This window comes from Hafnia sp. (assembly GCF_036648275.1).
Taxonomy (GTDB): Bacteria; Pseudomonadota; Gammaproteobacteria; order Enterobacterales; family Enterobacteriaceae; genus Hafnia; species Hafnia alvei.
In genome coordinates this window covers 114,429-172,099 of the sequence record NZ_JAVXIQ010000007.1, presented here as the reverse complement: position 1 = coordinate 172,099, position 57,671 = coordinate 114,429, and the positions used below count along the sequence as shown (strand labels likewise).

54 protein-coding genes (2 of these 54 cut by a window edge) are annotated in these 57,671 nt (G+C 48.5%); 37 read left to right on the top strand and 17 right to left on the bottom strand.

Annotation, left to right across the window (positions count from 1 at the left end; all coding sequences use genetic code 11):
• The 3 genes in view from hyfH to RSC70_RS09280 are tightly spaced (each overlapping or abutting the next) and all read left to right on the top strand, a layout consistent with a single transcriptional unit that may run on beyond the window.
• A protein-coding gene (gene hyfH / locus RSC70_RS09290) for a hydrogenase 4 subunit H (RefSeq protein ID WP_040046574.1) crosses the window boundary here: on the top strand, positions 1–223 show its end. Its footprint begins 329 nt before the window's first position; 223 of the gene's 552 nt are visible here — the last part of the coding sequence; the start codon falls outside the window, past its left edge; the stop codon is at positions 221–223.
• Entirely contained in the window at positions 220–996 is a 777-nt protein-coding gene (locus RSC70_RS09285) for an NADH-quinone oxidoreductase subunit B family protein (protein ID WP_332542277.1), read from the top strand. The genes hyfH and RSC70_RS09285 overlap by 4 nt, the downstream gene beginning before the upstream one ends.
• The gene (locus RSC70_RS09280; RefSeq protein WP_063586944.1) at positions 996–1,427 is read left to right on the top strand and encodes a formate hydrogenlyase maturation HycH family protein; all 432 of its coding nucleotides are present in this window, start codon (positions 996–998) and stop codon (positions 1,425–1,427) included. The genes RSC70_RS09285 and RSC70_RS09280 overlap by 1 nt, the downstream gene beginning before the upstream one ends.
• 70 nt (positions 1,428–1,497) lie before the next feature.
• Here the strand turns inward: RSC70_RS09280 and RSC70_RS09275 are convergent, their stop codons facing one another.
• Positions 1,498–3,510 carry a sigma 54-interacting transcriptional regulator gene (locus RSC70_RS09275; protein WP_332542276.1) on the bottom strand — a complete coding sequence of 671 codons (2,013 nt, stop codon included), beginning with the start codon at positions 3,508–3,510 and terminating at the stop codon, positions 1,498–1,500.
• A gap of 286 nt (positions 3,511–3,796) precedes the next feature.
• Between RSC70_RS09275 and focA the strand changes: the two genes are divergently transcribed.
• From focA to RSC70_RS09215, 12 genes are all read left to right on the top strand, one after another.
• The gene (focA, locus tag RSC70_RS09270) at positions 3,797–4,654 is read left to right on the top strand and encodes a formate transporter FocA (protein WP_332542275.1); all 858 of its coding nucleotides are present in this window, start codon (positions 3,797–3,799) and stop codon (positions 4,652–4,654) included.
• A 234-nt stretch (positions 4,655–4,888) separates the two neighbouring features.
• The gene (locus RSC70_RS09265) at positions 4,889–5,614 is read left to right on the top strand and encodes a hypothetical protein (RefSeq protein ID WP_332542274.1); all 726 of its coding nucleotides are present in this window, start codon (positions 4,889–4,891) and stop codon (positions 5,612–5,614) included.
• Positions 5,615–5,712: 98 nt separating this feature from the next.
• The gene (locus RSC70_RS09260) at positions 5,713–6,297 is read left to right on the top strand and encodes a fasciclin domain-containing protein (protein WP_282807173.1); all 585 of its coding nucleotides are present in this window, start codon (positions 5,713–5,715) and stop codon (positions 6,295–6,297) included.
• A gap of 58 nt (positions 6,298–6,355) precedes the next feature.
• Entirely contained in the window at positions 6,356–6,919 is a 564-nt protein-coding gene (locus tag RSC70_RS09255) for a sigma-70 family RNA polymerase sigma factor (RefSeq protein ID WP_040046566.1), read from the top strand.
• Entirely contained in the window at positions 6,916–7,599 is a 684-nt protein-coding gene (locus RSC70_RS09250; RefSeq protein ID WP_332542273.1) for an anti-sigma factor, read from the top strand. The genes RSC70_RS09255 and RSC70_RS09250 overlap by 4 nt, the downstream gene beginning before the upstream one ends.
• 150 nt (positions 7,600–7,749) lie before the next feature.
• Complete coding sequence (gene mnmA, locus RSC70_RS09245; RefSeq protein ID WP_025797040.1) at positions 7,750–8,853, top strand: tRNA 2-thiouridine(34) synthase MnmA; 1,104 nt, start codon at positions 7,750–7,752, stop codon at positions 8,851–8,853.
• Positions 8,854–9,011: 158 nt separating this feature from the next.
• Positions 9,012–10,070 carry a GGDEF domain-containing protein gene (locus RSC70_RS09240; RefSeq protein ID WP_063586938.1) on the top strand — a complete coding sequence of 353 codons (1,059 nt, stop codon included), beginning with the start codon at positions 9,012–9,014 and terminating at the stop codon, positions 10,068–10,070.
• Positions 10,071–10,239: 169 nt separating this feature from the next.
• On the top strand, positions 10,240–10,866 hold the full coding sequence (hflD, locus tag RSC70_RS09235) for a high frequency lysogenization protein HflD (RefSeq protein ID WP_040046563.1): 627 nt from the start codon (positions 10,240–10,242) through the stop codon (positions 10,864–10,866).
• 156 nt (positions 10,867–11,022) lie between these two features.
• Positions 11,023–12,393, top strand: coding sequence for an adenylosuccinate lyase (gene purB, locus RSC70_RS09230; RefSeq protein ID WP_332542272.1), 1,371 nt, complete (start codon positions 11,023–11,025; stop codon positions 12,391–12,393).
• Positions 12,394–12,578: 185 nt separating this feature from the next.
• A complete protein-coding gene (locus RSC70_RS09225; RefSeq protein WP_040046561.1) occupies positions 12,579–13,340 on the top strand; it encodes a GntR family transcriptional regulator in 762 nt (253 codons plus the stop codon).
• A 294-nt stretch (positions 13,341–13,634) separates the two neighbouring features.
• Positions 13,635–14,036, top strand: coding sequence for a type II toxin-antitoxin system RelE/ParE family toxin (locus RSC70_RS09220; RefSeq protein ID WP_051874147.1), 402 nt, complete (start codon positions 13,635–13,637; stop codon positions 14,034–14,036).
• Positions 14,029–14,394: a helix-turn-helix domain-containing protein gene (locus RSC70_RS09215; RefSeq protein ID WP_332542271.1), complete on the top strand. Its 366-nt coding sequence runs from the start codon at positions 14,029–14,031 to the stop codon at positions 14,392–14,394. Before RSC70_RS09220 ends, RSC70_RS09215 begins: the two co-directional genes overlap by 8 nt.
• Before the next feature lie 9 nt (positions 14,395–14,403).
• On the opposite strand, the gene RSC70_RS09210 is transcribed toward RSC70_RS09215, so the two are convergent.
• The 3 genes from RSC70_RS09210 to RSC70_RS09200 form a co-directional block, all read right to left on the bottom strand.
• The gene (locus tag RSC70_RS09210) at positions 14,404–15,351 is read right to left on the bottom strand and encodes a PfkB family carbohydrate kinase (protein WP_332542270.1); all 948 of its coding nucleotides are present in this window, start codon (positions 15,349–15,351) and stop codon (positions 14,404–14,406) included.
• Complete coding sequence (locus RSC70_RS09205) at positions 15,351–16,391, bottom strand: ADP-ribosylglycohydrolase family protein (RefSeq protein WP_130987636.1); 1,041 nt, start codon at positions 16,389–16,391, stop codon at positions 15,351–15,353. The genes RSC70_RS09210 and RSC70_RS09205 overlap by 1 nt, the downstream gene beginning before the upstream one ends.
• A gap of 77 nt (positions 16,392–16,468) precedes the next feature.
• Positions 16,469–17,725 (bottom strand): nucleoside permease, encoded by a 1,257-nt coding sequence (locus RSC70_RS09200; protein ID WP_040046557.1) that lies wholly within the window; start codon positions 17,723–17,725, stop codon positions 16,469–16,471.
• Positions 17,726–18,129: 404 nt separating this feature from the next.
• On the opposite strand from RSC70_RS09200, the gene RSC70_RS09195 reads away from it, so the two are divergent.
• From RSC70_RS09195 to RSC70_RS09155, 9 genes are all read left to right on the top strand, one after another.
• Positions 18,130–18,861 (top strand): gluconate 2-dehydrogenase subunit 3 family protein, encoded by a 732-nt coding sequence (locus RSC70_RS09195; protein ID WP_332542269.1) that lies wholly within the window; start codon positions 18,130–18,132, stop codon positions 18,859–18,861.
• Positions 18,862–20,640, top strand: coding sequence for a GMC family oxidoreductase (locus RSC70_RS09190; RefSeq protein WP_103009860.1), 1,779 nt, complete (start codon positions 18,862–18,864; stop codon positions 20,638–20,640). It abuts the gene before it with no gap.
• 14 nt (positions 20,641–20,654) lie between these two features.
• Entirely contained in the window at positions 20,655–21,938 is a 1,284-nt protein-coding gene (locus tag RSC70_RS09185) for a c-type cytochrome (RefSeq protein WP_332542268.1), read from the top strand.
• A 177-nt stretch (positions 21,939–22,115) separates the two neighbouring features.
• The gene (locus RSC70_RS09180) at positions 22,116–22,739 is read left to right on the top strand and encodes a porin family protein (protein ID WP_332542267.1); all 624 of its coding nucleotides are present in this window, start codon (positions 22,116–22,118) and stop codon (positions 22,737–22,739) included.
• Positions 22,740–22,810: 71 nt separating this feature from the next.
• Entirely contained in the window at positions 22,811–23,485 is a 675-nt protein-coding gene (phoP, locus tag RSC70_RS09175) for a two-component system response regulator PhoP (protein WP_040046551.1), read from the top strand.
• Complete coding sequence (gene phoQ / locus RSC70_RS09170) at positions 23,482–24,954, top strand: two-component system sensor histidine kinase PhoQ (protein WP_103009865.1); 1,473 nt, start codon at positions 23,482–23,484, stop codon at positions 24,952–24,954. Before phoP ends, phoQ begins: the two co-directional genes overlap by 4 nt.
• A gap of 150 nt (positions 24,955–25,104) precedes the next feature.
• Complete coding sequence (locus RSC70_RS09165; protein WP_103009866.1) at positions 25,105–26,226, top strand: ribosomal protein uL16 3-hydroxylase; 1,122 nt, start codon at positions 25,105–25,107, stop codon at positions 26,224–26,226.
• Positions 26,227–26,448: 222 nt separating this feature from the next.
• On the top strand, positions 26,449–27,663 hold the full coding sequence (locus tag RSC70_RS09160) for a phosphoadenosine phosphosulfate reductase (RefSeq protein ID WP_442904278.1): 1,215 nt from the start codon (positions 26,449–26,451) through the stop codon (positions 27,661–27,663).
• Positions 27,660–28,295: an IbrB-like domain-containing protein gene (locus RSC70_RS09155; protein WP_332542265.1), complete on the top strand. Its 636-nt coding sequence runs from the start codon at positions 27,660–27,662 to the stop codon at positions 28,293–28,295. The genes RSC70_RS09160 and RSC70_RS09155 overlap by 4 nt, the downstream gene beginning before the upstream one ends.
• Before the next feature lie 70 nt (positions 28,296–28,365).
• Here RSC70_RS09155 and cobB read toward each other — a convergent pair whose 3' ends face one another.
• Genes cobB through lolC form a run of 5 tightly spaced genes read right to left on the bottom strand, consistent with a single transcriptional unit; the run spans position 28,366 to position 33,386 of the window.
• Positions 28,366–29,205, bottom strand: coding sequence for a Sir2 family NAD+-dependent deacetylase (gene cobB, locus RSC70_RS09150; protein WP_332542264.1), 840 nt, complete (start codon positions 29,203–29,205; stop codon positions 28,366–28,368).
• A gap of 50 nt (positions 29,206–29,255) precedes the next feature.
• Positions 29,256–30,167 (bottom strand): N-acetylglucosamine kinase, encoded by a 912-nt coding sequence (gene nagK / locus RSC70_RS09145; RefSeq protein WP_234619925.1) that lies wholly within the window; start codon positions 30,165–30,167, stop codon positions 29,256–29,258.
• Between the two features lie 57 nt (positions 30,168–30,224).
• Complete coding sequence (gene lolE / locus RSC70_RS09140) at positions 30,225–31,475, bottom strand: lipoprotein-releasing ABC transporter permease subunit LolE (RefSeq protein WP_332542263.1); 1,251 nt, start codon at positions 31,473–31,475, stop codon at positions 30,225–30,227.
• On the bottom strand, positions 31,475–32,194 hold the full coding sequence (lolD, locus tag RSC70_RS09135; protein WP_025797090.1) for a lipoprotein-releasing ABC transporter ATP-binding protein LolD: 720 nt from the start codon (positions 32,192–32,194) through the stop codon (positions 31,475–31,477). The genes lolE and lolD overlap by 1 nt, the downstream gene beginning before the upstream one ends.
• Positions 32,187–33,386 (bottom strand): lipoprotein-releasing ABC transporter permease subunit LolC, encoded by a 1,200-nt coding sequence (lolC, locus tag RSC70_RS09130; RefSeq protein ID WP_046457486.1) that lies wholly within the window; start codon positions 33,384–33,386, stop codon positions 32,187–32,189. The genes lolD and lolC overlap by 8 nt, the downstream gene beginning before the upstream one ends.
• A gap of 272 nt (positions 33,387–33,658) precedes the next feature.
• On the opposite strand from lolC, the gene mfd reads away from it, so the two are divergent.
• A complete protein-coding gene (mfd, locus tag RSC70_RS09125; protein ID WP_332542262.1) occupies positions 33,659–37,123 on the top strand; it encodes a transcription-repair coupling factor in 3,465 nt (1,154 codons plus the stop codon).
• 87 nt (positions 37,124–37,210) lie between these two features.
• Here mfd and RSC70_RS09120 read toward each other — a convergent pair whose 3' ends face one another.
• Positions 37,211–37,750: a glycine zipper 2TM domain-containing protein gene (locus tag RSC70_RS09120; protein ID WP_025797099.1), complete on the bottom strand. Its 540-nt coding sequence runs from the start codon at positions 37,748–37,750 to the stop codon at positions 37,211–37,213.
• A 316-nt stretch (positions 37,751–38,066) separates the two neighbouring features.
• Positions 38,067–39,371: an NAD(P)/FAD-dependent oxidoreductase gene (locus tag RSC70_RS09115; protein WP_025797100.1), complete on the bottom strand. Its 1,305-nt coding sequence runs from the start codon at positions 39,369–39,371 to the stop codon at positions 38,067–38,069.
• Positions 39,372–39,756: 385 nt separating this feature from the next.
• Between RSC70_RS09115 and RSC70_RS09110 the strand changes: the two genes are divergently transcribed.
• Positions 39,757–41,823, top strand: coding sequence for a carbon starvation CstA family protein (locus RSC70_RS09110; RefSeq protein WP_040046542.1), 2,067 nt, complete (start codon positions 39,757–39,759; stop codon positions 41,821–41,823).
• Positions 41,824–41,848: 25 nt separating this feature from the next.
• Positions 41,849–42,154: a YbdD/YjiX family protein gene (locus RSC70_RS09105; RefSeq protein ID WP_153188520.1), complete on the top strand. Its 306-nt coding sequence runs from the start codon at positions 41,849–41,851 to the stop codon at positions 42,152–42,154.
• 62 nt (positions 42,155–42,216) lie between these two features.
• Here RSC70_RS09105 and kdgT read toward each other — a convergent pair whose 3' ends face one another.
• Positions 42,217–43,200, bottom strand: coding sequence for a 2-keto-3-deoxygluconate transporter (gene kdgT, locus RSC70_RS09100; RefSeq protein ID WP_332542261.1), 984 nt, complete (start codon positions 43,198–43,200; stop codon positions 42,217–42,219).
• Positions 43,201–43,463: 263 nt separating this feature from the next.
• A complete protein-coding gene (gene fsa, locus RSC70_RS09095; RefSeq protein ID WP_025797109.1) occupies positions 43,464–44,129 on the bottom strand; it encodes a fructose-6-phosphate aldolase in 666 nt (221 codons plus the stop codon).
• Between the two features lie 158 nt (positions 44,130–44,287).
• Between fsa and RSC70_RS09090 the strand changes: the two genes are divergently transcribed.
• The 4 genes from RSC70_RS09090 to RSC70_RS09075 all read left to right on the top strand — a co-directional run bounded on the left by RSC70_RS09090 (position 44,288) and on the right by RSC70_RS09075 (position 48,700).
• Positions 44,288–45,187 (top strand): glycyl-radical enzyme activating protein, encoded by a 900-nt coding sequence (locus RSC70_RS09090; RefSeq protein ID WP_332542260.1) that lies wholly within the window; start codon positions 44,288–44,290, stop codon positions 45,185–45,187.
• A 4-nt stretch (positions 45,188–45,191) separates the two neighbouring features.
• On the top strand, positions 45,192–47,624 hold the full coding sequence (locus tag RSC70_RS09085; protein ID WP_332542259.1) for a formate C-acetyltransferase/glycerol dehydratase family glycyl radical enzyme: 2,433 nt from the start codon (positions 45,192–45,194) through the stop codon (positions 47,622–47,624).
• A 72-nt stretch (positions 47,625–47,696) separates the two neighbouring features.
• Positions 47,697–48,458 carry a DeoR family transcriptional regulator gene (locus tag RSC70_RS09080; RefSeq protein WP_279078191.1) on the top strand — a complete coding sequence of 254 codons (762 nt, stop codon included), beginning with the start codon at positions 47,697–47,699 and terminating at the stop codon, positions 48,456–48,458.
• The gene (locus tag RSC70_RS09075; RefSeq protein ID WP_025797116.1) at positions 48,455–48,700 is read left to right on the top strand and encodes a DUF2164 domain-containing protein; all 246 of its coding nucleotides are present in this window, start codon (positions 48,455–48,457) and stop codon (positions 48,698–48,700) included. Before RSC70_RS09080 ends, RSC70_RS09075 begins: the two co-directional genes overlap by 4 nt.
• A 169-nt stretch (positions 48,701–48,869) precedes the next feature.
• On the opposite strand, the gene aphA is transcribed toward RSC70_RS09075, so the two are convergent.
• On the bottom strand, positions 48,870–49,583 hold the full coding sequence (aphA, locus tag RSC70_RS09070; RefSeq protein WP_332542258.1) for an acid phosphatase AphA: 714 nt from the start codon (positions 49,581–49,583) through the stop codon (positions 48,870–48,872).
• A gap of 283 nt (positions 49,584–49,866) precedes the next feature.
• Between aphA and dinI the strand changes: the two genes are divergently transcribed.
• Positions 49,867–50,115 (top strand): DNA damage-inducible protein I, encoded by a 249-nt coding sequence (gene dinI, locus RSC70_RS09065; protein WP_025797120.1) that lies wholly within the window; start codon positions 49,867–49,869, stop codon positions 50,113–50,115.
• Positions 50,116–50,304: 189 nt separating this feature from the next.
• On the opposite strand, the gene tehA is transcribed toward dinI, so the two are convergent.
• Complete coding sequence (gene tehA, locus RSC70_RS09060) at positions 50,305–51,327, bottom strand: dicarboxylate transporter/tellurite-resistance protein TehA (RefSeq protein WP_234618531.1); 1,023 nt, start codon at positions 51,325–51,327, stop codon at positions 50,305–50,307.
• 239 nt (positions 51,328–51,566) lie between these two features.
• Here tehA and RSC70_RS09055 point away from each other — a divergent pair, with 239 nt between their 5' ends.
• From RSC70_RS09055 to RSC70_RS09040, 4 genes are all read left to right on the top strand, one after another.
• Entirely contained in the window at positions 51,567–51,854 is a 288-nt protein-coding gene (locus tag RSC70_RS09055) for a hypothetical protein (protein WP_130999089.1), read from the top strand.
• A 164-nt stretch (positions 51,855–52,018) separates the two neighbouring features.
• The gene (gene bssS, locus RSC70_RS09050) at positions 52,019–52,273 is read left to right on the top strand and encodes a biofilm formation regulator BssS (RefSeq protein ID WP_004092990.1); all 255 of its coding nucleotides are present in this window, start codon (positions 52,019–52,021) and stop codon (positions 52,271–52,273) included.
• Between the two features lie 203 nt (positions 52,274–52,476).
• Positions 52,477–53,589, top strand: a complete 1,113-nt coding sequence (gene solA, locus RSC70_RS09045) for an N-methyl-L-tryptophan oxidase (RefSeq protein ID WP_332542257.1) — start codon at positions 52,477–52,479, stop codon at positions 53,587–53,589.
• A 165-nt stretch (positions 53,590–53,754) separates the two neighbouring features.
• Positions 53,755–54,375, top strand: a complete 621-nt coding sequence (locus RSC70_RS09040; RefSeq protein ID WP_040046534.1) for a response regulator transcription factor — start codon at positions 53,755–53,757, stop codon at positions 54,373–54,375.
• Positions 54,376–54,497: 122 nt separating this feature from the next.
• Here RSC70_RS09040 and proP read toward each other — a convergent pair whose 3' ends face one another.
• Positions 54,498–56,039 carry a glycine betaine/L-proline transporter ProP gene (proP, locus tag RSC70_RS09035; RefSeq protein WP_038502296.1) on the bottom strand — a complete coding sequence of 514 codons (1,542 nt, stop codon included), beginning with the start codon at positions 56,037–56,039 and terminating at the stop codon, positions 54,498–54,500.
• Positions 56,040–56,620: 581 nt separating this feature from the next.
• Between proP and RSC70_RS09030 the strand changes: the two genes are divergently transcribed.
• The gene (locus RSC70_RS09030) at positions 56,621–56,734 is read left to right on the top strand and encodes a DUF2770 family protein (protein ID WP_096387890.1); all 114 of its coding nucleotides are present in this window, start codon (positions 56,621–56,623) and stop codon (positions 56,732–56,734) included.
• A 45-nt stretch (positions 56,735–56,779) separates the two neighbouring features.
• On the opposite strand, the gene RSC70_RS09025 is transcribed toward RSC70_RS09030, so the two are convergent.
• Positions 56,780–57,671: the 3' portion of an AI-2E family transporter gene (locus RSC70_RS09025; protein WP_332542256.1), read on the bottom strand. Its footprint extends 146 nt past the window's final position; only the last 892 of its 1,038 coding nucleotides appear in the window; the start codon falls outside the window, past its right edge — the gene reads right to left on this strand; it ends in the stop codon at positions 56,780–56,782.

Genomic DNA, 57,671 nt, shown 5'->3' with positions numbered 1-57,671 from the left:
AACCTTTCAACTCCAAAACTGCCGCAGCTGTCACCGTCCTTTCACGCCGGTGAAATCGGTGGAATATGCGATGGCGCTGCTGATCCAGTCTGGCGTCGATGCCGCCAGCGTTGAGCAAATGCGTCCCAAGTTTGAAACCTGCCCTAGCTGCCGACGTAGAGATGACCTAAGCCATCATGAGCACCAAAACCTGAGCTATCACGTTGGGGAGAAAAGCCAATGAGCCACACAACGAATCCGATCGGTCATACAGTCAGCCAACCGATTCAATTGGATGAGTCGGCAACCGCGCTCAAACAAACCCTGCTCAGAGATATTAAGCGTTCTGCCTATGTCTATCGCGTCGACTGCGGCGGCTGCAACGGATGTGAAATAGAAATATTCGCCGCGATCACCCCTCTGTTTGACGCCGAACGTTTTGGTATCAAAGTGGTTCCCTCACCGCGCCATGCCGATATTCTTCTGTTTACCGGTGCCGTCACGCGGGCTATGCGGGTTCCGGCATTACGTGCTTATGAAGCAGCGCCCGATCCTAAAATCTGTATTTCTTACGGTGCCTGCGGCTGCGGTGGAGGCATTTTCCACGATCTGTACTGCGTATGGGGCGGCAGCGATACTATTGTTCCAATTGATGTTTGGATACCCGGATGCCCGCCAACACCTGCCGCAACGATTTACGGATTTGCCGTCGCACTCGGCTTGCTCGATCAAAAACTTAAAGGCGTTAACCACCAGCAGCAGGAGAATGAGAAAGCCTCGTTATTACTGCCAGAAACACTGCCTGAACTCAGAATTCTCATTGAACGTGAAGCACGGCGTTTGGCTGGTTATCGGCAAGGACGCGAGATCAGCGATCAATTCCTCGGCCTGCTACAAAACGGTGATGCCAACACCGTGTCAGGCAATATTGAACAATGGCTGCAAAGCGCTAACGATCCACGCCTAAACGAAATCGTGCATCGGCTGCAAAGCCTACTGGTTACGAGAGGTCGATAATGACTGGGGAGGAAAAATCAAATCAGCATAATGTGGTCTTTTGGTCACTGCGGCAAAAATTTCTTGATAGCGGCGATGTCCCCGAGCAGGCGCAGCAGGTGATGTACTACTCCTTGGCGATTGGGCATCACGTGGGCGTTATTGACTGTCTGAACACCGAACTTACCTGCTCTTTAGACGTGTACCAGAACTGGATTTCACTCTTACCTGAGGGCGATGCACAGCGCAAAATGCGTGGACTACTGACTTTTGGCGAAATAACGATTGATATTACGCACACTCAGATGCTCGCCAATGCGTTTGCTCCGCTATGTGAGTCAGCAGCGGCACCCTTTGCCGAATGGAGTTCGACCTTAATCCGTTTGTTAACCGAGATAGTTCGCGAGCCCGCCATCTATCTGATGGTGAAAAAGACACCGGCTACTATCTAATTGCCTCATCACAAATCAAGAAGCACAGCAATGTGCTTCCCAAACGGTGCATTACTTAGTGTTCACAAATTTATACTTCTCGGGCAGAGATGCCTAAACGCTGCATCCGCGACAGCAACGTGGTGCGTTTGATGCCCAGCTTAACCGCCGCGCCGCGAGGCCCCGCCACAATGCCGTTAGTTTCACGTAGCACCTGAACAATACGCTCTCTTTCCTCTTCATCATTTTCTGGGGCTTTGGTTTGCAGGATCTGCGCCATTTTGGAGATTTTATCTGCCACATGTTTTTTAATTGCGGGGATGCGTAAATCATTAAGCTGCAAATTAAGCGGCCCGCGACGGGTCAAAATTACGGCCCTTTCAATTACGTTTTCCAGCTCACGCACGTTGCCTGGCCAAGGATATCGGCTCAAATGTTCCAAGGCTTCGGCGGGAATACTGTCAATATCACGATTCATGCGGCGAGCCAGTTTTTGAGTGAAAAATTTAGCCAATAAGGGAATGTCGTCTGGCCTTTCACGCAACGGAGGCAACAAAATTGGAAACACATTTAGCCGGTAATAAAGATCGCCACGAAACTCACGTTCAGCCGCCATGTGTTGCAAATCACGGTTGGTCGCAGCGATAACGCGTACGTTAACAGGGATAACTCGATTTCCCCCCAAACGCTCAATCTCCCGCTCCTGCAAAACTCGCAGCAGTTTGGGTTGAAGTTCGAGCGGCATATCGCCGATTTCATCTAAAAATAACGTTCCGCCCTCGGCCATTTCGAAGCGCCCAAGATGAGTAGTGGTAGCACCAGTAAACGCCCCTTTATCATGGCCAAACAGATCGCTTTCAAGCAGGCTGGAAGGCACCGCCGCACAGTTCATTTTTATCATGGGGTTATTATGTCTGGCGCTGAGCTTATGAATGGCGCGAGCCACCATCTCTTTGCCGGTTCCCGTTTCCCCCAAAATTAATACGGTGCTATCGCTTTCAGCGACCATTTCCATTTGCTCAACTACATCACTCATCGCTTGGCTTTGGTAAATAATGTCGCTGAATCCGTCGCTATTTTGGATTTGCTCATTGAGCCAGATATTTTCATGCGCCAGACTATCTTTACTGCGGGTGATCTGCCCATAAGCGTCGGCGTTTTCTACCGCAATGCCGATACGAGCCGCGATCTGAGCCAAAAGCTGGCAGCTATCGCGGGTAAAAATAGCGGGATCGGGGTGTGCTAAAATCAGAACGCCAAGAGGCTTGTGGTTAAACGATAACGGCAGAAAAAATGCCGCCTGCATACCTTTTTGAGCCAATGTCTGAAGTAATGGATCTTGTCGCCAATCGGTTAAATGCTTATGGGTTTGCACCAGAATAGACTGATTCTCATGCAGTGAACGCGCCACCATGCTGCCATCAAGCTCAAGAGAAAATTGGCGGCAGGTAACAGATTGATGAGGCAAATAGTCACTGGCATATACCACCAAACTTTGCTGCTTACCGGCGTCGCATAACGCCATGGCAATCGATGCAATGCCAAAAAAGCGATGAATCTCTTTCGACACTTCTGCCACCAGCGCATCTGTTTCAAGATGCGATAGCACAGAATTGGTGGTATCCACCAAAATCTGACACTGATCGCGTTCATGGCTTAAATTCACGCACTCTTCCCGCAGGCGTTCTTGCTCCAGTAGGCCTTCAATAACCGGCGTGACTAACCGCGCAAGCCAGGAGAAAAGCACTTTATCGTCGGCGGTAAACAGACCTCCGTCATTACGCACAAACCTGAGCTCAACTAACGTACTGCCCGCAAGTTTGACCAGATGCAAATTGCTGTCGCTTACACTGCCGGTGAAAGCCGTTGCCGAACGCTCAACGCTGCCATCGTCAAAACAGCGATAATAAACGCCGTCGTTGAGATGAAGTTCGATAAATTGCACAGGGCTAAAGGGGGGCGGTAATGGGATAAATGCTTTGAGCGCAGAAATGCTGTCGGTTTGGCCAAGCAACTGCTGCGTAACCAGAGAGACAACCTCCTGCCACGGTAAATTTTGCGGAGTAACAACGCTAGTAATAATACTCGTTTCGCTCGGCTTCATAATATCGCAACGTTATCATTCTGATTATTGAATCCCCAGTGTAATACGTTTTTAAATTAATATAACAAATGACACATTATTCTTTGATCAGAACAGGATATTTTTTACTGCCTATCACCCGCATATATCCACGTCATCTTTAATAATCAATTTTTGTGATCTCGATAGTTATTCCACATCTATCAGAAAGTTTTTTGGTACGCAACGTGCATATCTTAAAGTGAATATAGAATCATACTTTCTATTCGTTCCTTTTTTATATCAGGTGATATGACAGGAGTTAGCTATGAGCACAGGCAATCCATTTGATTTACGTTTGCCGGATGAAATGGCAAAAGTCGCTGAACAAGCAGGATTATATAAAGCGACTAAAAAGAAAGAGCTCTCATTCTTTCTCGCACTAACCGCTGGCGTATTTATTTCCCTCGCCTTTGTTTTCTACATCACAGTAACTATGGGCCCAGCGCCCGCTACGGGGGTCACCAAATTGGCTGGGGGGTTGTGCTTTGCCTTAGGACTGATTCTGGTTGTCGTTTGCGGCGCCGATCTCTTTACTTCTTCGGTACTTACCGTAATGGCTAAGGCCAGTGGGCTCATCAACTGGCGTCAATTAATAACCAACTGGATCATTGTGTACGTCGGAAATTTTGTCGGGGCTATGCTGCTGGTCGCGCTTATCTGGTTCGCAGGACAAGCGATGAATAGTAACGGTCAGTGGGGGCTCAACGTTTTACAGACCGCCGATCACAAAATGCATCATACGTTTATTGAAGCTGTGTGCCTCGGCATATTGTGCAACCTAATGGTTTGCCTTGCCGTATGGCTCAGTTACTCTGGGCGTACTTTGGTCGACAAAATTGCCGCCCTCTTATTGCCTATCGGCATGTTCGTTGCCAGCGGTTTTGAGCACAGCATTGCCAATATGTTTCTTATTCCGCTGGCGATCGTTATTCGCAATTTTTCACCCGATACATTCTGGCAAACGCTGAATACTACACCGGATCAGTTTTCTGCTCTGACCGTGAATAATTTTATTACTGACAATCTTATCCCCGTCACTATTGGTAATATAATCGGCGGTGGCGTACTCGTGGGAATTACCTATTGGGTGATTTACTTACGTCACCCTAAAAACAAACAGTAATATTTTCGTCATTAATGACGAGATGGATAGCTCATTATCATAATGGCGCATTGCCATTGTGATAGACATGAAAAAACAGTTGTGCGTAATATCGGTAGCAATGAGGTTTATTTCTATTCGTCAGATTTGACGATTTGGAAATATAATTTTCATCCGCAGGTACATTGACTGCCAGCAAGGCTAACTGAATACCAAACAGCTGCCAATATACAAAGGCAAACAGGCTCATTTAATATGTCAAAAAAACAGGTTAGTCATATTCCGCATGACACGATAGAGAGCCTTTCGGTCTGTTTTATCGCGTATTTTGAACGCTATGGCAAACCGAAAAAAACCTGCTTCTTGGCACATTTGCAAACGTTATATCAGATGCATACTGGCGTAAGCCTTCCCACAGGCGGAGACCATTCTCATCACATTGAAGTATTATTTAACCAAGCAACAAAAGCATGGCATACCTACCGCTACCACACCTTTGAACGACCTACGAACAGAAGCCAAAACCACCTACAGGCGGGACGCGTATTTCGCGTAAATAACTGGAGCGTTCGCGATCTGTATCAGTGGTCAAAAAAGAATAGCTTTGATCTCTTCAACCATCTCAAGATGCGCGGAGCAAAAAAGTTGCAGTGTGTTTACCTCTACGATGAAGAACAGCCCTATTATATTCGTTGGCGCTCTACAGCTACAGGCATTCATCCCTATGACATTATTGATTTTTCCTGGCAGGAGATTTCCACCTATCGGCTAATTCTCTCTGAATCGTTAATCGTGCATAACCGTTGCGCTGGCAAAGAAAATGGTATCTGCGTGAAGGGTAACAACTACCGCTCAATTCGTGATGCCTATGAAAGCTTAATGCCAAATAAATCTTACGGTGCCATTTGTCGCCTACTGCGTCATGGGGCGACTCCAGATGAAGCATTTGAGGATGGCGAGCGGTGTCGAAAGAAAATCTAAAATATTTTCATTTTTCTGCATCCAATCTACCTGCCCGTCCGTATATGAGTATGTGAGGCACAGAGCCTGACTTTTCCCCTACTCATAAGGAACGCATCATGAATATGTTTACCCGTACCTTAATTTGCTCTTCTCTGCTGGTGTGTGGCGCTTCTGCATTTGCACAAAACATGTCTGAAGCCTCCATGATGTCTGGTGGTACCACCATGGTCGGTGGTGCAACAATGTATCCACAAAAAAATATCGTTGAAAACGCCGTGAACTCTAAAGATCACACCACCTTGGTAGCCGCAGTCAAAGCAGCAGGTTTAGTCGATACCTTGCAGGGAAAAGGCCCTTTCACCGTCTTTGCGCCAACCAATGAAGCGTTTGCAGCCCTACCTGCTGGCACGGTGGATACACTGCTAAAGCCGGAAAACAAAGCCAAACTGGTGTCTGTACTCACATATCATGTGGTCCCCGGCTCTCTGGACATGAAAGCGCTGGAGAAAAAAATCCATCAAGGTAATGGCAAAGCCATGCTCAAAACCGTGAACGGGCAAGATATCTGGCTATTACAAAACGGCCCGCACAATATTCAGATTAAAGATGCGAACGGCGGCGTCGCTAATATCAGTACCTATGATGTACATCAGAAAAATGGCGTCATCGATGTCATTGACAAGGTGCTCCTTCCTAAATAAAGCCGTCTATACTTGCTGCAGGTGATTTCTGTAGATTATTCCTGCACAAGGTAGAACGATGAATAACGGCGATATTGAGCCTCTAACACGATTAATCCAAGAGGCTGCTCGGGGAAACCGAGCGGCCTTTGAAGATCTTTATCGCCAAACGTCACCGAGGCTTTATTCGGTTGCCGTGCAAATATTGCGTAATCCGGCATGGGCGCAGGATATTCTGCAAGAGAGTTTTATCACCATTTGGCACAAAGCGGCTACCTATCAGCCAGGGCTTAGCAGCCCGCAAACTTGGTTGACCCATATCGTGCGCAATCGCGCCATCGATGGCTTACGTAGCGGCAGCGCACGCTATGAAATACCAACCGATGATGAATTTGACACGGAGATGAGTGACAACGGCATTAATGACGATCCGCTACAGCACATTCAAGATAACGTGCAAAATTTACGACTTAAAGAGTGCTTAGCGGGGCTGCCTTCCGATCAGCAGCAAACCGTCGTATTGGCTTATTATCAAGGGCTGTCACATGGCGAAGTTTCTGCCTTTCTCCACCAGCCACTGGGGACCATAAAAAGCTGGATACGCCGTGGACTAGAACAACTTAAAGGATGCTTAGGCTTATGATCCCTCGCACTGAACACCTCGAACAACTGGCTGGCGAATACGTGCTGGGCACGCTACGCGGTTTGCCTCGAGCACGATTCGAGCGTTGGCTAGAGCAAACGCCTGAGCTGCAAGTGCACGTACTACGTTGGCAAAATGGCCTCGCACCGCTGGACGATCTCTATCAGCCAATTCAGCCTCCGGCTCACGTTTGGCAAAATATTGTACGCCAGCTTGACAGTGAACGTGACAACGTCATAAGCATCAAATCACATTGGATTAAACGCCATGGTTGGATAGGCGTAGCTGCGCTAGCGGCGGCCTGCTTGTTATTAGTTTTACTCCCAAGAACGTTGGTGAAACCTTTTGCCCCGCCGTCTGAAGTCGCGGTACTTGCCACACAAGACAATAATATGCGCTGGCAGGTTAGCTTAAATCCAGACAGCCATGCGTTAACGCTAACGCCTCCACGTGGGTTGAATATTCCTAGCGATCGGAGCTTAGAACTGTGGGCGATACCGAAAGGTGGCAAGCCTATTTCACTCGGTATTATCAGCAATACCGCATTGAGTGCCGTTTCGGCATTAGGTAAACCAATTATTAATGGCAGTCTATTGGCTATAAGCCTAGAACCACGTGGTGGTTCCCCAACCGGACAGCCAACAGGTAAGGTTCTGTTTACAGGCAGTATTCAACTGTAAAATACGTATTGTGTTCTATACGTCTATCTCTTCAGCCTGCGCCGCTAGACCAGTCGTCTAGAAAATACGGCGCAGTGCTTTTTCCACGCCCTGCTTTCGTGCTAAAATCCGCCCCTTAAATTTGTGTTCCACTCAGACTGTGAGAGTCTCATGTCAGATAACAGCCAGAAAAAAGTGATCGTCGGGATGTCCGGCGGCGTTGATTCCTCCGTATCCGCCTACCTATTACAACAACAGGGATATCAGGTTGCTGGCCTGTTCATGAAGAACTGGGAAGAGGACGACAATGAAGAGTACTGCTCAGCGGCGACCGATTTGGCTGACGCTCAGGCAGTCTGCGACAAGTTAGGTATTGAACTGCATACCGTCAACTTTGCGGCGGAATATTGGGATAACGTATTTGAGCTGTTCTTAGCCGAATACAAAGCTGGCCGTACGCCTAACCCCGATATCCTGTGCAACAAAGAGATCAAATTCAAAGCATTCTTAGAGTTTGCCGCAGAAGATTTGGGTGCGGATTACATTGCAACGGGCCACTACGTGCGCCGTCGCGATATCAACGGCACCACGCAGCTACTGCGCGGCGTTGATACCAACAAAGATCAGAGCTACTTCCTGTATACGCTGAGCCATGAGCAAGTGGCACAGAGCCTGTTCCCTGTTGGTGAACTCGAAAAGCCAGAAGTTCGCAAAATCGCCGAACAGTTAGATCTTGCGACCGCGAAGAAAAAAGATTCAACCGGCATCTGCTTTATCGGTGAACGTAAATTCCGTGATTTCCTTGGCCGCTATTTACCTGCACAGCCGGGCAAAATTATGACCGTTGACGGTGAAGAGATCGGTCAGCACCAAGGTTTGATGTACCACACGCTCGGGCAGCGTAAGGGCCTCGGTATCGGCGGAACCAAAGACGGCGGCGAAGATCCTTGGTATGTGGTCGAGAAAGATCTTGAAAACAACGTGTTGCTCGTTGCTCAAGGCCACGACCACCCAAGCCTGTACTCGAATGGTTTAATTGCCCAGCAGCTGCATTGGGTCGATCGTAAAACCGTGCGCGAACCGTTCCGCTGCGTGGTGAAAACCCGCTATCGCCAACCGGATATCGCTTGCACCGTTACGCCAATTGATGATGAACGCATTGAAGTTCGCTTCGATGAACCCGTCGCAGCGGTGACGCCAGGACAGTCTGCGGTATTTTACATCGATGAAGTCTGCTTAGGCGGCGGTGTTATCGAACAACGCATCATTGACTAAGTTTTCAGCACCTTACTTAAGCCGGAGAACATTATTTGTTCTCCGGCTTTCTTATTTACAAAATTCAGACAGTTATAAATAAATCCTTTCTTAAATTACGGTTGAAAGTCGCGTGCTAGACTGAGAATATTCTGACGAATACTAATCAGAGATAAACGATGAATCCGCTACAGTCGCTCGATGTTCTCTACATAAATGCTTGTGTCACCTACGCATCGCTGTCGGTGAGTTATTTTGTGCTCAGCAAACACAACGCATTAAGTTCACATTCATCGTTGAGTCGCCGCATTTTATTTGGCGTGATCGCGGGACTGATCTCACTGTATCTCACACGCAGCAAAATGTACTTCACGCAGGAGGTTTACTACAGCTTCGAAATTGTACCAATGCTGTTAGTCACTTTCTTTGGTGGAGGTATTGCCGGGATCACAGCATGGCTGGTTAACTTCGCGACCACCGGCGGCTTCGTTCTCGATAATCTGCTACTGGCGGTGATGCTGGTTCCGGTGCTCATCGCGAAAGTATGGGAACGCAATACGTTCCGCACCTATCTCAAAACGATCATTTTTATCACGCTGTATCGCGTTGTGATTGTGCTGCCGTTTTTGCATACCAAAGACCACGTTTTAGATATTTTGCTCTACCAAACTGTCTCTTTTATTTGTTTACTCGTCTGCTATCAAACGCTTTCTATCAAGCGCCGCAGCGTCGATGCCTTCTTTAAAGTCCGCGCGGCCTCCCTGCTCGACCCAATGACCAAAGTACACAACCGACAGGCGCTCGAGCAGCAAATGCAGGCGTTGTCGAAGTCACGTTCGCCTTGCTGCTTAGTGATGATCGACATTGATAACTTTAAATCCGTTAATGATACCTATGGGCATTTAGCGGGCGATCAGGTTCTGATTGAAGTGGCCGAGCTGATTCGATTGATCACCCGTTCAAGCGATTTTGTGGCACGCTTTGGCGGTGAGGAATTTGCTCTCATTATCAATTATGACGATCTTAATCGCGCCTATCACATCTGTGAGCGTATTCGGTTAGCCATCAGCAACCGTAAGTTCTTCCTCTCGCATGGGCCAAAAATTCATGTCACGGCTTCATTTGGTATTAGCCTGTTTGACGGGAAAACCGCAACCTTAGAAGAAACGCTCAATCGCGCCGATAACGCGCTTTATACGGCAAAACACAGCGGAAAAAACAAGGTCGTTATCGAGTAAAGTTTGCCCCACCAGCGTGGGAATTAAGCAGGCATCAGCCAAATGTCGTCAGGGAACTCGATTGCCTCTGTGTTTAAGCCCTGCTTTGTGGCATGATCTGCGCTTGAATTTCTACGCGGGTTCCTAAACCTGTGTTAATTTTTCCTTGTCCGCGCATACAGGAGTCTCCGTGGCGAAGAACTACTATGACATCACCTTGGCATTAGCCGGTATCTGTCAATCAGCCCGACTGGTTCAACAGCTGGCACATGAAGGTCAGTGCGATAACGCCGCAATGAGAACGTCGCTGAACAGTATTCTTCAAACGAACCCGCCATCAACGCTGGCCGTATTTGGCGATCATGAGCGCGACCTTAAGTTAGGCCTCGAAACGCTGTTAAACGTGCTGAATGCCAATCGCCAAGGGCCTGGCGCGGAGTTAACCCGTTATTGTCTGAGCCTGATGGTGTTAGAACGCAAGTTATTTGGCAACAATGCTGCCATGCAAACGCTGTCTGACCGTATCAATGTTCTAGACCGCCAACTGGCACATTTCGATCTTGAATCTGAAACGATTGTTAGCTCTTTAGCCTCGATTTACGTTGACGTCGTAAGCCCGTTAGGCCCACGCATTCAGGTCACTGGCTCCCCAACTATCCTGCAAAATCCACTAATTCAAGCCAAAGTACGCGCTGCATTATTAGCGGGTATTCGCTCTGGGATCTTGTGGCAACAGGTTGGCGGTGGGCGCTTGCAGCTGATGTTCTCGCGTAATCGTTTATTCCAGATGGCCCAAAATTTACTTACGCATTGTTAATCCAACGTCTTGTCAGTTCTAAAGACAAGATTTTGTAGGTTCTAAAGAGATTTTGTAGATTCTAAAGAATAGTTAGCCCAGCGATCGCTCGCTGGAAGATTTACCGATTGGTTACGTTTTTCTATATCCACCTCAATCCCTCAGGAGTTGCTACCGATGGAATTATCCTCTCTGACCGCAGTGTCACCGATTGACGGCCGCTATGGCGATAAAGTCACCGCGCTACGTCCGATTTTCAGTGAATATGGTCTGCTGAAGTTCCGTGTGCAGGTAGAAGTACGTTGGTTGCAGAAATTAGCAGCCTGTGCAGAAATCCGCGAAGTTCCGGCTTTTGACGCCGACGCAAACGCTTTCCTTGACAAAATTGTCACCGAATTCAGCGAAGAAGACGCTCAGCGCATCAAAACCATCGAGCGCACCACCAATCATGACGTTAAAGCCGTAGAATACTTCCTGAAAGAAAAGGTCGCCGAAGTTCCTGCGCTGCACGCGGTATCCGAGTTCATCCATTTTGCCTGTACCTCTGAAGACATTAACAACCTGTCTCATGCACTGATGTTGAACACCGCGCGTGAAGAAGTGATCAAGCCACAGTGGCGCAAAATCATCGATGCTATTGCCGGCTTGTCTCAGGAATACCGCGATATTCCCCTTCTCTCTCGCACCCACGGCCAGCCAGCAACACCTTCAACCGTAGGCAAAGAATTTGCCAACGTGGCTTATCGTATGGAGCGCCAGTTCCGCCAGTTGGGTAATGTTGATATCCTCGGCAAAATTAACGGCGCGGTGGGTAACTATAACGCCCACGTGGTGGCATACCCTGAAGTTAACTGGCATCAGTTTAGTGAAGAGTTCGTCACGTCTCTGGGTATCCAATGGAACCCATACACCACGCAAATTGAACCGCATGACTATATTGCAGAACTGTTCGATTGCGTCGCACGCTTCAACACCATTTTGCTCGATTTTGACCGCGACATTTGGGGCTATATCGCTCTTAGCCATTTCAAACAGAAAACCATCGCGGGTGAAATCGGCTCCTCAACGATGCCGCACAAAGTAAACCCAATCGACTTCGAAAACTCTGAAGGTAATCTGGGTCTATCGAATGCAGTTCTGGGACATTTGGCCGCTAAACTGCCAGTTTCACGTTGGCAGCGCGACCTTACGGATTCCACCGTACTGCGCAACTTAGGCGTTGGTCTTGGCTATGCATTAATCGCTTATCAGTCCACTCTGAAAGGGATTAGCAAACTGGAAGTGAATCGCGATCATCTTCTGGATGAGCTGGATCACAACTGGGAAGTATTGGCCGAGCCAATTCAGACCGTGATGCGCCGTTACGGCATCGAAAAACCGTATGAAAAACTGAAAGAATTAACCCGTGGTAAACGTGTTGATGCGGCGGGCATACAGGCATTTATCGATGGACTGGCTCTGCCAGACGACGAGAAAACGCGCCTGAAAGCCATGACGCCGGCCAATTACATTGGTGAGGCCATTACTCTCGTCGACAAGCTGAAATAATTCGCTTTTCCGCTTCAAACTGCCCGCGATTGCGGGCAGTTTTCATTCAACCGGTTGTATTTTGTGCTTCGATATAAACCCCTGCCACGAAATCACGCATTTTTCCTTCTGCAATCTGAAATCACGGTCTACACTGAGGATCTCATCCGTCTTAATCAATACAAATAATCCGGACGTTCAACGCTATGAGCGCAGAAAATAGCCTGCAGTTATTAAATAAATTACAGCAAGATATTGCCCAAACTGGCTCGATGCCAATCTATCTTCGATTTAATGAATCTCTCCGTGAAGCCATTGATCAAGGGATCGTCAAACCAGGCGATTTTCTGCCAAGCGAACGCGCTTTCACCGACGCATTGAAAATATCCAGAATTACGGTGCGTAAGGCGCTGGCATGTCTTGAGCAAGACGATATTATCGGCCGTGGCCGTGGCTTTGGTACCATGGTGAAAAATACCCCTACGCCGCCGCTGGCTTACTCCCTCGCGACCATTAAAGGGTTTTCCGGTGAGGTGAATTTACAAGGCCGAACGCCTGGCTCAGTGTGGATCAAGCGTGAGCGCGTGACTGCCTCAGTCAACGTTGCTGAAAAGCTGAATATTCCACAAAACAGTTCAGTTTTCCGCCTAGAGCGTATTCGTACCGTGGATCACAGCCCCGTTTCCGTCGCTATTTCATACGTGGTTGAAAACGCCATTGATGACGTCGAGCAAATTGGTAATTCACTATACGACTACCTGCGCAGCCGCCAGATTCAGTTTGGCAAGCTTTATAGCCAAATTAGCGCCTGTCTGGCAAATAATGAACTACGTGAAAAACTGTTGATCAAAGAACCTTCGGCGATGTTGGTGATCCGTCAGACCTTACTCGATCACGAACTGCGGCCGCTGGAGTACAGCATCAACTATTGCCGTGGCGATATGTATGAGTACTCCACCGAAGACTGAGTTCTAACGCCTCATCATCAAAGCGCAACTCACCAATCGAGTGGCGCTTTTTTATTTCCTTCTTTGCGAATCTCTCCGCAAGTTTATTTAGCAATTGCCTTTCAAGCTTTACCGCGCTGTGCACACCCTCGCACACTTTTATCACCAATGAATTTTCCCCAAGCAATTAAATTTACTCAGGATTACTCTTTTCCCGGACCACCTCATGCCGAATTATGTTGGTGTGCATCTGAAAATACTGCTTGCAAAGCATACAAACAGGTATAAAATTTTATACGCAAAAGGATCGACACCATGTGTGATCAAAAAAGGACTTTCATTGCCATAACGGTTTCTGGTTTAAAACTAACGCCTAGTGTTAAACCTATAGACTGGAGGGGAACATCTAAGAAGGTGCTGCTCTCCTTCTGCGATGAAGTTAAAAAAACGGCGGGGTTTGAGCTTCATCGTGTTCAATATGGCCTTGAGCCTCGGCACTGGAAGCCGAGAAACGATCTTGGCTCCGGCATCGTTGAAATCCGAATAGATAACGATAATAACCAATACAGAATCATGTATGTCGCAACATTTGTCGAATCAGTCTATGTGCTGCATTGCTTTACGAAGAAAACGCAAAAGACCTCGCGCATAGACAATGAAATCGTCATGTTGCGGTATAAAGAAATCGTCAAAGAAAGGAGTCTTAAACATGAGTAATCACAACGTAAGCAACCACGTAAATAGCCATATTGATACTAAGTCTCGCCATATCACCGAAGTTGATGGCAACATTTTTGCAGACCTTGGCTTTTCTGACAGCCAAGCTCAGCAATTGCATGCGGAATCTCTCACCCAGATAAACGCCGAGTTAGAGATGAAGATCACCCTGATGGTAGAAATTACCCAGTGGATTGCGTCTAACAACCTTAAACAAAGCGCTGCCGCGGAAATATTGAATATTTCGCGCCCGAGAGTTTCTGACGTGGTGAACCAAAAAACCGAGAAGTTTACTATCGACTCACTTGTCGGCATGCTGAGCATGACCGGCAAGCGAGCACGTTTAGTGATCGAATAGCGCGTAGGGTTAGAAAAATTCAGCTAACTCTTCCGTGGTTGGTGCGCAATCACCGCCGCGGAAAGAGACTACATAGGCAGCGATATGGTTGGCTAGCGTCAACGCATCCTTGGCTGACAAGTTGCTGGCTAGCCCCGCCAGCAACCCAGCACAATGGCTATCACCAGCGCCAATTGTATCAACTACGTTGACGCGACAAGCATCAACCCAGCCTTTTTCATCATCCGCTTGGTGATAGTAGCAGCCAGCATCGCCCATTCTGACCACCACCAGCTCTTTGATTTGTTGATGAAGCTGCTGACAAAACGCCTCCACACCATCCTTTTTCATACCAAGGATCTGGGCTTCACGCTCATTTAACGTGAGGATAACGCCGGGGCGCACTAGCTGCTGAACAACCTGTGGCGAGATACGATCCAATCTTGGGCCAAAATCAACCACCACTTTCACATCAGTTGGCAAACCATTAACCCAATTCAGTAAAACATCACCGCGCGGAACGCTAAGCTGGTAGCCGGAAATAGACACAAAGCCCGACGTGGGTGTCAGCGGTTCTAACCACTGTGCCTGCCACTGATTTTCAATGCCGTCAAATGAGATAAAGGTTCGCTCACCATCCGGTTCAACCAGCGCCAAACACCACCCATTATCGCCCCCGCTCACGTTAAGCTGGCTGTAAATGCCTTTGCTCGCCATGGCCGCCCGCAGCCGATCTGCCCACACACCTTCGCCTATCGGCATCATTGGTACACAGCTAACACCTAAACGATGTAACGCCAGCGCAATGTTTAACGCACATCCTCCCAGATGAACGCCGCGTTCAAAGGCCGGTTGATCGCCGCCCCTTTCCGGTAAACGATCGGTATCCGCCACCACGTCCATGACCGAAGCGCCGAGCACCATGACGGGCTTCGCCTGTTTTCGTTGATGCAAAAATTGGTTCAGCCACGGTTTCATTATTTTGCTTCCTGCCATTGAGCACGGAATTTTTCGAACGCGGTGCTATAACGCGTCATATCGATAGGATTGGTTTGTTGCAGCGTGGCAAGCCACTCTGGCTTAATTGCATTAACACCTTTCAATGCGCCGCAGATAGCCGTTGCCATAGCACCAATGGTATCGGTGTCTCCGCCGAGGTTGGCACACAGCACCGCACACTGATTAGGACAACCCTGAGCCAAATCAACCATCGCGATCGCCGCAGGAACAGACTCAATGGTGCTCACCCCCGCACCCACCAATTGGTAAACGCGCTCGCTGGCGTCTTCTATGCCATCAGAACCAGAAACGACAGAAAGCGCCAGTTCAATACGCGCAGCCAAGGAGGCGCTGAACGTTGACGGGCGAAACTCTTGCGCATAGCTCGCTACGGCAGGCAGCGCCATTTTAATCTCTTCCCACGAAGCACCTTCAACAGCTTTAGAGACTGCCCATGCGATCACCACGGCACCGGCTACCGCAATATCCGATTTATGCGTTGGGCTAGAGGCTTCCCATACTTGATCAACAAAAGTACGCAACGGAGCCGACGGAAGCACGCATCCCAAAGGAGAAACACGCATTGCCGCGCCGTTAGTCACCCCGTTATTTTCTAAACTGCTAATTGGCTTGCCTTCTTTCTGCTCACGCAGCGCCACTTTTGAACTTGGGCCTAAAATATTCTTATTAAACGCATCGAAGCTATCAACCCAACGAATGACGTTTCTCGCAATCAGCTCAGGGACTACTTTTCCATTAGCCTCTACCAGCGCGTCAGCCAATGCCAGCGCCATCGAAGTGTCATCGGTAAATTGCCCGGCGGTGAAATAACACGCGGCGTTGTTTTCCTGAGGGCCATCTAAAAAGCGGTCGATCCAACCAAAATGGCTACGCACGCGCGAACGTGGCCAAAGCTCGGAAGGCATCCCGAGTGAATCGCCTAGCATTTGGCCATAAAGCGCACCAAGGATTCGCTGTTGGAGAGTCACTTCTGCCTGTGAAGATACGTGTAAGTCCATAACAAACAACCTCAATATTTCATCGGCGACTGAGTCAATATGCTGCCAAGCCGCCGCAAGTTTAAATAAAAACGATATTAATTTCCGATGGCAACCTGCGTGATTTCACGGTTCTTTTCGCGGAAAAAAAGGATAAAGAGCAGCATCACGGCAAAGACCATTGCCGCACCAACACCCCACACGGTAAACCAGTCGAAGGTCATGCCGTTGTGCGCTTCAGGTAATTGGAAGGCGGTCATTGCTCGGCCCCCCAGCCAGTTGCCGATAAAACTGCCGAAACCTTGGCAAATAAGAGTGATCAAACCCTGCGCTGCTGTTCGCATATGCGCGGGTGCTTTTTTATCCACGTAGATATAACCAGTCACAAAGTAGAAGTCGTAGCTAACGCCGTGCAGCAAAATGCCGATAAACAGCATGCTGTACATCAGCAAATCTGCCGTACCGCCATAGATAAACAGCACGTAGCGAATACCTGCGGTGACAAACCCCAGCAGTAGCACTTTTTTGATGCCGTAGCGTTTTAACAAGAACGGCAGCGCCAGCATGGCGAAGATCTCAGACACTTGTCCAAGCGTCATCCAACCGGTGGCATTTTCCAAGCCCACCTGTGTGAGATAACCGTTGGCGAACTGATAGTAGAAGGCCAGCGGCATACAGAAGAGAAACGAGCACAATGCAAATATCGCAAAGGAGCGGTCACGCAGCAAACCCAGCGCATTCAACCCGAGCAAATCTTTAATATCGGTACGTTGACCCACTTTCGGCGGCGTGTTTGGCAGCATAAAGCTGTACAAGCCTAACAATACGGAAGCCAGCGCCGTGACAATCAGCGGCATGTTGGTATCCGAGACGTTATCCATCCCTAACAATGGCGGCAACATAAAGCCAACGACCAAGCCCGAAGCAATCCAGCCTAAGGTGCCTAATACACGGATACGAGGGAAGTCTTTTTCAGTATCACGAATATTGGCAAAGGCGATACTGTTGGTCAGCGCCACCGTTGGCATATACGTCAGGGCATAAACCACCAGCAGAGGGAAAAATGTTGAGAACTGCGTCTGCCATGCCAAAAGCAGCATAAGAGCGCCACCCACCAAGTGCAGCCACCCAAGCACCTTTTGTGCCGCGAAATAGCGATCGGCGATAACCCCGACGAGTACCGGAGACAATATTGCGGCAATAGCCGTACTGCTGTAAGACCACGCGATCTCTGAAGGAGAAAAACCGAGTTTGTTCAGATACTGCCAAAGCGGCACAAACCATGCCCCCCAAATAAACCACTCCACGAACATCATCACGGATAGTTTAGTATTGTTATTATTAACTGTTTGCATTTGATTTCCTTGCACACGAATGGACTAAGAACCCTTTCATTGCGTAGTACCTTAATAATACCATTGAAATAAAACCGAGAGCTGAATCGAACAATCATATTTACTCTCTCGATCTAGGCAAACGTTTTCTTCTCGCTCCTTCCCCTCTTTTCTAGCTAAGCACCGCCTGTTCGTTATTTTACTGAGTGCATTAGGTAAAAAAATTGTATGTAAATATTTTCCTAATTGTTTTTTATTCCCATATCTTTACAATGGAAATTATGATTAGCAAGCTAAGAATACGAAAAGCAAATGCTTATCATAATGTCTTCATCATCCTTCTCTGCCTCTCACTCAACCTGACGCTGGATCAAAACAAACAGCATTTCTTGGGTGACAGGTATCTCTTAAAGCAAGGTGCAGTTATGTCGAAGCCTCATGAAGCAATTCCAGCCAGAAGGCTGTTCTTAAAAAAATCGTTAACGCTGATTCCGCTCGCCGCAGCAGCGGGAACTGGCATAGTGTCGCTTACCACTACCGCCCAAGCATCACCAGCCAAGTCACCCGGAGTGAGCCAGCACTATGTTCCTGTCTATTTTAATAATGAGGAGTGGGCCTTTTTGTTAGCGGCCTGTGAGCGACTGATCCCCAGCGATGCAAATGGCCCAGGTGCCGTATCGCAGGGCGTCCCCGTATTCATTGATAAACAGATGGAAGCGCCCTTCGGACATGGTGGCCTATGGTATATGCATCCCCCTTTTGTTTCCGCGGTGCCAGAACTGGGGTATCAGTCCAAATTGGTTCCCCGCGAGGTTTATCGTTTAGGGATTGCCGCAGTGAACGATTATTGCCAGCAGAAATTTCAACATCGTTTTGCTGAGCTAAAACCGGATCAGCAGGATCAGGTGCTCTCTGAACTGGAAAAAGACCAACCAGCATTCGATGCCGTTCCCGCCAAAATGCTGTTCGATTTACTGCTACAAAACACCAAAGAGGGATATTTTGCTGATCCCATTCACGGAGGCAACCAAACGCTCGCATCGTGGCAATTGATCGGATTCCCCGGTGCTCGCGCCGACTTCACCGACTGGGTCGATCACCCCAATGAGCCTTATCCACAGGGCCCTGTCAGTATTTCCAGCAAGAGGACTGCATAAATGACAACCATAAAAAAAGACCCCGTTGACGTGGTAATTGTCGGTTTCGGCTGGACCGGAGCCATTATGGGAATGGAAATGACCGATGCGGGTTTGAGCGTCGTTGCGTTAGAGCGCGGGGAAAAACGAGATACCTATCCTGACTTCGCCTATCCACGTATTGCCGATGAGCTGACCTATGGCATTCGCCTTAAACTTTTTCAGGAAACAGCCAAAGAAACGGTGACCGTGCGCCATAATCCCGGTGATTACGCCGTGCCCTACCGTCAGTTTGGGTCATTCTTGCCGGGTAACGGCGTCGGTGGAGCTGGGGTTCACTGGAACGGCATGCATTGGCGTGCATTGCCGAGCGATTTGAAGTTACACACGACGATCAGCGAACGCTATGGAAAGGCATTTATTCCTGAAGGAATGTTGTTACAAGACTATCCTGTTGATTATGCCGACTTAGAGCCTTTCTTTGATAAATTCGAAAAAGTCTGTGGAACCGCGGGTAAATCAGGCAACCTGCGGGGACAAATTATCGAAGGCGGTAATCCTTTTGAAGGCCCAAGAACCTCCGAATATCCAACCCCACCGCTTAAATCGCTCTACTCTGGCACTTTATTTAGCAAAGCCGCTAAAGAGCTGGGTTATCATCCTTTTGCCATTCCTGCGGCGAACTGCTCACAGCCTTACACCAACCCCTATGGCGTGCAATTAGGCCCATGTAACTATTGCGGCTACTGCGAACGCTTTGGGTGTTTCATGTACTCCAAAGGATCGCCACAAAGCACCATCTTGCCTGTACTCACCCAGCGCAAAAACTTTGAACTACGCACCAACTCAATGGTTATCAAAGTAAACCTCGATAGCAGCGGTAAAAAAGCCACCGGCGTGACCTACATCGACATACAAGGTCGCGAAATTGAGCAGCCGGCTAATATGGTTATCTTGAGCGCCTATCAGCTGCATAACGTTCGCTTGTTGTTGCTTTCCGGCATTGGTAAGCCCTACAACCCGCAAACGGGTGAAGGAATGGTGGGTAGAAACTACGCGTATCAAATGAACAGCGGTATTTCGCTCTTCTTTGATAAAGACACCCATTTTAATCCGTTTATCGGTGCTGGCGCTGCGGGCGCCGTTATTGATGATTTCAACAGTGATAACTTCGATCATACCGACCTTGGGTTTATCGGCGGCGCTTATATCTCCGCCGTGCGAACGGGTGGACGCCCTATCCAACAAATGACACTGCCTGCCGATACGCCAACGTGGGGCGCGGGCTGGAAGCAAGGGATCAAAGATAACTATCTGCATTCGATGAGCATCGGTTCCGAAGGCTCTGTCATGCCTTACAAAGAGTGCTATTTAGATCTCGATCCAAACTATAAAGATGCTTTCGGCCAGCCACTGCTTCGCATGACCTTTGATTGGAAACCCAATGAAGTGAAAATGACGCAGCACATCACCAGCAAAATGCAGGGTATCGCCACCGCGATGAATCCTAAACAAATGAAAGTCTCGGTGATGGACATGAATAGTCATTATGACGTGCGCCCTTATCAGTCAACCCATACCACCGGCGGCGCGATTATGGGCGATAGTCCATCCAACAGCGTGGTGAATAAATACCTGCAAAGCTGGGACGTCCCTAACGTCTTTGTACAGGGTGCAAGTGCCTTCCCACAAAACATGGCCTATAACCCAACCGGACTGGTTGGCGCGTTGGCCTATTGGTCAGCACATGCCATTCGCACCCAATACTTAGCCAATCCGGGCCCATTGGTTCAGGCCTGACAGGGAGAGTAATCATGAAAACAATCAGAAAAACGCAGCTGGCTATATTGTTACTGAGCGCATCCGGACTATACGCTCAAGCCGCTCCAGCTCCGCTGGAACAACGGATCGCCCATGGCGAATATCTTTCCCGTGCTGGCGACTGTACCGCATGCCATACCGCCGTGGGTGGTCAGCCCTTTGCCGGCGGATTGAAAATGACGACGCCTGTTGGAGCAATTTATTCCACCAACATCACCCCAGATAAAAAACAAGGGATTGGTGAATACAGCTTTACCGAGTTTTCCGACGCGGTGCGTAAAGGCATTCGCAAGGATGGCACCCATCTTTATCCAGCCATGCCTTATCCCTCCTTCGTTAAAATCAACGAAGACGACATGCAGGATCTCTATCTCTACTTTCAGCATGGCGTAAAACCCGTGGCGCAGGCCAACAAAGACAGTGATATTCCATGGCCGCTCAATATGCGCTGGCCGCTTGCTGGATGGAACCTTATGTTCCGCCATGACGGCGTATTCCAACCTGATACTCAGCAAACGACTGCTTGGAACCGCGGGGCATATTTAGTTCAAGGGCTTGGTCACTGCGGTTCTTGCCATACACCGCGAGGGATCGGTTTCCAAGAAAAAGCGCTAGACCAGTCTGAACCTGAATATCTCAGCGGGGGTACGCTAGAAGGTTGGCACGCTGCCAACTTACGCGGTGATAAATCCACGGGGCTGGGCTATTGGAATGAGCAACAAATTGCCCAATTCTTGAAATCCGGTCATACGGAAAAGTCCGCCGCGTTTGGCTCCATGACCGACGTGGTGCAAGACAGCACGCAATATTTAAATGCAGAAGATTTGCAGGCTATTGCTGTCTACTTAAAATCGCTGCAGCCGATGGGCGATAACGCCAAAGAACCCGTGAAGGATTCAGCAACCTATCAGGCGCTGGCTAACGGTAAGGCAACACAGCCCGGCGCACAGCTATATCTTGATAACTGTGCGGCCTGCCACCGTTCAGACGGTATGGGCTATGAAAACACCTTCCCTGCGCTCGCGCATAATCCTGTGCTGCTGAGCAAAGATCCCTCTTCGCTGATTAGCATCGTATTGAAAGGCTCTCATATGCCGATCACGCAAACGGCACCAACGGGACTCACCATGCCAGATTTTGGCTGGCGTCTCAGTGACGAAGATGTCGCTAAACTGCTGTCATTTGTTCGCACTGGCTGGGGAAACCAAGCAGAACCGGTCAGCGCATCGCAGGTGAAAGATATACGTGCCGAGTTGCCTAAGCCTAAAGAGAAGTAACCGTTTTTCTATTTATTTCACGCCCTCTGCATACTCTCAAAGGCCCCATTCGGGGCCTTTTATTTTCCGTTTAGTTTTCGTTTAAGTTTGATGGCGCATGGTTGAGGAAGGGTTTAGGCGATAGTTTCGATACTGGTTGTCGCAACACTGCAACAATGAATATTGAGGGAGTCACCTATGTTAAAACAATCCTTATGCGCAATGACCATCATCAGTGCGATGACCGGTATGGCACAGGCCGATGATTACACCTATGTCGCTGGCGGCCTTCAGGTTGGTGGTGTCACAAGCAAAAGTGATTTTGATAAATTAGTGCATCAAAACCGTCCAGATCAAAGCAAAACCACCATGGGTGGCTTTTACCTGCGCGGTGGCTACGGATTTGAAAATAATCTGTTCATTGATGCGCGCTTGAACGGAATGGGAAACAGCCAACGTAGCAGCGGCGATAGCCTGCTGGGTCTTGGCTATCATTTCCCTATTAATCCAAACACCGATATGTATGCACTCATCGGTGCCAGTGGTCACGCCATTTCAACCAATTTTGATTGGGATAAGAAGCGTGATAAAAGCTGGGGCAGCGCAACCGGCGAAATTGGTGTGAAAAGCCACATTACCGATAAAATCGGTATGAATGTCGCCTATCGTTATGCTGAATATGACAGCCGCGGTTTTAATGAAGCACGAATTGGGGCAGATTATGCCTTAACATCAAATCTTGCGGCCGAAATTGGTTATACCTACCATAATTGGAAAGTAGACGATCAGATCGGTGAGATCGGGCTTCGTTATACTTTCTAGTAAGATAACGCGAATATTAATCTTGCCAAGAGACACTTTCTCTTGGCCCCCACCTTAGGGAGAAGTCATTCATGCGAATTCTGGTCGTTGAAGATAATGGTTTGCTTCGTCATCACCTGTCTGTGCAAATGCGCGATATGGGCCATCAGGTCGATGCCGCAGAAGATGCCAAAGAGGCTGATTTTTTTGTTAATGAACAAACACCAGACATTGCGATTGTTGATTTAGGTTTACCGGGAGAAGATGGCTTAAGCCTGATCCGCCGTTGGCGTTCAGAGCAAATTAAGCTGCCTATCTTGGTGCTGACCGCACGTGAAAGCTGGCAGGACAAAGTTGCCGTGCTTGAAGCGGGTGCTGATGATTACGTCACTAAGCCCTTCCATCTCGAAGAGGTGATTGCACGTATGCAGGCGCTGATGCGTCGTAACAGCGGATTGGCCTCGCAGGTGATTACCCTACCTCCGTTCCAGATTGATCTTTCGCGTCGTGAGCTCACGGTTAATGACAATCTGATCAAACTGACCGCATTTGAATACACCATCATCGAAACGTTAATCCGTAACCACGCCAAAGTGGTTAGCAAAGACGCTCTGATGTTGCAGCTTTATCCTGATGCTGAGCTACGTGAAAGCCATACTATCGATGTCTTGATGGGGCGTCTGCGTAAAAAGTTGCAGAACGAGTACCCACACGAAGTGATTACAACCGTGCGTGGTCAAGGCTACAGGTTTGATATCAACGAATGAATCTTTCGCGCTGGAACCGCTTTAAAGCACAGCCGTTCTCGTTAAGAACGCGCTTCCTACTCGCCACTGCAGCCGTAGTCTTCATGCTGTCATTAGCCTATGGCGTGGTTGCAGTAGTGGGTTACGTGGTCAGTTTTGATAAAACCACGTTCCGTTTATTGCGCGGCGAAAGTAATCTGTTTTTCAGTCTGGCGCACTGGGAGAACAATAAGCTCACCATCACCTCTCCGCCTAACTTCGATCTCAATGCACCGACGTTGGTGATGATTTACGATGACAAAGGCAAACTGCTTTGGTCACAGCGTAAAGTTCCCGAGCTTGAAAAACGTATTGAAAAATCTTGGCTAGAAAAGCCTGGATTCTATGAGTTGGACTCCAGCACCGTGTTCAGTAGCGCCGTGCTGGGAGACAACCCAAAGGTTCAAGATCAGCTCAAAGATTACGATGACGACGATGACGACGCGATGACCCACTCCGTGGCGGTCAATCAATACGCCGCAACGGCGCGTCTACCGGCGTTAACCATCGTTGTCGTCGATACTATCCCTCAAGAGTTACAAAATTCCGATATGGTCTGGGGCTGGTTTACCTATGTCCTAATCGCCAACATTCTATTAGTGGTACCGCTCCTGTGGCTGGCTGCATATTGGAGCTTACAGCCGATAAAAGCGGTGCTGATACAAGTACGTGAGCTTGAAAGCGGTAAGCGAGAACAACTAAGTGAAAATCCACCGCGCGAACTCCGTGGACTGGTACGTAACCTGAATATTTTGCTCAACAATGAACGCCAGCGTTATACCCGTTATCGCACCACGTTAACCGATTTGACGCATAGCCTGAAAACGCCGTTAGCTGTGCTGCAAAGCACCCTGCGCTCATTGCGTAATGGCAAAGACTTAAAAATTGAACAAGCTGAACCCATTATGTTGGAGCAGATTAGTCGAATCTCACAGCAGATTGGTTACTATTTACACCGTGCCAGCATGCAGTCTGAACACAATATGCTAAACCGTGAGTTGCATTCAGTTCCGCCTTTATTGGACAGCCTGTGTTCGGCGCTCAATAAGGTTTATCAGCGTAAAGGGGTTGATATTACGCTAGATATTTCTCCTGAACTCACGTTTGTCGGTGAAAAGAACGACTTTATGGAAGTGATGGGCAATGTGCTGGATAACGCCTGCAAATATTGTCTAGAGTTCGTAGAAATTACTGCACGGCAAACAGATAAAGAACTGATTATCATGATTGACGACGATGGCCCAGGTATTCCAGAGAGTAAACGTGAGCTAATCTTCCGCCGTGGACAGCGCATTGATACGCTGCGTCCAGGACAAGGTCTTGGCTTAGCGTTAGTCGATGAGTTATTACAACAGTATGACGGTGAAGCCATCATTACTGATAGCCATTTAGGTGGAGCACGAATGAGTATTCATTTTGGCCGCCAACAGGTTTCGCACGCCGTCGATTAAATAATCCCCTCCTTTCTCTCAATACGGCGTGTTACCTGCGCCGTATCAGCAAAACATTACGCTTAAAAGTACAAGTTGTGACAAACAGGCAGAGGAATCCCTGCGCGCTTCCGTTATAATCCCAACAGATACATACACAGGGAATTAACAATGGATTATCAACTTGATCTCGACTGGAATGATTTTTTGCAACGCTACTGGCAAAAACGCCCGGTCATCCTAAAGCGTGGGTTCAAGAATTTTGTTGATCCCATTTCGCCCGACGAATTAGCAGGTCTTGCGATGGAAAACGAGGTTGATAGTCGCCTTGTGAGCCATCAGGACGGTCGCTGGCAGGTTGCTCACGGCCCGTTTGAAAGCTATGACCATCTAAGTGAAAATAACTGGTCTATTCTGGTACAGGCGGTCGATCATTGGCACGTGCCCTCCAGCGCGTTAATGCGCCCATTCCGCAAGCTTCCTGACTGGCGAACTGACGATCTCATGATCTCGTTCTCGGTGCCGGGCGGCGGCGTAGGGCCTCATTTAGATCAGTACGACGTCTTTATCATCCAAGGTACCGGTCGTCGTCGGTGGCGTGTCGGTGAAAAACATCCGCTAAGGCAACATAGCCCGCATCCCGATTTACTTCAGGTTGAGCCTTTCGACGCCATCATTGATGAAGAGATGGAACCGGGCGACATTCTGTATATTCCACCAGGATTCCCACATGAAGGCTATGCGCTAGAGAACTCGCTGAACTACTCAGTGGGCTTCCGCGCCCCAAATAGCCGTGAGCTCATCAGCGGCTTTGCCGATTTTGTGTTGGCTAACGAATTGGGGAGCGAGCGCTACAGCGATCCCGATCTCGGCCTTCGCGACAATCCTTCGGAAGTGCAAAACGCTGAATTGGAAAAGCTGCGTGGCATGATGATGAGCCAATTGCAGAATCAGGATAATTTCAATCTTTGGTTTGGTGAATTTGTCAGCCAGTCTCGTCATGAATTGGATATTGCACCACCGGAACCGCCTTATCAGGCCGGTGAGATTTACGAATTACTCCAATCCGGAGAATCTCTGGAACGACTAGGCGGGCTACGTGTCATCAACGTCGCAGGCAGCTGTTATGTCAACGGTGAGATTATCGTCACCGAACACAGTGCTGCGGCACAGGCCTTAGCGCGCGAATACGTGGTTAACGCCGCAATGCTGGGAGAAGCGCTCGACGATCCAAGCTTCCTCGTGACATTGGCAGCCTTAATTAATAGCGGCTATTGGTTCTTCCGCGATTAAGAATATCTACATTTAGAAAACCCAACATCTGGCAAATTAAATAAATTTTCCAGATGTTTTTTTATTTAAAATATAAAATAGTTATTTATTAAAACATTTTTAATTTAGAGTTAATCAATATATGTGCCCTACCTCTCTATTAAACTAATAACTTACGTATTATTCTCTTCCTTATCCTTTCAATAGCACCAATTTTTTAGAAAACCACTTTCTATGGATGCGCTGTCTAATAAGAAAATATCTCTACGCATTAACGTATTAAAAGCGGCAAGAACACGTATTGAATGGACATTCAATACCTTCAGCAGAATTTGCATTTCTTTTTCAGGTGGAAAAGATTCAACTACATTGCTTCATTTAGCGGCAGATCACGCCAGAAAAAATGGAAAAAAATTCGATATTGTCTTTATCGATTGGGAGGCGCAGTTTAGCCACACCATCAATCATATTGAAAAGATGCGAAGCTTATATCAGGACGTCATCGGTCATTTTTATTGGGTGGCATTACCTATCACCACGGGGAATTCTGTTTCACAATTTCAGCCTGAATGGCAATGTTGGACGCCCAATACAAATTGGATCCGTACACCACCCGCCGATGCCATTACCGATCCTAATTTTTTTCCCTTTTATCATGACGGCATTACCTTCGAATCATTTATGCCTGCCTTTTCTGACTGGTATTCCAACCAGCAGCCCTGCGCCATGATGATTGGAATTCGAACCGATGAGTCCTACACCCGTTTTTGGGCCATTGCGTCTAAGCGTAAACACCGCTTTGCCGATGACAAACCATGGACAACAGGAACAATTTCCGGCCATACCTACAATATCTACCCTATCTATGATTGGAAAACGGACGATATTTGGACCTACTTCTCCTCTACTAAAAAAATCTACAATCCCTTGTATGATCTAATGTTTCAGGCTGGGGTGGGGTTACATGCCATGCGTATCTGTGAACCCTTTGGGCTAGAGCAGCGGCAAGGTTTGTGGCTTTACCATGTTCTTGAGCCTGAATGCTGGGAGCATGTCTGTGAGCGAGTCTCGGGGGCCAATACCGGTAGCATTTATGCCAATAGCCGAGGTGATTTCTATGCTCGCCGTCAGGTACATAAACCCGACAATCACACTTGGCGTAGCTATGCCCTATTCTTACTCGATAGTATGCCGCAACAAACCGCCGAGCATTATCGAAATAAGATCGCAATTTATTTACGCTGGTATCAAACCCATGGTTTCCCTCGCGATATACCCGATGAACAAGAAAAAGATATCGGTTCTAAAGATATTCCGTCGTGGCGGCGCATTTGCAAAGTACTTTTGCGCAATGATTATTGGTGCCGATCATTATCATTTAGCCCAAATAAGCCAACCAGCTATGAGCGTTACAACAAAAGAATCCAAGCGAAAAGAAAATGCTGGAGCATCATATGAAGATTGATTTATTAATTAACGAGCTAAAAATAGAATTAGAGAAGATGTCTGAAACTGTCCAAATTGAGACTCTAAATAAGATCCGATTGGCACTGCATAAGGTCAGCCCCTTTTCCAATGAGCCCATTGATTGCGTGCTTTGGAAACCCATTGAGCGTGTGGTCTCAAATGATTACAACCCCAATTCCGTAGCACCACCAGAGAAACGTTTACTCTATACGTCATTATTACGCGATGGCTATACGCAGCCCATAGTCACCAGCCAACAATCCCCCGATGATGAAACACACGTTATCGTTGATGGTTTCCATCGTCGCGAGCTCGCATCTAAGCGCCCTCTTTTACGCACTCGAGTGCTTGGTTATCTCCCCGTGGTGATGCTTAAAGAAAATGCACAGGAGAAAACGCATCTGATTGCGGCGACTATTCGTCATAATCGTGCCCGAGGCAAACACCAGATCAGCGCCATGTCCGACATAGTTCGTGAGCTTTATCATTTAGGTTGGGATGACGAAAGGATCAGTGAAGAATTAGGCATGGACGCTGATGAGGTTTTACGCTTAAAACAGATTAGCGGCCTAATGGAACTGTTCCAAGACCGTGAATTTTCAGAAGCATGGACGGTAAAATAGCAAAAAAATCGCCATCCTTACTCGGTAAGAATGGCGAACAATACAGTTCAAACAGGTAAGCCACGAACCACTATTTATAAATATCTTCTAACAGCTCGCGGACATACTCAGGCACCACCTGACTCGCTGCGCCGTAATGCTTCTCGTCAAACTGGCTTTCGACTTGGCTAGGTTCTAGATTGAGTTCAACGGTATGAGCGCCATTTAAATGAGCCTCATGCACAAAACCTGCCGCGGGATAAACATGCCCCGATGTACCAATCGCAATAAAGTAATCGGCTTTTGCCAGAGCATCATAAATTTCATCCATACCGATTGGCATTTCACCAAACCAAACAATATGCGGACGCAGCGGTGCAGGAAACTGACAGCAATGACAGCGGTCATCGACGGTTAGATCGCCTTTCCATTCAATAACCTGCCCAGACTGAGTACAACGAACTTTTAGCAATTCCCCATGCATATGGATAATGCGGGAATTTCCTGCTCGCTCGTGTAAGTTATCGATGTTTTGCGTCACTAGCACAAAGTTGTCGCCCAACTGCCGCTCTAATTCTGCCAGCGCCAAATGGGCCGCATTTGGTTGAATTTCTGACTGCTGTAGCTGCTGACGGCGTGCATTATAGAAACTCTGCACCAATTCTGGATCGCGATGGTAACCTTCTGGCGTGGCCACATCCTCAACCCGATGCTCTTCCCACAGCCCATCAGCGGCACGAAACGTTCTGATCCCCGACTCAGCAGAAATCCCCGCGCCGGTGAGTACCACGACATATGGCTTAGTCATACACCCTCCTGCCTGATTATTCGCATGACACAGCGTGTCACGGTGGAAAATTCGTGAACGAAAACGCTGGTGTCGTAGTCGTTTGTTTTTCCTAAACCGGCATATACGATGACGGGTACGCATAACCACAGCTCCTCATTGGTTTCATTACCACAGCAAAAAAATAATCGTCGTTAGTCGGTCAAATTCAAAAACGCAGCACCGCGTACGCCGCCCGCATCGCCGTAGCGAGCAGGTTCAATACGTGGCGCTTTAGCAACCCGCAGTAAAGCACGCGGGATACGTTCATTCAGCAGCGGATACAGCTCAGTGAAGTTCGACAATCCACCGCCGAGCACCACCAGATGCGGGTCGATCACGGTAAATAGATTTCCCAAACACATCGCCAGCACATCGGCAAAGCAATCCACATGCGCCAGCGCTTTATCATCACCTGCGCGGTAGCGCTCAATAATCTCTTTGGCACCGAGATTTTCGCCGGTGCGGTGCTGATATAACCATTCAAAACCACGACCAGAAATATATTTTTCGATACAGCCATGCTGCCCACAACCACAGGCAACACGCGGTGTATCTGCTCCCATTCGATCCAAGGCGTCAACCGGTAAACGAAAATGGCCAAACTCACCGGCAATATAATTACGGCCAGTCAACGTTTTACCATTAATCACTAATCCGCCACCCACGCCGGTACCAAGGATGATCCCCAGCACGATGGGATAAGCACGGAACTCTTCGTCCCAAGCTTCCGAAAGGGCAAAGCAGTTGGCATCGTTATCCACTCGAACTGGACGCCCAATGAGCTGCGAGAGATCGCGTGGGAGCGGTTTCCCCATTGCGGCAGGCACGTTAGAGGTAAAGAGCTCGCCCGTATCGGCATTGGGTAATCCGGGGATTCCGATCCCAACTTTTCCCTGAGTACCGGTGAATTCATCGGCCTCAAAGGTTAACGACGCTAGCGTATTGAGTAATTCACGGTAATCTTCACGAGGCGTAGGCACACGCTTACGCCAAATCTGATTCAGCTCAGCGTCAAATACGCCCAGCTCTATTTTGGTGCCGCCCATGTCAAAACCGTAATACATTAACTCTCCTTGTTGCGCGTCGTTGAATGAAGCCGTTATTTATTATTGCCTACCGCGTTACTGACCGCCGCTTAGCACTCGCGCAGGATCGATGCGGCTTGCGCGACGAGCGGGATACCAGCTAGCTACCAAACTCAACACAATCGCCGTGGCCAGCACTTCCACCACGTCAATCCAATGCAGCTCGGTTGGCAAGAAATCGATAGGATAAATGTCGCCCGACAGCAATCGGTGTCCGATCACCTTTTCGATAACTTTAGAAATATTAGTCAGTTCGAGTGACGCAACCACGCCGATCACCACGCCACAAACGCTGCCGACCATACCCGCGAGCAAACCATACCAGATGAAAATTGCGCGAATCAGCCGGTCTTTCGCACCTAGCGTTCTTAGCACCGCGATATCACTACTTTTATCTTTCACCGCCATAACCAGCGTAGACACGATGTTGAAACACGCCACGCCGATCACCAGAACCATCGCCAGATACATGATGGCACGGATCATCTGGATGTCGCGGAACATATAGCCGTAAGTGCCTTTCCAACTGCGAATATAAACATACGCGTTGGAGACCTCACCCGCATCTCGCACCAGTTTGTCGGCGTTGAAGACATCATCCACTTTGATGGAAATACCGGTAACGCTGTTGCCAAGGTCTTGATACTGCTGAGCATCAGCCAGCGGCACCATCGCCAAACTGTGATCGAGCATACCGCTCAATTGCAGAATGCCGCTTACGTGCAGACGAATGCGTTTTGGCTGCAAGAGTTTCATCTGTGGATCGTTGTTTGGCACCATCACGGTCACCCAATCACCAACCTTCACATGCAGTGCATCAGCCACGCCTTTACCGAGAATAACCTGCTGCTCCCCAGCTTTAAACGTTGACCATGCATCACCTTGCACATATTGCGACAGCGAGCTTACGCGGCTCTCTTGCTCTGGATTGACGCCGCGCAGTTGTACTGCCACCAGCTGTGTGCCGCTTTCAATAAGGCCGGTAAATTCCACATAAGGCGCTGCAGCAACGATACCTTTCACTTTTTCAACACGTTCTAGCACCTGCGGCCAGCCGTTAAACGGCTGCTCTACCGGATAAATTTCTCCGTGAGGCACAACGGAAAGAATGCGATGATCCAGCTCACGCTCAAAACCGTTCATGGCACTCAGGCCGACGATCAAAACGGCTACACCCAGCGCGATACCAACGGTAGAAATCACAGAAATCAGAGACACCATGCCGCCACGGCGTCGTCCACGGCTAAAACGCAGACCGATCAGCAGAGATAATGGTGAAGCCGACATTATTGCGCCCCCATCAGGGTCACATTTTGTTGAAGTTGACCATCGCGCATTTCAAGCTGACGATTCAAACGTTTCGCCAATGCCAAATCATGGGTCACCACTAAGAAAGCCGTACCTTGACGCACGTTCAACTCGCCTAATAGATCAAAAATACTGTCGGCGGTGCGCATATCAAGATTACCGGTCGGTTCGTCAGCCAAGACTAACGATGGGTTGTTTACCAACGCACGCGCAATCGCCACGCGCTGACGTTCACCGCCTGACAGCTCGGAAGGTCGATGATGGCTACGCTTAGCCAATCCAACGGCGGTGAGCATGTCCATCGCTTTACCTTGGGCGTCGTCACCTTTTTTGCCGCCAATTAACAGCGGCATCATCACGTTTTCTAACGCGCTGAAATCCGGCAGTAAATGGTGAAATTGGTAAATAAAACCCAGTTCACGATTTCTTAGTTCAGCCTTAGCGGTTGAAGACATATCGTTGAGCGATTGACCTTTAAAAATCACTTCGCCGGAAGTTGGAGAGTCCAGACCGCCGAGCAGATGCAGCAACGTACTTTTACCTGAACCTGAGCTGCCCACGATGGCCATCATTTCGCCGGGCTGCATGTCAAAGGTCACATTACGCAATACGTCCGTGTGCAATTTACCTTCATGATAGGTTTTGCACAGGTCTTTGCACTGCAACAGTTCTTTATACAAAGACGGAGAATTACTCATAACGTAAAGCCTCAGCAGGATTCACCGCGGCGGCACGCCACGACGGATATAACGTAGAAAGCAGCGCGAGCAGCATTGCCACAACGGCAATCAGCACCACCTGCGGAATATTGATATCAACCGGCAGACTTCCACCGGCCAACATTTCGCCTAACCCTGGAATAACATTGATTTGGCTAGCAAATACCACGCCCAAGACGGCACCGAGCAAGGCACCGATAATACCGGCACTGGCGCCCTGCACCATGAATACCGACATGATCTGTGCACGGGTTAATCCTTGGGTTTGCAGAATCGCGACCTCACCCTGCTTCTCCATGACCAGCAGGCTCAACGAGGTAATAATATTAAACGCGGCGACGGCGATAATCAGGCTGAGCAGCAGCCCCATCATATTTTTTTCCATCTTAACCGCTTGGAATAACTCGCCCTTCCGCTCGCGCCAATCTTTCCAAACCAAGCCTTTCGCTAGCGGTTGGCTGACCAGCGCATCAATCGCCAGCGGCTTATCCATATAAATACGCCAGCCGGTGATATTCCCAAGCGGGTAGCGCATCAGGCGGGAAGCATCCTGCTGATTCATCAACATTTGATACTGATCGACTTCGCTATTGGCAGAGAATGTGCCCACCACGTTAAACACGCGTTGGCTAGGGATACGCCCCATCGGCGTAAACTGGCTGGCGCTAGGCACCATAATGCGCAGCTTTTCACCACGCTTCACGCCCAGTTGCCCCGCCAGTTGGTCACCTAAAATCACATTGTATTGGCCCGGCTGCAAAGCCTGCTGTGTCGCGCCATTAAGATAAGGCGACAGCGGATCTTTTTCGTCGGGATTCACACCAATAATCACGCCCACAGCCACGCTATGCGCGCTTTGCAGAACCGCATTACCGGTCGTCAGCGGGGTAATACTTTTGACACCGGCCAGATGTTCAAACTGAGCGGCAGGAACCTGTTGAGGATTGATCGACCCTTGCGTCGACGTCACTAATGCCTGAGGCATCAGCCCAAGAATGTTATTTTCTAGATCTCGCTCAAAACCGTTCATCACCGAAAGAACGGTGACTAACGCCATAACGCCGAGCGTGATGCCTATAGTAGAAAGCCAAGAAACAAACCGGCCAAAGCGGTCTGAGGCTCGTCCGCGCATGTAACGCAGACCGATGAATAACGCGACAGGTTGATACATGAAATCCGTTCGGTTGCTGTTGGTAAGGCAAAATGAGTGTGGATGATAACATTTAGGAAACCCAAAAAAACTACGTAATGCGTTTTCACTTCATTTTGTCGCTATTTCAGCGCCCCCAACGCCATGGCTTCCCCCCTAGAACCTTGCTTTTCAACCGCAAGGCATTCACTCAGCAGTTGCTAAAGTGAAGTGATAAAGGATAATAAAGCTTAGAACTGCGGTGCCTGATCGGGCTACGCGCCAAAAGAGCGACAGAGACTGACTAACGATTTATGCCTGAACAATACCAATACACGTTACCTGAGCGTTATACGCTCCCGGCCAAAGCTGGCGATGTACGGCTTTTAGGTCAGCTCACTGGATCTGCGTGTGCGCTAGAATGCGCGCAGATTGCCGAAAAACATGCGGGTCCGGTGGTGTTGATCACCTCGGATATTCAATCAGCGCTGCGGCTACGCGACGAAATTCAACAGTTCACGACGCGTATGGTGACCACCCTGTCTGATTGGGAAACTCTGCCTTACGACAGCTTCTCACCGCATCAGGACATCATCTCCGCTCGCCTGTCCAGCCTGTATCAGCTCCCAACGATGAAGCGCGGCGTATTTATTTTGCCGGTTAATACGTTGATGCAGCGCGTATGCCCGCATGAATTCCTGCATGGCCATGCGTTGGTGATGCAAAAAGGCCAACTGTTATCCCGCGACAAACTGCGCAGCCAGCTCGAGCAAGCCGGCTATCGCAGCGTCGATCAGGTGATGGAACACGGTGAGTTTGCCACCCGAGGTGCGTTGCTCGATCTCTATCCGATGGGTAGCGATGAGCCTTATCGTATTGATTTCTTCGATGATGAAATCGACAGTCTGCGCGTATTTGACGTGGACTCGCAGCGCACGCTCAATGAAGTTGAATCCATCAACTTACTACCAGCACACGAGTTCCCAACCGATCAAACCGCGATCGAGCTGTTTCGTAGCCAATGGCGCGAGCATTTCGAGGTGCGCCGCGACCCCGAACATATCTACCAACAGGTCAGTAAAGGCATCTGGCCGGCGGGGATAGAATATTGGCAACCGCTATTCTTTAGCCAAGCGCTCCCGCCGCTGTTTAGTTATTTCCCGAGCAACACGCTATTAGTAAACACTGGTGAATTAGAGGCCTCAGCCGATCGATTCTGGTTGGATGTGAATCAGCGCTACGAGAACCGCCGCGTTGACCCAATGCGCCCGCTGCTCACGCCAGACAAGCTCTGGCTGCGAGTTGATGAACTGTTTTCCTCGCTCAAACAGTGGCCACGTGTTCAGCTCAAAACCGACAAGCTTGATAAAAAAGCGGCGAACACCAACCTCAGCTACCAGCCTTTGCCGGAGCTCACGGTTCAGGCGCAAAACAAAAATCCGCTCGATCTTCTACGGCGCTTCATTGAACAAACCAAAAAAGATGCCATTGTTTTCTCGGTAGAAAGTGAAGGCCGCCGCGAAACCATGCTGGAACTGCTGGCGCGCATCAAAATAAATCCGAAGCTGATTACCCGTATAGAAGACGCGGAAGCAGGCAAAATTTATATTATGCAGGGCTCGTGCGAGCATGGATTTATCAATCCAGAGCTTAATCTTGCACTGATCTGTGAAAGCGACCTGTTAGGCGAACGCGTAAGCCGTCGCCGCCAAGATAACCGCCGTACTATTAATACCGATACGCTGATCCGTAACCTAGCCGAGCTGAGCATCGGCCAACCGGTCGTTCATCTCGAACATGGTGTGGGCCGCTATGGCGGTATGACAACGCTGGAAGCCGGCGGAATCAAGGGCGAATACCTGATCCTGACGTATGCCGGTGACGCCAAACTGTACGTGCCGGTTTCCTCGCTGTATCTGCTCAGCCGTTACTCCGGTGGCGCAGATGAAAGCGCTCCGCTGCATAAATTAGGCAGCGACGCGTGGACCCGAGCACGCCAAAAAGCCGCAGAAAAAGTCCGCGACGTCGCGGCTGAGCTGCTGGATATTTATGCCATGCGGGCGGCAAAACCCGGCTTTGCATTCAAACAGGATCGCGAAGCCTATCAAATGTTCTGCCAAACCTTCCCGTTTGAAACCACGCCCGATCAGAGCATGGCGATCAACGCCGTACTCAGCGATATGTGTCAACCGCTGGCGATGGATCGTTTGGTATGCGGCGACGTGGGCTTCGGTAAAACGGAAGTAGCTATGCGTGCCGCGTTCCTCGCGGTGCACAACAATAAACAGGTGGCGGTATTAGTACCAACCACGCTGCTGGCTCAACAGCATTACGACAATTTCCGTGACCGTTTCGCCAATTGGCCGGTTCGCATCGAAATGATTTCTCGCTTCCGTAGCGCGAAAGAGCAAACGCAGGTGCTACAAGATGCCGCAGATGGCAAAGTCGATATTTTAATCGGCACCCATAAACTCTTGCAGGCTGATGTGCAGTGGCGTGATTTAGGTCTTCTGATCGTCGATGAAGAACACCGCTTTGGCGTTCGACAAAAAGAACGTATCAAAGCCATGCGTGCCGACGTGGATATTCTCACGCTAACCGCTACGCCGATCCCACGAACGCTCAACATGGCGATGAGTGGAATGCGCGATCTATCGATTATTGCCACGCCACCAGCGCGTCGTTTAGCCGTAAAAACTTTTGTGCGCGAATATGACAGCTTAGTGGTGCGCGAAGCCATCCTGCGTGAAGTCACGCGCGGTGGTCAGGTTTATTATCTGTACAACGACGTAGAAAATATTGAAAAAGCAGCTCAGAAATTGAGCAAGCTGGTGCCTGAGGCGCGTATTGCCATCGGCCATGGACAGATGCGTGAGCGCGAACTTGAGCGCGTGATGAATGATTTCCATCACCAACGCTTCAACGTTCTGGTGTGCACCACCATTATTGAAACCGGTATCGATATTCCAAGCGCGAATACCATCATTATTGAACGTGCCGATCATTTTGGTTTGGCACAGCTGCATCAGTTGCGCGGGCGCGTGGGCCGTTCTTTCCATCAGGCCTATGCTTATCTGCTTACGCCGCCGCCAAAAGCAATGTCGACCGATGCGCAAAAACGTTTAGAAGCCATCGCATCGCTGGAAGACTTGGGCGCGGGCTTTGCTTTAGCCACCCACGATCTAGAAATTCGCGGTGCGGGTGAGCTGTTGGGCGATGACCAAAGCGGTCAGATGACCACTATTGGTTTCTCTCTGTATATGGAACTGCTTGAAAGCGCGGTTGATGCGCTTAAAGAAGGACGCGAGCCTTCGCTAGAAGATCTCACCAGCAATCAGACCGATGTTGAACTGCGCATGCCAGTGTTGCTACCGGATGATTATATTCCGGACGTCAGCACCCGTTTGTCATTCTATAAACGTATTGCCAGCGCCAAGAATGACGATCAGCTTGAAGAGCTAAAAGTAGAATTGATCGATCGCTTCGGCCTGCTGCCTGATGCGGCGCGCAATTTACTGCAAAGCGCCAAGCTGCGTCTGGATGCGATGGAACTCGGTATTCGTCGTATTGAAGGTAATGATAAGGGCGGATTCATTGAGTTTGGCGATAAAAACCACGTTGACCCAATGTTCCTCATTGGCCTGTTGCAGAAAAAGCCACACATCTTCCGCTTAGATGGGCCAACCAAACTGAAGTTTATTATCGACCTCAGCGAACGTAAGGCACGCCTTGAGTTCATTTCCGATCTTCTCAGCCAGTTTGCAGAGCATCGGGTTTGATCTTGGTTAGTTCGAGAAATTTAGAAATACTGAAATGAGAATGGGGAGCTAAGCTCCCCATTTTTTATCTGAATGCCTATCAAACTCTTACACGCTTTGGTTCAAAACCAATTGGCCGTTACGGTCAACAGGGATTTGGGTGCCCGGATCTTTATCCATACGTACGCGCCCTTGCTGATCGCCAATCTTGTAGGTTACGTCGTAACCCAAGAGTTTCTGTGATTTGTCGTAAACGGTAGAGCAGCGTTGCTGGGTGCTGGTATAGGTGTCATTGTTTTGCATTGCGCCTTGAACCTGATTACCGGCATAGCCGCCACCTAACGCTCCGACCACGGTCGCCACATCTTTGCCGCGTCCGTTACCGATCTGATGGCCTAATACCCCACCCGCTACCGCGCCTAATACAGAACCTGTGATCCGGTTCTCGTCTTGTACCGGACGGCGATGCGTTACCGTGACGTTACGGCACTGCTGTCTTGGGGTTTTCACTGACTCATGAATCGGCGTTGCTGAGAGTACCTGCGCATAACGCGGTCCAGTACTAAAGACGTCTAAACTTGCTACTGCGGCAACGCTTAACGCTGCGGCTACGCCGATACCAACACCTGCCAACATTGATTTATTCACAGGGCACTCCTCCTGAATAGACTCACGCAATAGTGATGAACACGATGTTTATGAACATAACGCGCTCATAACGATGCGAAAATTTCGTACTCTTTCGCTCGGTGTGCGTGCTTCACCTAACTTATAGGAGACAGTTTGCATAGGAATATTCACTGCAACAATCAGACAACATAACCAAATACGTTTAGAGCCCTTGTTTGGGAAAGTTCCTATCGCGGCAGAGTTGTCCCTAAGTAAAAAACGGCTTAGATTTCAGCCTAAAAAAAACGGCTCTAATCAGAGCCGTTTCATTTTCAACGATATGTTCATCAGTGCATTAATGCAGTTTCAAACGCGGACGGATCACGCGGTTGATACCACCTACCAGCATCATTAGTCCGGTCTTGATATAGCCATGCAGCGCGATTTGGTGCATGCGGTACAGCGAGATATAAACCATACGCGCAATGCGCCCTTCCACCATCATTGAACCGCGCATCAGGTTACCCATCAGGCTACCAACGGTGCTGAATTTAGATAGAGAAACCAGTGAGCCGTGGTCTTTATACACATAAGGCTTCATGTTGCCGCCCTTGAGCTGCGCCAAAATGTTGGCGTAGCAGCGGGAAGCCATCTGATGCGCCGCCTGAGCGCGCGGAGGAACAAATCCACCGGATGGCTGCGGGCATGACGCACAGTCGCCAATCGCAAAGATATTTGGATCGCGCGTGGTTTGCAGCGTTGGTTCAACCACTAATTGGTTGATGCGGTTCGTTTCTAAGCCACCGATGTCTTTCATGAAATCAGGTGCTTTGATGCCCGCCGCCCAAACCATCAGATCGGCAGGAATAAATTCGCCATCTTTGGTGTTGAGGCCATTTTTATCTGCGCTAGTAACCATGGTTTTGGTCAGAACGCGCACGCCTAATTTGGTCAGTTCGCTGTGTGCCGCACCAGAGATTCGTGGCGGCAACGCAGGCAGAATTCGTTCGCCTGCTTCAACCAACGTTACGTTTAACGCTTCGCTGCTTAGGCCTTCAAAACCATAGCTGTGCAGTTGTTTAACCGCATTGTGTAGCTCCGCAGACAGCTCAACGCCGGTCGCTCCGCCACCCACAATCGCGATATTCACCTTCGCCGCTTTATCTTTTTGCGCCGAGAACTTCAGGAACAGATTCAGCATTTCGTTGTGGAAACGGCGCGCCTGATGCGGGTTATCTAAGAAAATGCAATTATCTTTCACGCCCGGCGTACCGAAATCATTCGAGGTACTGCCCAGCGCCATCACCAGAATGTCGTACGACAGCTCACGCTGTGGTACAAGGATTTCGCCCTGCTCGTCGCGAATGTCTGCCAGCGTCAGCTGCTGCGCAGCACGATCGATGTTGGTCAGCGACCCCAGTTGGAAGGTGAAGTGGTGATTACGCGCATGAGCCAAATAGCTCAGCGCATCCACACCGTCATCCAACGATCCGGTAGCAACTTCATGCAGTAATGGTTTCCACAAGTGGCTATGGTTGCGGTCAATCAGAATGATTTCCGCTTTGTCTTTGCGACCGAGTTTATGGCCCAGACTGGTTGCCAGCTCGAGACCGCCCGCACCACCGCCGACAATCACGATTTTTTTCTTAGATGCGCTCAAAGCTTTCTCCCTTGGTAAAAAATGTAAACCAATAGTTAATTAACGGTAAATATTCAATACCCTTATTTTACGTATGGTTCACTCAGGTTAATTCAATTTTCTAAGGAAAGAATAACACGACAGGTCATTTGGTCATACCAAAATTGATGCACATCAATTTTTATGTTTATTCCTTGGGCGATATGTATCACTCCCTCACAAATTTGAGTTGTTTTTCAACGTAATCATTACAAATCAGACGCTCTTCACACTTCTATCGCCTACTCCAGTCATCAACATGACAAAGCCCAGTTTTTAACCTTTATTTAACCATGCGAGCCTAGTCTCCAAACCTCTCTTACAACAAGAAATCGATACCTCTCCCCCTATACGAAGGAGCCGTACAATGAAGAACGTCCGATCCGGCCTGATTTGGCTATTGGTGGCGTTAATCGGCGCTTATGCTTTTGGCATGCTAGCGCTGAGCCGTGGTGAACATATTAATGCGGTGTGGCTGGTGATAGCCGCTATTGCCTGTTACAGCATCGCTTACCGTTTTTACAGCCTTTTCATTGCTGAAAAAGTGTTTGAGCTCGATGACCGTCGCTTAACGCCCGCCGAGCGCCACAACGATGGTTTGGACTACGTGCCAACCAACAAGTGGGTGCTGTTTGGGCATCACTTTGCGGCGATAGCCGGAGCCGGTCCATTAGTCGGCCCCATTTTGGCTGCACAAATGGGCTTTTTACCCGGCACGATTTGGATTTTGGTTGGCGTTATGCTGGCCGGTGCGGTACAGGACTTTTTAGTCCTCTTTATTTCAACTCGCCGTGATGGCCGTTCGCTGGGCGAAATGGCTAAACAAGAGTTGGGCTCTTTTGCGGGCGTTATTACCATGCTCGGCGCATTAGGCGTGATGATTATTATCCTGTCCGCTCTGGCTCTGGTGGTGGTTAAGGCCTTAGCAGACAGTCCGTGGGGGCTGTTTACCATTGCCGCCACAATCCCTATCGCTCTGTTTATGGGCGTGTATATGCGTTATCTGCGTCCGGGGAAAATTGCGGAAGTTTCGATCATTGGCTTTGTTCTGATGATGGCGGCGATTATCTACGGCGGCGATATCGCTATGCATCCGTACTGGGGGCCTTTCTTCACCCTGCACGGCACCACACTGACGTGGGTGTTGGTTATTTACGGTTTCATTGCCTCTGTGCTGCCGGTTTGGTTACTGCTGGCGCCGCGCGATTATTTATCGACCTTCCTGAAAATTGGGGTAATTGCCGGTTTAGCCGTGGGAATTGTCTTTGCCGCACCTGAAATGAAAATGCCAGCGGTAACCCGCTTTATTGACGGCACTGGCCCAGTATTCTCCGGTAGCTTATTCCCATTCTTATTTATTACCATTGCCTGCGGTGCCATTTCTGGTTTCCATGCGCTGGTTTCCAGCGGCACAACACCTAAGCTTATCGAGCGTGAAAGCCATATTCGCTTTATTGGCTATGGAGCCATGTTGATGGAATCATTCGTGGCCATCATGGCATTGATCTGTGCGTCGGTCATCGACCCTGGCGTCTATTTTGCCATGAACTCCCCTGCGGCGCTGATTGGCACTACGGTTGAAAACGCCTCACAGGTGATTAATAGCTGGGGCTTTGTCGTTACCCCTGAAACGCTTGCCATGATAGCCAAAGACGTGGGTGAGAATTCTATTCTGTCACGCGCCGGTGGCGCACCGACCTTTGCCGTTGGCATGGCGCATATCATCACCGAAGTCTTCAACAGCCGCGCCATGATGGCGTTCTGGTATCACTTTGCCATTCTGTTTGAAGCACTGTTCATTCTGACCGCCGTGGATGCCGGTACACGCGCCTGTCGTTTTATGGTGCAAGATCTGGTGGGTGTCGCTATTCCAAGCTTAGCCAATAACCGTTCTTGGTTTGGTAATTTAGCAGGCACCACGGTGGCCGTTGCGGGCTGGGGCTTCTTCGTTTATCAAGGCGTGGTTGATCCGCTCGGGGGAATTAACACGCTCTGGCCGCTGTTTGGTATCGGTAACCAGATGCTGGCCTCAATGGCGTTAATTCTCGGCACGGTCGTGCTGTTCAAGATGAAAAAACAGCGCTACGCATGGGTGACTATTCTGCCGACTGTATGGTTATTTGTGACTTCAATGACCGCGGGCTGGCAGAAGATTTTCCATGAAAAACCAAGCATTGGTTTCTTAGCACAGGCTAAACGCTTTTCTGCGGGCATCGATTCAGGCACCCTGATTGCGCCAGCCAAAACTATCAAAGATATGGAAACCATTGTGATGAATAACTACATTAACGCCGCACTGTGTGGCTTCTTTATGTTGGTTGCCGTCACCATGCTCATCTCTGCTTTCTTTGTTATTCGCCGGGCGCTCAATGCCAACCTGCCGACGGTGCATGAGACCACGCCGGCACTGCGTGAGGAAAAATCACATGGCTGATGAACTTGATATCAAAGCGAACATGATGATCAAAAGCGGTTTGCCGTGGAAAAGGCAGGCGCAGCCAAACATGGTTATCCTGCGCTGCTTGCCGTTGTCGCTGGGTGAGTCACACCCAACGTCGGCATGGCAGTGGATAAAACTGATGTATCGGCGAGCCGCGCAAAGCTTTCGTTTGATGGTTGGCGTGCAGGATTACCAGAACTATGTACGCCACCAGCGACTGCATCATCCCGAAAATACGCCCATGACCGAGCGTGAATTCCATCGCTATTGCTTAGAGGCTCGTTTCCCAAGCAAGGGCGGGAAATTGGGCAAATGCCCATGCTGAGGATCACTCGCTTATAAACGTCAAAACCGGCCAGTAGGCCGGTTTTTTTATGGCGGTTTATTCTATTTTATCGCTTGAGGTATGCTCTTCATTGCCAACAAACTTTTTGCTCGTTTTGACCACATTGCCGTCAGGATCGGCACCAATATTGAGGTGACGATAACCGAGGTTGCCACCAGCGCCGTTGCCGCTGGGGCAATAGGTTTGAACGCTGGCACCATCTCAGCAATAAGCACCGGGGTTGCTACCGCCGCACCTGCCGAACTGGATGCAGCAACACCGGCCGTACCATCACCGCCTCCGATTAATTTATCGGCAAAGATAAGCGGTATACCGGTGATGATAATAACGGCCACGCCGAGCAGAATGCCCAGTAATCCCGTTTGCGCGATCACGCCTAAATCAATGGTGTTGCCCAATGCAAAAGCAAAGAACGGGATCAGCGTTTGAACCGCTTTACTGAAGAAATCACGCAGTTCAGGATCTATATTACCCAGACCAAAACCGATCAAGAAAGGCAAGACCGCACCCACAAAAACGTGAGGCTCAAACGACGCGATCCCTGCGGTACCTAAAATCACCATCGTCATCAACGGCCCAGACTCCAGAGACATTAAGACAAACGCCCCTGATTCTTCTTTGGTTCCGTATTGCTGCATGATCGATGCGTATAACCCGCCGTTCGTCATATCCATGGCGGCAACCAGCGCCAGTGTGGATAAACCAGCAAAGAAACCAATTTCAACGCCGTTTTCCGGTAGAACGCGTGAAGCAATGGCAGCAACCACCCATGCAACCGCAATCTTAGTCACCACCAGCGTGCCAGACTTACGCAGAACGGTACCCGTTGCGCTGAGCTTGATAGAGGCTCCCATGCAGAAAAACCACACGGCCATAATAGGCACGGTTCCGGTTATCAGACCATTGGTGAACGAACCAAAATATTTGCCCGCATCGGGCGCAAAAGTATGGCAAATCGCCCCAATAAATAACGGAACCAGCATCATACCGCCAGGTACTTTTTCTATTGCGCGTTTGATATGCATGTGAACCCCACCCTGTCATTAAATAAGAAAGACTGGCACCCAAGCAGTAGCAATGGATGGCATCAGCCAATAACGTCGTGGGCAGGACAATACGCATTTATGAGAATGATAAATGTGATCGAAAACCTACAAATAAAACACTGTTTTATTTTTAGGGGTCTTTAGTTTTAAATTAAGATCAGAATCACATTATTCTCGCAGAGCCAAATTTTAGGCATAAAAAAACGGCACCCGAAGACGCCGTTCTTTGCGGACAACACACATTATCCCAACAGATTAGTACCAAACGCACCCTGCCAATCTTGTTCAAATTTCTCAACCGCAGATTGCACCGCGGGGCTTAGCAGCATTTGTTCTGCAATATCCACCGGCAGCGTGATCGCTTCACACCCTGCTAACATGCAGTCCAATGCCTGACGCGGCGTTTTAAAGCTGGCTGCTAGCACGCGAGAGTTTGGCGCATGCATCTTCAGCAATTGGTGTAATTCACGCACCATGCCAATACCATCACCGCCCTGCGCATCAACCCGATTAACATAAGGAGCAACGTAGGCCGCGCCGGCCATGGCCGCCAGCAAACCTTGGCCTGCACCATATACCGCGGTGCCAAGCGTGGCGATATTCATTGTATTCAGCTGTTTGATGGCTGCGAGCCCCTCTGCCGTGGTCGGGATTTTCACGATCACGCCAGAAATACGCTCGGTCAGCATAACGGCTTCCGTCACCATGCGTTCCGAATCGTTAGCCATCACCTGCGCAAAGAGTTTACCCGAACCGCCTAGCGCATCCCGCAAGGCTGGTAACACTTCCCAGACAGATTTGCCCTCTTTGGCAATAATACTCGGGTTGGTTGTCACCCCTTGCAAGGGTAAAACACGCGCCAATCTTTTCACCGCAATGACATCGGCCGTATCCAGATACAGTTCCATTCACTTCCCCCTATCGAAAATGTGCTCAACGTCTGATTGTCCTCACTATAAAGCATTAAACCTGTTTGCAGTTGATCAATATCAATCCAACTTTCATTCGAAAGTGCATTAATCTTCATTAGAAGAAAATGAACACAAATTATACCTTCGGAGTCCGTATGCTATTTAACCTGCAGCGCTATTCGACCCATGATGGTCCTGGAATCCGCACCGTGGTGTTTCTGAAGGGATGTTCCTTAGGGTGTCGTTGGTGTCAAAACCCAGAGAGTCGCTCGCGTACCCGTGAAGTGCTGTATGACGCACGATTATGCTTGGATGGGTGTCAACTCTGCGAACAGTGCGCTCCGCACGCCATTCAGCGAGTGAATAGCGGCATAACGATCGATCGTCATACGATCTCTGATTACGATTTAGATCGTCTGGAAACATGTTGCCCAACGGGGGCTTTGTCCGTGTGCGGTTCAGCGCTTGATCTGGATGAGGTGATGGGCACAGTGTTGCGAGATTTTCCTTTTTATCAGCGCACTGGCGGCGGAATAACCCTTTCAGGCGGCGAGCCTTTCATGCAGCCCGAAGCCTGTGCAGAATTGTTGAAGCGTAGCCATCACCACCAAATTCATACCGCTGTTGAATCCTGCCTGCATGTACCTTGGCATAACATCGAGCCTAGCCTTGAGTTTTTGGATCTTTTGCTAGCCGATTTAAAGCACGTTAACGCCAATACCTTTAAACAGTGGACTGACGGTTCTGCCAAACGCGTGATGGACAATTTCTGTCGCCTCGCCGCGCACGGCGTGAATATGACGATTCGTGTTCCACTCATTCCCGATTTTAACGCCGATGAAATGTCCATTCGCGCAATCACCGATTTTGCTGCCGACGATCTCGGTGCCAAAGAAATCCATTTTCTGCCCTACCACACGCTCGGCATCAATAAATACCGCCTGCTGGATATGCCTTATTTAGCGGCGGATAAACCATTGGACAACCCAGAGTTACTGGACTTTGCGCAGCAATATGCCCGCGGCAAAGGCCTTACCGCTCTGCTACGAGGATAATGCCATGACTCAACTCGATCTGACTTCGCTGTCGCCACGTATTCGCGCGCATAAAGAGGCGCTGATCCACATCGTTAAGCCTCCGGTATGTACTGAACGCGCACAGCACTATACCGAGATGTACCAACAGCATCAGGATAAGCCCCTACCCGTACGCAGGGCGCTGGCGTTAGCCCATCATCTCCAGAAACGTACCATCTGGATTAAACATGATGAGCTGATCATCGGCAATCAGGCCAGTGAAGTACGCGCCGCGCCGATATTTCCTGAATATACGGTCAGTTGGATTGAGCAGGAAATTGACGAGCTGGCAGATCGCCCCGGCGCTGGATTCTCCGTCTCAGAAGAGAATAAGGCGGTATTACATAAAATCTGCCCGTGGTGGCGAGGTCAAACCGTTCAAGATCGCTGCTACGGCATGTTTACCGACGAACAAAAAGCCCTGCTCTCAACCGGTATCATTAAAGCAGAAGGCAATATGACCTCCGGTGATGCCCATCTGGCGGTCAATTTCCCCCTGCTGCTGGAAAAAGGATTGGACGGGCTGCGTGATAAAGTCGATGAGCGCCGCAGCCGTTTACAGCTCACCGACTGGGAAGATTTACACAAGGAGCAATTCCTAAAGTCGATTGATATCGCCCTAAGCGCCCTTAGCGATCATATTTTACGTTACGCGGAGCTGGCCAAAAGTATGGCAGAGCAAGAGAATCGACCTGAACGTCAGGCTGAACTGCGCCATATTGCTGAAAACTGCGAGCTAATTGCACATCGGCCACCGCAAACGTTCTGGCAAGCGCTACAGCTCTGCTATTTCATGCAACTGGTGTTACAGATCGAATCCAACGGGCATTCGGTTTCATTTGGTCGTCTCGATCAATATCTTTATCCATGGTATCGCCGCGATGTGGAGCTGCAACAAAGCATCAGCCGTGAATTTGCCATTGAGTTATTGCACGGTTGCTGGCTGAAATTGTTGGAAGTGAATAAAATTCGCTCAGGTTCACACTCCAAAGCCTCTGCCGGTAGTCCACTCTACCAAAACGTCACCATCGGCGGCCAAACGCTGGTAAACGGTCAGCCACAGGATGCCGTCAATCCCTTGTCCTACACCGTTTTAGAATCCTGCGGACGTTTACGCTCTACGCAGCCGAACCTCAGCGTTCGATACCATGCGGGAATAAGCAATGACTTCCTCGACGCCTGCGTACAGGTCATTCGTTGTGGCTTTGGCATGCCAGCGTTTAATAACGATGAAATTGTGATCCCGGAATTTATCAAACTGGGCGTTGAACCACAGGATGCCTATGATTATGCCGCTATTGGCTGTATCGAAACCGCCGTCGGCGGAAAATGGGGATATCGATGCACCGGCATGAGTTTCATCAACTTTGCCCGAGTGATGCTCGCGGCATTAGAACAAGGCCGCGATGCCACCAGCCAAAAGATTTTTCTACCGCAAGAGTTAGCGCTGTCTAAAGGTAACTTTAAAACGTTCGATCAGGTTATGAACGCGTGGGATGAGCAGATCCGTTACTACACCCGCAAATCAATTGAAATTGAATGCGTTGTAGATACCGTGCTTGAAGAAAACGCCCATGACATTATCTGCTCTGCGCTGGTTGATGATTGCATCGAAAGAGGCAAAAGCGTGAAGCAAGGCGGTGCTAAATATGACTGGGTTTCTGGCCTACAGGTCGGTATCGCCAATCTCGGTAACAGCTTAGCCGCAGTACGTAAATTAGTCTTCGAACAAGGCGTTATTGGCCAGCAACAGCTTGCCGCAGCGCTGGAAAATGATTTTGATGGCTTAGACGGCGAACTGTTACGCCAGCGGCTGATGAACAATGCGCCGAAATATGGCAACGACGAAGATGACGTAGATAACTTGCTGGTTCGTGCCTATCAGACCTATATTGATGAACTGAAACAGTACCATAATACGCGTTTTGGTCGTGGTCCGATTGGCGGCACCTATTATGCGGGAACCTCATCCATTTCGGCCAACGTGCCGTTTGGTGCGGCTACGCAGGCCACACCGGATGGACGTAAAGCCAAAACGCCGCTGGCGGAAGGCGCAAGCCCAGCGTCGGGAACCGATCATCTTGGGCCCACGGCGGTATTTAACTCTTTAGGCAAACTCCCCACCGCAGCAATTTTAGGGGGCGTATTGCTGAATCAGAAACTCAATCCGGCTACGCTAGAAAATACGCGCGATCGAGAAAAACTGATGCTAATGCTACGCACCTTCTTTGAAGTGCATAAAGGCTGGCACGTTCAGTACAACATCGTTTCACGCGAAACACTGCTGGAAGCAAAAGCCCATCCAGAGCGATATCGCGATCTTGTGGTGCGCGTGGCGGGCTACTCAGCGTTCTTTACAGCCTTATCTCCTGACGCTCAGGATGATATCATCGCGCGTACCGAACATACGCTTTGATGTAGGCGATTAAGCACAAAGCTATCGGTGGTTTCGGCCACCGATATATTAGGTCGTTAAGCCAAGGAACTCATGAATTCAAGACAGCAAGCTATTCTCCAATATGTCAATGATATACGCCGCGTTAGCGTGGCCGATCTAGCGCGTAATACCGGTGTTTCAGAGGTGACGATCCGTCAGGATCTGAATCTATTGGAAAAGCGTAACTACCTAAAGCGCATCCACGGATACGCCGTGGCGCTAGAAAGCGACGATGTAGATGCTCGAATGATGATTAATTTCACGTTAAAACAAAAATTGGCGGCCTATGCCGCGTCTTTGGTTAACGATGGCGAAACGATTTTTATCGAAAACGGCAGTACTAATGCCCTTCTCGCCCGATATCTGGCTGAACGTAAGCGCGTTACGCTGGTGACCGTTAGCACCTACATTGCGCACCTGCTGAAAGAGACAGATTGTGACGTCATTTTAATGGGGGGACTGTACCAAAAACGCAGTGAAACGATGGTTGGCCCGTTAACCCGCCAGTGCATCCAGCAGGTTTATTTCAACAAAGCCTTCCTCGGCATTGATGGTTTTCATCCAGAAACAGGCTTTACTGGCCGCGATATGATGCGCGCCGATATTGCTAACACAGTATTAGCCAAAGGCGTGGAAAACATTGTGCTGACAGATTCATCAAAGTTCGGCCAAATTAATCCTAACCCATTGCAGCCCACTCACGCGATTAATCGAGTGATCACCGACTATCGTTTAAGCGACGAATACAGAAACCATCTAAAAATGATGAATATTCAAGTTGATATCGTGTATGAAGAGCAAGGTACGCTATGAGTGACATCACCTTCAGCCGCGAGCAGACCTCGCAGATGGTCCACAAATTACAAAAATATCTACAGGCTGAATTAGACGTTGAGATTGGTGATTTTGATGCAGAGTTCTTGCTGGATTTCTTTGCCAAAGAGCTTGGCGCGCATTTCTATAATCAAGGGATGGCTGACGCCCTCCGCGTCGTAGAAGAAAAAACGGAAGATCTTGTCGATACGCTGACTTGGCTGCAAAAACCAGTCGATTAAACAGCTCGGCGAAGGGCAACAGATACGGGGTATTACTAATGCTCGATTTTAGGGGGAGCACACCGATGGGGTCGTAGCGGCGTAAGCCGCCGGAGCGCCCCGCGGTGTGCTAGACCCGTGTATCTCGATTTCTTTATACCCCGTATCTATTTTGCTGTTCTCTTACGTATTAATATTCAGAGTTAACAATAACCTCTTCACCCAGCGCACCGGCTTTTGGCAACGGCTGATAGCTTGAGTTGGATGCTCGTAATACCCGAATACCTCGAATCCCTACATCATGAGCCGCGGTAATATCGCCATCGGAATCACCGTAATAAACCTTAATCTGCTTTTCCTTGATCCAGTTTATCTTGGTATTTTGCCCCGGTTGATCGCCGGCAAAGATCACGCTATTCATGCTTGCTGCCGGTATTGAGAAATCTTCTTGCAAGGTATTGGTAACGGTCTCTGTTGTAGTCGGGCTGCGGCCGGTAATGAAATAGATGCTGTCGCCGCGTTTAAGGTGCATGGCAATCAGATCTTTACCCACCTGCTTGGGCATACTGAAGCTATCCCAGCCGTTATTCATTTTCTCCCAAAATGCCGGATCTTTCAGATAGCTTTGATCTTGCGGAGAGAACTCTTTCTGCCCACGATAAAATCCAGGGCTCGAAAACAGCACCGTATCATCAATATCAAAACCGACTGCTATAGGAGGAATGCCCTGCAGGCTATTCTCAATCTGTGTTACTGAAACCCAGTGAATTGGCGCTTGGTGTGCCAACTGTGCCACGGTAACACCGGCATTAAGAGGCGTATCTGTAGAGACTTTTGCCTGCGCCGATGGGCTTAAACTGATAACAAGAGCTAAGGCACTGAGTGCAACCGCAATCTTTCGCATGGATATTCCTTTTATTTGTTATTTCTCACATTCACATCTGTGGGATATCGGATTAGGGTTTTGTCACATTTGCGCTTCATAGTATGCAGCAAATACATCAGAAAACGTGCTCTGGTTCAAAATTGATGGGCGTAATAAGCCAGCAAACGGGAAGAACATCGCATATTGATAGAAAAGTGACTGGCTGAAGCACAAAGAAAATAAAAATAGTGCTTGTACAGTATTGCGTTAACAGAATCTCAACTGTATAAATATACAGTATATTGTGAATGCGGAGGCGACCATGCGCATTGAATTGACATTGGATAAACGTAACAAGCTGCCAGACGGTGCTCTGGAAGCATTAAACCACGAATTTTCAAAACGAGTAAATCATATCTACCCTGATACTGCGGTGCAGGTTCGAATGACTAACTCAAATACGCTAACCGTTATGGGCGGACTGAAATCCGACAAAGAGCGCATCGAGGAAGTCCTGCAAGAAACGTGGGAAAGTGCCGATGACTGGTTTGATAACGGATTTAGCGAATAACACTATTTCGCGGTGTAAACACACATTTTTACGCCGCAATAATAAGCCTAATTCATTGAATGATAATAGGCGATGAGTTCCATCTCCGTTAGCCATCGGCAATTCCTACGGATAGTAAAATACGTAGGCCGGGAGTCGCTTCCCGGTTTTTTTTTACCTATCAATCCACATAACGTTTTCCTTCACCCATTATTTCATTCGCGATTTGCAGCAAGGTCTTTCCACCGTAGGGATCAGCCTTTTTTGCATCAGTAGAATCACCGTTTTAATCATCAGCAATGCAATCACAACGTTAGTGAAAACGAACATGGGAACCGCTAACGCCGCAAACAATCCATCTTGCTCACCCACGCTTAAATGCAGAGCCGTGGTTGCGAGTGCTGAAATTCCGAATGAAAAGCTCCAAAAAGAAGCATTGAATGGCTGTCTCATATACCACGGCATCAACCTCAGCATAAAGATAAGCTGCAACAATCCATAACCAAACAGCATCTTGGCAACAAAGTCCGTATGTCCACCATTAACGCTGAGATAAGCACTGCATGCCACCAACGCCGGAGCAAGTTGAATACCCAGCGAAGTTCGTACCGGCTTAGCCATTTCGCCATGGCTGCGCATACGATGTAGGATCGCAGGCTCCAAACTCAGCCATGAAAATACCCCTGCACCTAAGAACATAATGCCCAGATCGTGAAAGCCTAATGCGCCACACGCCATTGCGCTGATAAAGTTATTGGCTACCGTGGGTAAATATAAACCAGGTGTCGTGGCCTCCGCCGGATGCTCCCCTTTCCACAGTCCCGCGCTTTGCCATGCGGCATAACACAGTTGGACGCAGGCACCGGCACCAAACATGATTTCAGCCAGAAGATGCGTTGGCGAATAATGTGCAAAACCAATGGAAACCAACATTGTGGTGGCAGGAAATAAGCTAACGAAACTTCCGGTCAGCGGATGACGCATTTCGGCTATCACTAACTGGGGATAACGCACAAGACGATATATAAAGGCCAAGGCTAAACTGAGCCAAATCAACGTTGCAAGCCCAACTAATCCTTCGCCAATCAAAGGCGAAACAGGCCAAATGGTTGCTGCATAGCGCCAAGCAAAACCCATCCCAATGATGCCCAGCACCATTCCAAAATATCCTGCAGGGATATTGACCACCTGAGGCTCAGTGCGCTCAGCAGCGCTTTCTATAGAACTATTCATGAGAACTTTTACACAACTAAAACAAGAGGCAGATTATAACGGATGATCCTCTCGGTGTTTTCACTTTCATCCTACAAAACTGACAAAGTGTCATTTTTAATACGCTTTATCATCACCCCGTACTGGATTTAGGTTATTTATCTGATTGTATTCGCATAAAAGGATGGACTAGTTTTAACTTAAACCCGTGGTTTAACTCGTCTAAATACTCTAGGACACATGCCGTAGGAGAACAGTAAATGAACAATGACAACCCAGAACATGCGATGACGTTTGGCGAGCTGCTGGAACTGATCCACGATCAGCAACGTAGAATTAATGTGCTGGAAACCGCATTTTCCTATTTAGCATTTGGACTCGAGGGAAAAAGCTGTCAATTATTGATCCACAGCTTGAAATTGGAGGCCAACAACCAAACATATGATACTAAGACCCAAGAATACTTCGCCAAGCTTGCAGAGCAGTTTGAGGTACGTAATTCCGGCGTCAGCGAGACAGCAGCAACCCCAAACAATCACAATATCTAGTCAGCTCTACGTTTAACAAATCACTAGAAAACATTTTTTTAACAAAAAACACAAAAAATGCGTCATTTAAACAGTTAGATGCGTATACTGAAAATGCTCATCTAATGAGACACATTGATCCTGGTTAGTAGCTCACGACAGTCACTACGTTTTAGGGGGTCTTTATGAACGGAAAAGATGAAGTAATTCAGACACACCCAGTGGTTGGTTGGGATATCAGTACTGTTGATAGCTATGATGCTCTTATGATCCGCCTGCATTATCTTTCTTCACGCGATCAAGATCCTGAGAAAGCGGAAGTCGATCGCACTCTGTGGTTAACCACCGATGTTGCACGGCAGCTCATTGACATCCTCGAAGCCGGAATTGAAAAGATAGAATCCTCGGAATACCAAGACATTGATTATCTTAAACATTAGTACATTAACGCACCGCTAAAGCACCGCCCCTCACAAGGCGGTGTTTTTTTATGTATCGATTTTCCTCTGCAACCCTGCAAAGGTTATCATCAGGTTGTAAAATAGACCGTAAATGTTGTTTAACCAGACTGATTGTGCTGAATTCGTTTATCGCAATAAATCTGGTGTACTCATGGAAAAACCATGACACGGAGGATCCCCTTATGAAATACGATTTAGCAATTGTCGGTTGCGGCTCTGTGGGTGCAGCCGCGGGCTATTATGCTGCACTTTCCGGCTTGAAGGTTCTGATGCTAGATAGCCATACACCGCCCCATCGGCACGGTAGTCATCATGGTGACACCAGAATTATTCGCCATGCCTATGGCGAAGGTGAGAAATATGTTCCCTTAGTGCTACGCGCACAGGAACTGTGGACCAAGTTAGAAGAGGTTTCAGCCGTACAGCTTTTTCATCGCAGCGGCGTGCTCAACATTGGGCCATCCAGTTCTGAATTCATGCGTAATGCCGAAAACAGCGCGACTCAGTTTGGGCTGACCGTAGAGAAAATGGATGTCGAACAACTGCAAAAACGCTGGCCTGAGTGGTCTGTGCCTGATGGCTATATCGGCCTTCTAGAACCCAACGCGGGTTATTTAAAAGCTGAGCTCGCGGTGGGTATTCTCAATGAGAAAGCCGCAGAGGCCGGTGCTGATCTACACTTTAACTGTCAGGTGAATGCCATTACGCCCGAGGATAATGGGGTAAAAATCACCACTGCTGAGGGCGAGTTTAATGCACATCGAGTTGCCGTTACTGCCGGAACATGGGCAAAAGCGTTGCTGCCGGAATTGCCAATAACCCCAGTACGTAAAGTTTTCTCTTGGTATCAAGCCGATGGCCGCTATAGCGAAAACAATAATTTCCCTGCTTTTACGGTTGAAACGCCTGAAGGCGATCAGTTTTATGGCTTTCCCTATAACAATGATGGTCTAAAATTGGGTAAACATAATGGTGGACAACCCATTACCGTGCCCGAACAGCGCCGCCCGTTTGGCACTAATCCACAAGATGGCAGTGAAGTATTTGGCTTTTTACGTCAATTTCTTCCTGGCGTCGGCGTCTGTCTGCATGGTGAGGTTTGCACCTATGATGTCTCTCCAGATGAAGATTTCATTCTAGACTCACTTCCAGATTCGCCACAGATCAGCGTCGTGACTGGCTTAAGCGGGCATGGCTTCAAATTTGCTACCGTATTAGGTGAGATTATTGCGCTTCAGGCGGCAGGCCAACCTGTTCCATTCGATTTGTCTCCTTTCAAAATAAGTCGATTTTAATTGCTTGCCCGCGAAAAATGCGGGCCAATAATTTAATAGCACAAACCATCACCTGTGATAGTTATTTTAGAATTGACAACTACATATTAAAAACACTAACTTATAGAGGTTAAATTTATATAAACCATATCACAAAACATAAGACGTTATTTTCAAGGATGATGAATGAACGTATTAGTTGTAGACAAGTGTCTCTATACACGACTGGGTATATCCTGTTATTTTTCCGAAGAAACAGGTATAAATATTCACCATGTGAATTCTGTGATTCAAGCTTTAGAGAAAAAAGATATACCTAATCCTGATATTATTTTAGTCAATCTAACTGATTATTGCCGTATCAATGAGCAAGACACCTCTCTGATAAGATTTTTCTCTCAATATTCACACGTTAAAATATTCGTTTACCTCGATGCAGACTATCCGAATGGCACTAGACCTATCATATTAAACAGCCACGTATATATTATTAATAAACAAAAGCTTACGTCGCTTCTTGCTGTTTTTACTGATTTACATCAAAAACCAGACTTACATAAAAGCATACAGCAATACTTTGGCAACTACCCCGCATTGACTGACCGCGAAGCTTCCATAACCCAATATTGGATGGAAGAAATGCCGAACCACAAAATTGCACGTAAGTTAAATATCTGTGGGCGAACCGTATATGTACATAAACAACACATTACCGAGAAAATGCATGTAAGGAATCGGCTCGAATTCTGCTATCTCTATAATGTCATTAAGTATGTCGTCTGCCCTACCCCTTGCTTTATAAAATAAATACTGCGGTATGAAAAAGCCCGCGAATGCATCGCGGGCTTTTTTAAAAGAAAATACTTTTCATAATATAATTCACAAAACAATAGTTTTATATTTACATCATAATTAATTAATAAGCATCTTTAATTTACAGTACTCTGGTTATTTTGTAAGACCAGCTCTTGTTCTTTTTTCTGGCGGCGTAAACGTAATTTGTTTATCAAGGCTTTAGCTTCAGCTTTGGTCGCTACCGCAGGTGCCGAACCACGCAGTGGCTTCCTCGCTGTTTCTCGCATAAACAGCACAGTGACAACGCCAATCACTCCTGCGCCCATCAAATAATAAGCCGGAACCATTTGGTTGCCCGTTGACGAAACCAACCATGAGGTCATCAACGGAGTCGTTCCGCCAAATAATGAAACCGAAATATTAAAGCCTACCGCCAAAGCACTGTAACGGGTTTGTGTGGTAAATAACGCAGGCAACGCTGATGGCATGGTGCCGCTAAAGCAGGTATGCAACACACCCAAAATCATCAAACCTGCAAATACTGCCCACATATTCCCTGTACCTATCAGCATCAGGGATGGGATCGCCAAGACGATTAAACCCAGCGCACCAAACATGATAACGGGCTTACGACCTAAACGGTCATTCCAATGGCCCCACAGCAGCGTCATTGGCATCATGATAAACATGACGACCATGATCAGCATTAAGCCACTGAGCTCACTCAGCCCCAGCACACCGGTCAAATAGCTCGGCATGTATGAGGTCAGCATATAATTAGATACGTTGAACAGCAGGACGAGGCCAATACACTTCAACATCTGCTGCCAATAGGTGCCCATCATTTCGAACAAGCCCATCTTCGGCTTACTTTCTTCAATGGCTTCCTGTTTTTCCATATGCTTTTGGAACGCAGGTGTTTCTTCAAGTTTCAAGCGGATGTAGAGACCAAATAATCCTAACGGCGCGGCGATAAAGAACGGAATACGCCAACCCCATGCCAGCAATGTTTCTTCAGGCATTATCGCCGTCAGCCCCGTCACCAGCATCGCGCCTAGCAAATAGCCGCCGAATGTACCGAACTCTAACCAGCTCCCCATGAAACCACGGCGCTTATCCGTTGAATACTCAGCGATAAAGGTAGCAGCGCCACCGTACTCACCGCCGGTGGAGAAGCCCTGAACCAAACGAGCGACCAGAAGCAAAATGGGAGCCGCAATACCAATACTTTCATAGCTTGGGATCAGACCAATACAGAATGTGCCTACCGCCATCATGATCATGGTAAACGCCAAGACCTTTTGGCGACCAATGCGATCGCCGAGCGGGCCGAACACCATGCCGCCTAATGGGCGTACCAAAAATGCTGCCGCAAAGGCGGCGAAGGTCGCAATCAACTGGGCTGCGGGGCTGCCGCTGGGGAAGAAGACTTTACCAATGGTCACGGCTAAAAAGCTGTAAACACCAAAGTCAAACCACTCCATGGCGTTCCCCAACGCCGCAGCACCGACTGCGCGTTTGAGCATACTGCGGTCGACAATAGTAATATCGTCAACGGTCATTTCTGGTTTTTGATTTTTCTTTTGACTCTTGCGCCAAAACGCAAGATGGGATGAGTGTGGCTGTGCATTAGCCACGCGCGTTTCTGACGCGAGAGTCTCTTTAGGATCGGTCATAGTTACCCTTGATGTGCATTGAATTAATTCTCAGCAGCACCATAGATTTCGCGTCCCCGTAATTACGGCTTAATCCCATTTCCGGATCGCAGCGTGAGGCGAGATCTATGCAGCAGCATTAACGAGAAATCGTTAAAAGTTACCTATTTTTTGTCGTATTAATTTCTGCTCCCTTAGCAGGTTTTTTATTTTTCATGACGCCTTTACATATCTTTAATTTACACATTTTAGTGACTTTGGTCAAGTTTTTGACTTTTTGTCTAACATGTCAGTGCGGTAATTTACCGTCGTTACCATATGGCGAAATTATTAAAAAATAACTTATTATTCATACAATTATATTAAATTTGATTTTACTTATGTTCGCTGTAAACCGTGTAAAACCGACGCCAAAACTTATGCTGAATATGGCTTTATCAGACACCGTTTTTAGCTAAGAAATTGACAAAAAAAGACAGGTAATTAGGCCGGATTTTCATAGAAAATATATGTGCTAAAACCAACAGAAATATCATCTGCTGATTGTAGTTTGAGATATAAAAAATTATACTTTTTTCAATCTGCACTTTTGAGTTGCACGCATGTTTGACAAAATAATTCAGATGATTATTAACAACGTTCGAAATCATCTGATCTTTTATCTGGCTATTTCGTTATTACTCCTTCTGTTAGATATTTATCTTCTCTACTTCTGAAATCGCCTTGCCCCTCTTCTTACGAAGAGAGGGCTGTGTGACAGGCTACTTATCTTCAACGCCCTCACCTAAAAGAACCGCAAAACGCGATCCCACAGGGGTCAGCTCTAGCAAAATTTTCACTACGATAGTTAATGGAACAGACAACAGCATACCGATAGGGCCAAGTAACCATCCCCAGAATATCAGAGACAAGAACACCACCAGCGTTGAAAGCCCTAAACCACGCCCCATCACGCGGGGTTCGAGAATATTGCCAAACACCATATTAATGATGATATAGCCCGACGCCACCATCACGGCATCGCCAAAACTATTGAACAGCAGCGCCTGAATCACCGGCGGAACGGCGGCAATCACTGAACCAATATTCGGGATATAGTTCAGAACAAAAGCCAATACGCCCCACATCATGGCAAAGCGGATCCCCATCAGATGCAACATCAGCCAAACCACGACACCAGTAATAACGCTGATGCCGGTTTTCAACGCCAAATATTGGGTTACACCATCCAGCGCTCGCTGGATGCTTCCCATGCCCGCATCAGCATTGGAGAGTGATTTTCGTAGCTTGTAAGGAAGATGCGGAACTTCCATCAACATAAAAACGACCGTCATCAGCAGCAGGAATAAACTCGACATTGCCCCTGATAATTGGGTGACGATCCGCGTAGCCATATTCATCACCACTCCGGGATCAAAATGATTAGCCAACTCGATAGGTGAAAAATTCAGATTTAATCGCTCGGCAATATGCTGTACCACCGCAAGTTTGTTGGCTAACATGCCGCGATATTGCGGCAGCGTTCGGCTGAAATCATTGAGCGACGAGCCCAACATGCCAATCATCAGGGTCAGCAGCAGAATAATGATAACCAGTACCAGCCCAACCGCAGCAGCGCGCGGCAGACGCAGCCGCATAAGCCCCGTCACCAGA

Coding starts and splice junctions, on each gene's coding strand:
- RSC70_RS09285 (WP_332542277.1), top strand. CDS start 220: ATGAGCCACACAACGAATCCGATCGGTCATACAGTCAGCCAACCGATT.
- RSC70_RS09280 (WP_063586944.1), top strand. CDS start 996: ATGACTGGGGAGGAAAAATCAAATCAGCATAATGTGGTCTTTTGGTCA.
- RSC70_RS09275 (WP_332542276.1), bottom strand. CDS start 3,510: ATGAAGCCGAGCGAAACGAGTATTATTACTAGCGTTGTTACTCCGCAA.
- focA (WP_332542275.1), top strand. CDS start 3,797: ATGAGCACAGGCAATCCATTTGATTTACGTTTGCCGGATGAAATGGCA.
- RSC70_RS09265 (WP_332542274.1), top strand. CDS start 4,889: ATGTCAAAAAAACAGGTTAGTCATATTCCGCATGACACGATAGAGAGC.
- RSC70_RS09260 (WP_282807173.1), top strand. CDS start 5,713: ATGAATATGTTTACCCGTACCTTAATTTGCTCTTCTCTGCTGGTGTGT.
- RSC70_RS09255 (WP_040046566.1), top strand. CDS start 6,356: ATGAATAACGGCGATATTGAGCCTCTAACACGATTAATCCAAGAGGCT.
- RSC70_RS09250 (WP_332542273.1), top strand. CDS start 6,916: ATGATCCCTCGCACTGAACACCTCGAACAACTGGCTGGCGAATACGTG.
- mnmA (WP_025797040.1), top strand. CDS start 7,750: ATGTCAGATAACAGCCAGAAAAAAGTGATCGTCGGGATGTCCGGCGGC.
- RSC70_RS09240 (WP_063586938.1), top strand. CDS start 9,012: ATGAATCCGCTACAGTCGCTCGATGTTCTCTACATAAATGCTTGTGTC.
- purB (WP_332542272.1), top strand. CDS start 11,023: ATGGAATTATCCTCTCTGACCGCAGTGTCACCGATTGACGGCCGCTAT.
- RSC70_RS09225 (WP_040046561.1), top strand. CDS start 12,579: ATGAGCGCAGAAAATAGCCTGCAGTTATTAAATAAATTACAGCAAGAT.
- RSC70_RS09220 (WP_051874147.1), top strand. CDS start 13,635: ATGTGTGATCAAAAAAGGACTTTCATTGCCATAACGGTTTCTGGTTTA.
- RSC70_RS09215 (WP_332542271.1), top strand. CDS start 14,029: ATGAGTAATCACAACGTAAGCAACCACGTAAATAGCCATATTGATACT.
- RSC70_RS09210 (WP_332542270.1), bottom strand. CDS start 15,351: ATGAAACCGTGGCTGAACCAATTTTTGCATCAACGAAAACAGGCGAAG.
- RSC70_RS09205 (WP_130987636.1), bottom strand. CDS start 16,391: ATGGACTTACACGTATCTTCACAGGCAGAAGTGACTCTCCAACAGCGA.
- RSC70_RS09200 (WP_040046557.1), bottom strand. CDS start 17,725: ATGCAAACAGTTAATAATAACAATACTAAACTATCCGTGATGATGTTC.
- RSC70_RS09195 (WP_332542269.1), top strand. CDS start 18,130: ATGTCGAAGCCTCATGAAGCAATTCCAGCCAGAAGGCTGTTCTTAAAA.
- RSC70_RS09190 (WP_103009860.1), top strand. CDS start 18,862: ATGACAACCATAAAAAAAGACCCCGTTGACGTGGTAATTGTCGGTTTC.
- RSC70_RS09185 (WP_332542268.1), top strand. CDS start 20,655: ATGAAAACAATCAGAAAAACGCAGCTGGCTATATTGTTACTGAGCGCA.
- RSC70_RS09180 (WP_332542267.1), top strand. CDS start 22,116: ATGTTAAAACAATCCTTATGCGCAATGACCATCATCAGTGCGATGACC.
- phoP (WP_040046551.1), top strand. CDS start 22,811: ATGCGAATTCTGGTCGTTGAAGATAATGGTTTGCTTCGTCATCACCTG.
- phoQ (WP_103009865.1), top strand. CDS start 23,482: ATGAATCTTTCGCGCTGGAACCGCTTTAAAGCACAGCCGTTCTCGTTA.
- RSC70_RS09165 (WP_103009866.1), top strand. CDS start 25,105: ATGGATTATCAACTTGATCTCGACTGGAATGATTTTTTGCAACGCTAC.
- RSC70_RS09155 (WP_332542265.1), top strand. CDS start 27,660: ATGAAGATTGATTTATTAATTAACGAGCTAAAAATAGAATTAGAGAAG.
- cobB (WP_332542264.1), bottom strand. CDS start 29,205: ATGCGTACCCGTCATCGTATATGCCGGTTTAGGAAAAACAAACGACTA.
- nagK (WP_234619925.1), bottom strand. CDS start 30,167: ATGTATTACGGTTTTGACATGGGCGGCACCAAAATAGAGCTGGGCGTA.
- lolE (WP_332542263.1), bottom strand. CDS start 31,475: ATGTCGGCTTCACCATTATCTCTGCTGATCGGTCTGCGTTTTAGCCGT.
- lolD (WP_025797090.1), bottom strand. CDS start 32,194: ATGAGTAATTCTCCGTCTTTGTATAAAGAACTGTTGCAGTGCAAAGAC.
- lolC (WP_046457486.1), bottom strand. CDS start 33,386: ATGTATCAACCTGTCGCGTTATTCATCGGTCTGCGTTACATGCGCGGA.
- mfd (WP_332542262.1), top strand. CDS start 33,659: ATGCCTGAACAATACCAATACACGTTACCTGAGCGTTATACGCTCCCG.
- RSC70_RS09110 (WP_040046542.1), top strand. CDS start 39,757: ATGAAGAACGTCCGATCCGGCCTGATTTGGCTATTGGTGGCGTTAATC.
- RSC70_RS09105 (WP_153188520.1), top strand. CDS start 41,849: ATGATCAAAAGCGGTTTGCCGTGGAAAAGGCAGGCGCAGCCAAACATG.
- kdgT (WP_332542261.1), bottom strand. CDS start 43,200: ATGCATATCAAACGCGCAATAGAAAAAGTACCTGGCGGTATGATGCTG.
- fsa (WP_025797109.1), bottom strand. CDS start 44,129: ATGGAACTGTATCTGGATACGGCCGATGTCATTGCGGTGAAAAGATTG.
- RSC70_RS09090 (WP_332542260.1), top strand. CDS start 44,288: ATGCTATTTAACCTGCAGCGCTATTCGACCCATGATGGTCCTGGAATC.
- RSC70_RS09085 (WP_332542259.1), top strand. CDS start 45,192: ATGACTCAACTCGATCTGACTTCGCTGTCGCCACGTATTCGCGCGCAT.
- RSC70_RS09080 (WP_279078191.1), top strand. CDS start 47,697: ATGAATTCAAGACAGCAAGCTATTCTCCAATATGTCAATGATATACGC.
- RSC70_RS09075 (WP_025797116.1), top strand. CDS start 48,455: ATGAGTGACATCACCTTCAGCCGCGAGCAGACCTCGCAGATGGTCCAC.
- aphA (WP_332542258.1), bottom strand. CDS start 49,583: ATGCGAAAGATTGCGGTTGCACTCAGTGCCTTAGCTCTTGTTATCAGT.
- dinI (WP_025797120.1), top strand. CDS start 49,867: ATGCGCATTGAATTGACATTGGATAAACGTAACAAGCTGCCAGACGGT.
- tehA (WP_234618531.1), bottom strand. CDS start 51,327: ATGAATAGTTCTATAGAAAGCGCTGCTGAGCGCACTGAGCCTCAGGTG.
- RSC70_RS09055 (WP_130999089.1), top strand. CDS start 51,567: ATGAACAATGACAACCCAGAACATGCGATGACGTTTGGCGAGCTGCTG.
- bssS (WP_004092990.1), top strand. CDS start 52,019: ATGAACGGAAAAGATGAAGTAATTCAGACACACCCAGTGGTTGGTTGG.
- solA (WP_332542257.1), top strand. CDS start 52,477: ATGAAATACGATTTAGCAATTGTCGGTTGCGGCTCTGTGGGTGCAGCC.
- RSC70_RS09040 (WP_040046534.1), top strand. CDS start 53,755: ATGAACGTATTAGTTGTAGACAAGTGTCTCTATACACGACTGGGTATA.
- proP (WP_038502296.1), bottom strand. CDS start 56,039: ATGACCGATCCTAAAGAGACTCTCGCGTCAGAAACGCGCGTGGCTAAT.
- RSC70_RS09030 (WP_096387890.1), top strand. CDS start 56,621: ATGTTTGACAAAATAATTCAGATGATTATTAACAACGTTCGAAATCAT.